General features: G+C 67.0%; 44 protein-coding genes (2 of these 44 running past the window's edge). 11 read left to right on the top strand and 33 right to left on the bottom strand.

Translation table 11 applies throughout. The annotated features are described in order from the left end of the window. The 8 genes from AB0M22_RS26885 to AB0M22_RS26850 form a co-directional block, all read right to left on the bottom strand. Positions 1-33 carry the start of an alpha/beta fold hydrolase gene (locus tag AB0M22_RS26885; RefSeq protein ID WP_364732314.1) on the bottom strand. 771 nt of this gene lie to the left of the window's left edge, so only the first 33 of its 804 coding nucleotides appear in the window; it begins with the start codon at positions 31-33; its stop codon lies off the left edge, out of view. A gap of 2 nt (positions 34-35) precedes the next feature. Next, a complete protein-coding gene (locus AB0M22_RS26880) occupies positions 36-1,103 on the bottom strand; it encodes an HAD-IIIC family phosphatase (RefSeq protein ID WP_364732311.1) in 1,068 nt (355 codons plus the stop codon). Between the two features lie 19 nt (positions 1,104-1,122). Then, entirely contained in the window at positions 1,123-2,292 is a 1,170-nt protein-coding gene (locus tag AB0M22_RS26875) for an acyl-CoA dehydrogenase family protein (RefSeq protein ID WP_364732308.1), read from the bottom strand. Then, entirely contained in the window at positions 2,289-2,558 is a 270-nt protein-coding gene (locus AB0M22_RS26870; RefSeq protein ID WP_364732305.1) for an acyl carrier protein, read from the bottom strand. Before AB0M22_RS26870 ends, AB0M22_RS26875 begins: the two co-directional genes overlap by 4 nt. 47 nt (positions 2,559-2,605) lie before the next feature. Next, positions 2,606-3,448: a 3-hydroxyacyl-CoA dehydrogenase NAD-binding domain-containing protein gene (locus AB0M22_RS26865; RefSeq protein ID WP_364732303.1), complete on the bottom strand. Its 843-nt coding sequence runs from the start codon at positions 3,446-3,448 to the stop codon at positions 2,606-2,608. A gap of 71 nt (positions 3,449-3,519) precedes the next feature. Further along, positions 3,520-5,193, bottom strand: coding sequence for a beta-ketoacyl synthase N-terminal-like domain-containing protein (locus AB0M22_RS26860; protein WP_364732300.1), 1,674 nt, complete (start codon positions 5,191-5,193; stop codon positions 3,520-3,522). After that, complete coding sequence (locus tag AB0M22_RS26855; protein WP_364732296.1) at positions 5,186-14,524, bottom strand: SDR family NAD(P)-dependent oxidoreductase; 9,339 nt, start codon at positions 14,522-14,524, stop codon at positions 5,186-5,188. The genes AB0M22_RS26860 and AB0M22_RS26855 overlap by 8 nt, the downstream gene beginning before the upstream one ends. Positions 14,525-15,351: 827 nt before the next feature. After that, entirely contained in the window at positions 15,352-17,559 is a 2,208-nt protein-coding gene (locus AB0M22_RS26850) for an MMPL family transporter (RefSeq protein ID WP_364732293.1), read from the bottom strand. A gap of 382 nt (positions 17,560-17,941) precedes the next feature. On the opposite strand from AB0M22_RS26850, the gene AB0M22_RS26845 reads away from it, so the two are divergent. Both AB0M22_RS26845 and AB0M22_RS26840 read left to right on the top strand, forming a co-directional pair. Then, a complete protein-coding gene (locus AB0M22_RS26845) occupies positions 17,942-24,289 on the top strand; it encodes an SDR family NAD(P)-dependent oxidoreductase (RefSeq protein ID WP_364732291.1) in 6,348 nt (2,115 codons plus the stop codon). Beyond that, positions 24,286-25,680, top strand: a complete 1,395-nt coding sequence (locus tag AB0M22_RS26840; RefSeq protein WP_364732288.1) for a condensation domain-containing protein — start codon at positions 24,286-24,288, stop codon at positions 25,678-25,680. The genes AB0M22_RS26845 and AB0M22_RS26840 overlap by 4 nt, the downstream gene beginning before the upstream one ends. 71 nt (positions 25,681-25,751) lie before the next feature. On the opposite strand, the gene AB0M22_RS26835 is transcribed toward AB0M22_RS26840, so the two are convergent. Together AB0M22_RS26835 and AB0M22_RS26830 are read right to left on the bottom strand one after the other, a co-directional pair. Beyond that, positions 25,752-26,246 carry a PAS domain-containing protein gene (locus AB0M22_RS26835; protein ID WP_364732286.1) on the bottom strand — a complete coding sequence of 165 codons (495 nt, stop codon included), beginning with the start codon at positions 26,244-26,246 and terminating at the stop codon, positions 25,752-25,754. Positions 26,247-26,430: 184 nt separating this feature from the next. After that, positions 26,431-26,937, bottom strand: coding sequence for an O-acetyl-ADP-ribose deacetylase (locus tag AB0M22_RS26830; RefSeq protein ID WP_364732283.1), 507 nt, complete (start codon positions 26,935-26,937; stop codon positions 26,431-26,433). Positions 26,938-27,165: 228 nt separating this feature from the next. Here AB0M22_RS26830 and AB0M22_RS26825 point away from each other — a divergent pair, with 228 nt between their 5' ends. Then, positions 27,166-27,531: a hypothetical protein gene (locus AB0M22_RS26825; protein ID WP_364732280.1), complete on the top strand. Its 366-nt coding sequence runs from the start codon at positions 27,166-27,168 to the stop codon at positions 27,529-27,531. A 33-nt stretch (positions 27,532-27,564) separates the two neighbouring features. Here the strand turns inward: AB0M22_RS26825 and AB0M22_RS26820 are convergent, their stop codons facing one another. The 4 genes from AB0M22_RS26820 to AB0M22_RS26805 all read right to left on the bottom strand — a co-directional run bounded on the left by AB0M22_RS26820 (position 27,565) and on the right by AB0M22_RS26805 (position 30,068). Further along, positions 27,565-28,035 carry a GNAT family N-acetyltransferase gene (locus AB0M22_RS26820; RefSeq protein WP_364732278.1) on the bottom strand — a complete coding sequence of 157 codons (471 nt, stop codon included), beginning with the start codon at positions 28,033-28,035 and terminating at the stop codon, positions 27,565-27,567. Positions 28,036-28,077: 42 nt separating this feature from the next. Next, positions 28,078-28,827 carry an alanine--tRNA ligase-related protein gene (locus tag AB0M22_RS26815; RefSeq protein ID WP_364732275.1) on the bottom strand — a complete coding sequence of 250 codons (750 nt, stop codon included), beginning with the start codon at positions 28,825-28,827 and terminating at the stop codon, positions 28,078-28,080. Further along, a complete protein-coding gene (locus AB0M22_RS26810; protein ID WP_364732273.1) occupies positions 28,721-29,149 on the bottom strand; it encodes an alanine--tRNA ligase-related protein in 429 nt (142 codons plus the stop codon). The genes AB0M22_RS26815 and AB0M22_RS26810 overlap by 107 nt, the downstream gene beginning before the upstream one ends. Before the next feature lie 256 nt (positions 29,150-29,405). Then, complete coding sequence (locus AB0M22_RS26805; protein ID WP_364732270.1) at positions 29,406-30,068, bottom strand: class I SAM-dependent methyltransferase; 663 nt, start codon at positions 30,066-30,068, stop codon at positions 29,406-29,408. A gap of 174 nt (positions 30,069-30,242) precedes the next feature. On the opposite strand from AB0M22_RS26805, the gene AB0M22_RS26800 reads away from it, so the two are divergent. Continuing rightward, entirely contained in the window at positions 30,243-30,887 is a 645-nt protein-coding gene (locus AB0M22_RS26800; RefSeq protein ID WP_364732267.1) for a dihydrofolate reductase family protein, read from the top strand. Between the two features lie 122 nt (positions 30,888-31,009). Here AB0M22_RS26800 and AB0M22_RS26795 read toward each other — a convergent pair whose 3' ends face one another. From AB0M22_RS26795 to AB0M22_RS26785, 3 genes are all read right to left on the bottom strand, one after another. Beyond that, positions 31,010-31,690: a hypothetical protein gene (locus AB0M22_RS26795; RefSeq protein WP_364732265.1), complete on the bottom strand. Its 681-nt coding sequence runs from the start codon at positions 31,688-31,690 to the stop codon at positions 31,010-31,012. Between the two features lie 149 nt (positions 31,691-31,839). Further along, a complete protein-coding gene (locus AB0M22_RS26790; protein WP_364732262.1) occupies positions 31,840-33,024 on the bottom strand; it encodes a helix-turn-helix domain-containing protein in 1,185 nt (394 codons plus the stop codon). Positions 33,025-33,198: 174 nt separating this feature from the next. Then, the gene (locus AB0M22_RS26785) at positions 33,199-33,828 is read right to left on the bottom strand and encodes a TetR/AcrR family transcriptional regulator (protein WP_364732260.1); all 630 of its coding nucleotides are present in this window, start codon (positions 33,826-33,828) and stop codon (positions 33,199-33,201) included. Between the two features lie 112 nt (positions 33,829-33,940). On the opposite strand from AB0M22_RS26785, the gene AB0M22_RS26780 reads away from it, so the two are divergent. After that, complete coding sequence (locus tag AB0M22_RS26780) at positions 33,941-35,311, top strand: AarF/ABC1/UbiB kinase family protein (RefSeq protein WP_364732257.1); 1,371 nt, start codon at positions 33,941-33,943, stop codon at positions 35,309-35,311. Between the two features lie 221 nt (positions 35,312-35,532). After that, a complete protein-coding gene (locus AB0M22_RS26775) occupies positions 35,533-37,638 on the top strand; it encodes an AMP-binding protein (protein WP_364733987.1) in 2,106 nt (701 codons plus the stop codon). Here the strand turns inward: AB0M22_RS26775 and AB0M22_RS26770 are convergent. The 4 genes from AB0M22_RS26770 to AB0M22_RS26755 all read right to left on the bottom strand — a co-directional run bounded on the left by AB0M22_RS26770 (position 37,631) and on the right by AB0M22_RS26755 (position 41,768). After that, the gene (locus AB0M22_RS26770; protein ID WP_364732255.1) at positions 37,631-39,058 is read right to left on the bottom strand and encodes an MFS transporter; all 1,428 of its coding nucleotides are present in this window, start codon (positions 39,056-39,058) and stop codon (positions 37,631-37,633) included. The two genes, AB0M22_RS26775 and AB0M22_RS26770, sit on opposite strands and share 8 nt — an antisense overlap. Before the next feature lie 36 nt (positions 39,059-39,094). Then, positions 39,095-40,120, bottom strand: coding sequence for an alpha/beta hydrolase family protein (locus AB0M22_RS26765; protein WP_364732252.1), 1,026 nt, complete (start codon positions 40,118-40,120; stop codon positions 39,095-39,097). Positions 40,121-40,329: 209 nt separating this feature from the next. Then, on the bottom strand, positions 40,330-40,524 hold the full coding sequence (locus AB0M22_RS26760) for a ferredoxin (RefSeq protein ID WP_364732249.1): 195 nt from the start codon (positions 40,522-40,524) through the stop codon (positions 40,330-40,332). A gap of 23 nt (positions 40,525-40,547) precedes the next feature. Beyond that, positions 40,548-41,768 (bottom strand): cytochrome P450, encoded by a 1,221-nt coding sequence (locus AB0M22_RS26755; protein ID WP_364732246.1) that lies wholly within the window; start codon positions 41,766-41,768, stop codon positions 40,548-40,550. A gap of 96 nt (positions 41,769-41,864) precedes the next feature. Between AB0M22_RS26755 and AB0M22_RS26750 the strand changes: the two genes are divergently transcribed. After that, positions 41,865-42,494: a TetR/AcrR family transcriptional regulator gene (locus AB0M22_RS26750; RefSeq protein WP_364732243.1), complete on the top strand. Its 630-nt coding sequence runs from the start codon at positions 41,865-41,867 to the stop codon at positions 42,492-42,494. A gap of 224 nt (positions 42,495-42,718) precedes the next feature. Continuing rightward, a complete protein-coding gene (locus tag AB0M22_RS26745) occupies positions 42,719-43,993 on the top strand; it encodes a metallophosphoesterase (protein ID WP_364732240.1) in 1,275 nt (424 codons plus the stop codon). Positions 43,994-43,995: 2 nt separating this feature from the next. Here AB0M22_RS26745 and AB0M22_RS26740 read toward each other — a convergent pair whose 3' ends face one another. Together AB0M22_RS26740 and AB0M22_RS26735 are read right to left on the bottom strand one after the other, a co-directional pair. Next, positions 43,996-44,697 (bottom strand): NAD(P)-dependent oxidoreductase, encoded by a 702-nt coding sequence (locus AB0M22_RS26740; RefSeq protein ID WP_364733984.1) that lies wholly within the window; start codon positions 44,695-44,697, stop codon positions 43,996-43,998. A gap of 26 nt (positions 44,698-44,723) precedes the next feature. After that, the gene (locus AB0M22_RS26735) at positions 44,724-44,939 is read right to left on the bottom strand and encodes a hypothetical protein (protein ID WP_364734072.1); all 216 of its coding nucleotides are present in this window, start codon (positions 44,937-44,939) and stop codon (positions 44,724-44,726) included. Between the two features lie 191 nt (positions 44,940-45,130). Here AB0M22_RS26735 and AB0M22_RS26730 point away from each other — a divergent pair, with 191 nt between their 5' ends. Continuing rightward, positions 45,131-45,538: a DUF1048 domain-containing protein gene (locus tag AB0M22_RS26730; RefSeq protein WP_364732238.1), complete on the top strand. Its 408-nt coding sequence runs from the start codon at positions 45,131-45,133 to the stop codon at positions 45,536-45,538. On the opposite strand, the gene AB0M22_RS26725 is transcribed toward AB0M22_RS26730, so the two are convergent. The 4 genes from AB0M22_RS26725 to AB0M22_RS26710 are packed head-to-tail and all read right to left on the bottom strand — an operon-like array spanning position 45,535 to position 49,089. After that, complete coding sequence (locus AB0M22_RS26725) at positions 45,535-46,155, bottom strand: response regulator transcription factor (RefSeq protein ID WP_364732236.1); 621 nt, start codon at positions 46,153-46,155, stop codon at positions 45,535-45,537. The two genes, AB0M22_RS26730 and AB0M22_RS26725, sit on opposite strands and share 4 nt — an antisense overlap. Next, positions 46,152-47,294 carry a histidine kinase gene (locus AB0M22_RS26720; RefSeq protein ID WP_364732233.1) on the bottom strand — a complete coding sequence of 381 codons (1,143 nt, stop codon included), beginning with the start codon at positions 47,292-47,294 and terminating at the stop codon, positions 46,152-46,154. Before AB0M22_RS26720 ends, AB0M22_RS26725 begins: the two co-directional genes overlap by 4 nt. Further along, positions 47,291-48,106 carry an ABC transporter permease gene (locus AB0M22_RS26715; protein ID WP_364732231.1) on the bottom strand — a complete coding sequence of 272 codons (816 nt, stop codon included), beginning with the start codon at positions 48,104-48,106 and terminating at the stop codon, positions 47,291-47,293. Before AB0M22_RS26715 ends, AB0M22_RS26720 begins: the two co-directional genes overlap by 4 nt. Further along, positions 48,103-49,089, bottom strand: coding sequence for an ABC transporter ATP-binding protein (locus AB0M22_RS26710; protein WP_364732228.1), 987 nt, complete (start codon positions 49,087-49,089; stop codon positions 48,103-48,105). Before AB0M22_RS26710 ends, AB0M22_RS26715 begins: the two co-directional genes overlap by 4 nt. Before the next feature lie 149 nt (positions 49,090-49,238). Between AB0M22_RS26710 and AB0M22_RS26705 the strand changes: the two genes are divergently transcribed. Both AB0M22_RS26705 and AB0M22_RS26700 read left to right on the top strand, forming a co-directional pair. Beyond that, the gene (locus tag AB0M22_RS26705; protein WP_364732225.1) at positions 49,239-49,427 is read left to right on the top strand and encodes a hypothetical protein; all 189 of its coding nucleotides are present in this window, start codon (positions 49,239-49,241) and stop codon (positions 49,425-49,427) included. Positions 49,428-49,683: 256 nt separating this feature from the next. Continuing rightward, positions 49,684-50,589: a cyclase family protein gene (locus tag AB0M22_RS26700; RefSeq protein ID WP_364732222.1), complete on the top strand. Its 906-nt coding sequence runs from the start codon at positions 49,684-49,686 to the stop codon at positions 50,587-50,589. Positions 50,590-50,630: 41 nt separating this feature from the next. Here the strand turns inward: AB0M22_RS26700 and AB0M22_RS26695 are convergent, their stop codons facing one another. The 6 genes in view from AB0M22_RS26695 to AB0M22_RS26670 are tightly spaced (at most 45 nt apart) and all read right to left on the bottom strand, a layout consistent with a single transcriptional unit that may run on beyond the window. Further along, positions 50,631-51,971, bottom strand: coding sequence for a cation:proton antiporter (locus AB0M22_RS26695; RefSeq protein ID WP_364732220.1), 1,341 nt, complete (start codon positions 51,969-51,971; stop codon positions 50,631-50,633). A 45-nt stretch (positions 51,972-52,016) separates the two neighbouring features. Continuing rightward, entirely contained in the window at positions 52,017-53,258 is a 1,242-nt protein-coding gene (locus tag AB0M22_RS26690) for an ATP-grasp domain-containing protein (protein ID WP_364732217.1), read from the bottom strand. Beyond that, a complete protein-coding gene (locus tag AB0M22_RS26685) occupies positions 53,245-54,510 on the bottom strand; it encodes a methylaspartate mutase (protein WP_364732214.1) in 1,266 nt (421 codons plus the stop codon). The genes AB0M22_RS26690 and AB0M22_RS26685 overlap by 14 nt, the downstream gene beginning before the upstream one ends. A gap of 1 nt (position 54,511) precedes the next feature. Next, positions 54,512-55,993 (bottom strand): hypothetical protein, encoded by a 1,482-nt coding sequence (locus AB0M22_RS26680; protein ID WP_364732212.1) that lies wholly within the window; start codon positions 55,991-55,993, stop codon positions 54,512-54,514. Then, positions 55,990-57,228 carry an ATP-grasp domain-containing protein gene (locus AB0M22_RS26675; RefSeq protein WP_364732210.1) on the bottom strand — a complete coding sequence of 413 codons (1,239 nt, stop codon included), beginning with the start codon at positions 57,226-57,228 and terminating at the stop codon, positions 55,990-55,992. Before AB0M22_RS26675 ends, AB0M22_RS26680 begins: the two co-directional genes overlap by 4 nt. After that, positions 57,228-57,671, bottom strand: the 3' portion of a protein-coding gene (locus AB0M22_RS26670; protein WP_364732207.1) for a cobalamin-dependent protein. The gene runs 42 nt beyond the window's last position; the window shows 444 of its 486 coding nt (coding positions 43-486); its start codon lies off the right edge, out of view — the gene reads right to left on this strand; the stop codon is at positions 57,228-57,230. The genes AB0M22_RS26675 and AB0M22_RS26670 overlap by 1 nt, the downstream gene beginning before the upstream one ends.

The raw sequence follows: 57,671 nt of genomic DNA, 5'->3' as shown, positions 1-57,671 counted from the left end.
GGGCACCCACGGCGACGTCACGGCGGTCGGCATCTCTATACCCCCGGACCGGTGATGAGCTTCAGGTACTCCGGCGGCTCGGGCGGCGCCGATAGCGGAGCGCCGAGCATCTGCACGCCATCGCGCTCGTCGAGTTCCTCGAAGCCCGCGAAACGGTAGGTGACATACATGATTCGGTTGCGCCCCGTCGGCACGAACGCGGCGACCAGCCGGGCGCCGTTCTGCTGCGCCAATCGCACGGTGTGATTGAGCAGCACCGTGCCCACCCCGCGCGACATCACCCGGCACGACATCAGCAGCAGCTCGAGCTTCCACTCGCGCTCGCCCAATTCCACTGAGGCGAGCCCGATCTGGCCGTAGGAGCCATAGACGTCGGTCAGCTCGGCCATCAGCAGCAGATGCCGATCCGAGTCGCACCGATCGGCCAGTTCCTCCGCCGAATACATGATGCCGGTGGAATTCAGCTGATTCGTCCGGACCACCAGCTCCTCGGCACGGCCGAGATCCTTGCGCTGCGCCCGGCTGATGGTGAACTCCATGCCGAGGGTGGCCAGGAACTTCTCGCTGTTCCCGGTGAACTCCTCCTCGGCCTTCGTCCGGTCGATGCTCGCGAGGTACATGGCCCGGCGAGCGGCGGAATCCTCGGTGATGTACTTCGGCGTGAACTCCGGCCGCGATGCCAGTTCGCCCGCGTGCACCGCGTCGATGCACAGCACGCCGGGGTGCGTGAACGCGACCTCTTCGCGTTCGAACGGCTGATCGTCGATGAAGGCCAGCGCGTCGATACCGATATTGAGCGACGTCGCGATCTTCGCCACCGACTCGGACTTGGCGTCCCAGCCGATCTGTGGATACAGAAAGTATTGTGCGACACCGAGTTCGGTGAGCTTGGCCATCGTGGTGTCGAAGTCGTTACGGCTCGCGACCGAATGCAGGATCCCCCGCTGGTCCAGCGTCACGATCGTCTCGACCACCTCCGGCCGCAGCCGGACCTGGTCGCCGTCCTCGAGCAGGATTCCCTCCCACAGGGTGTGGTCCAGGTCCCACACCACGCATTTGATCGTCGACGTGCGCGTCGACTCCGGTGCGCTCTGTGCACTCATCCGGTGTGTCCTTTGCGAGTTAATGTTCATCGATCTGAACGATGCGGCCCCGGTTCTGGCACGCGTCGGCGGAAATCAGCACGTGCTGCAATTGCGTACTGCCCTCGATGATTTCCATGACCTTCGCGTCGCGCAGGTAGCGCGCGACCGGGTAGGCGTCGCTGCATCCGAGCGCGCCGTGCAGCTGCACCGCGTCGTTCGCGGCGGCCACCGCGCTGGTCGCGGCGAACTGCTTGGCGATGCAGGTGGACATGATGGTGTCGGGGTCGCCCTGTTCCTTCAACTGCCCCGCCTGCCAGACCAGCAGCCTGGCCGCCCTGGTGTTGGTCGCCATGGTCGAGATCATCTGCTGGATCAGCTGATGCTCCCGCAGCAGCGATCCGCCCTGGGTGCGCGAATTCGCGTAGCTCACACAGGCTTCCAGGCACGCTTGCAGAATGCCGACCGAGCCGGCGGCGACGCTGAAGCGGCCGATGTCGAGCACGTTCGTGGCGAGCGCCAATCCCATCCCCTCGGCACCGAGCAACGCGTCGGGGTCGACATAGCAGTCCTCGAAGGTGATCTCGGCCAGTTGGCTGCCGCGGGTGCCCATGATCTCCGGCACGGCGATCTGGTGCACCCCGGGCTGATCCGCGGATACGAAGAACGCCGACGGTCCCTTGTCGGTGCGGGCGAAGACCAGGAAGACGTCGGCCAGTTGACCGCCGGTGACCCACAGCTTGTGCCCGTTGAGCACATACCCGTCGCCGTCGCGGGTGGCGAAGGTGCTCAGCGCGGTGAAGTCGCTGCCCGCGTGCGGTTCGGTCAGGCAGAACGCGCCGAGGCGCTTGCCGGAAACCATTGCCGCAGACCATCGTTCGCGCAGCGCCGGGCTGCCCCAGCGATCCAGCGCGTACAGGGCCATGCTGTGCACGGTCAGCAGGCTGCGCATCGAGGAGCAGCCGCGGCCGACCTCCTCGTGCAACTCGCCGAACGCGGCCATACCCCGGCCGGTGCCGCCGGCTCGCTCGGGCAGCACCGCGCCCCAAAAGCCTTGTGCGCCGAACTCGTTCAGCACGTCGGCGCGGACCCGGCTGGCGCGGTCGAACTCGGCCGCGTGCGGGACGACGACGCGGTCGACCACGGCCCGGAAGCTCGCCCGGGTGTGCCGGTCGACCAGATCCGGCTCGAAGCCGGCGACGAGGGTCATGCCGACCTCTCCGCCGGCTTGGCGGTCCGGGCCAGCAGCCGGGACACGAGGGCGGTCATCGAGTCGATCGTGCGGAAGTTGTCCAGCCGGACCTCGTCGTTCGGAATTCGGTCGCCGATGTTCTTCTCGATGAACATGACCAGCTCCATCGCGAACAGCGAATTGACGAAACCGCTTTCGAAGATGTCCCGGTCGTCGGCGATCATCCCGTCGGGGAAGCGGCGGGCGGTGAAGTTACGGATTTCCGTGCGTGCGTCGGTGAACATGATGTGCGATCTCCCTGTTGTTTCGTTCGGTAGTGGCGTCCAATAGCTCAGGAGTAGGTGTAGAAACCCTGTCCGGTCTTCCGTCCGTGCAACCCCGCGTAGACCATCTTTCTCAGGAGCGGGCATGGCCGGTATTTGCTGTCGGCATAGAACTCGTACAACCCTTCGATGCTCAGAAGTATTGTGTCCAAACCGATCAGGTCGGCGGTCTCCAGCGGGCCGGAGGCGTGACCGAAGCAGGACCGGAATATCTCGTCCACGTCCGCCGCCGAGGCGACGTCGTCCTGGAGCAGGAAAATGGCTTCGTTGACGGTGAGCATGAGCACGCGGTTGGACACGAAACCGGGCATGTCCTTCACCACGATGCCGTGCTTTTCCATGCTGCTCAACAGGTTTCCGGCGACCTCGATGGTGGCTTCGGAGGTGTGGAAACCCCGGATCACCTCGACCGTCGACTTCATCGGCACCGGGTTCATGAAGTGCATCCCGACCACCTTGTCCTGGCGGCTGGTCAGCGACGCGATCTTGGTGATCGGTATGCACGACGTATTCGCCGCGAACACCGTTTCCGGCGCACAGATCCGATCGAGTTCCGGATAGACCCGGGCCTTGAGTTCCCAGTTCTCCGTGATGTTCTCGATGACGAATTCGGCGGAGCCGAGCAGCTCCAGATCCGTGGTGTAGGTGACCTTCTCGGTCATATCGCCGAATCGATCGGTCTCCTTGCCGAAGAGCCGACCGGTGCGATAGAACCGCGCCACTTCTTCTTCGGCTTTGATCAGCTGGTCCGGTGAATTGTCGACCAGCACCACCTCCAGGCCGTGGGCCGCGAGATCCTGTGCGAGGCCGGTGCCCATGATGCCGGCACCGACAACTCCGATTTGTTTCATACCTGCTGCTTTCGATCGAATAGGCGCCATTGCCGAAATGGATTGGTGACAACCAGCGCGCAGTCGGATGGTTACAGTGCGAAACTGGTACGTTCGAACGGATATGTGGGCAACGGGATTCGCCGAGCGGAGCCGTTGGCGACCGCGCTGTCGAGTCGGCCGCCGGCGACCCAGGCGGCCCCGGCGGCGGCCATTCGCGCCTGCGGGCCGTCGTCGGCGGTGACGATTGCCGGGCCATCGAGAGCGGACAGCAACTCGCGCTGGTTCGCGGCGATCACTGCTCGCCGGTACCGGAATTCCGGTCGGCCGGCGCGCAAGGTGTAGGCGAGATCGCGGATCGAGGTGGACGGCCGTTGGCTCACCCAGTCACGCAGTCGCCCAGTCATTTTCGTCAGCGCTTCGGGAGTTCGCGCGGACAGGACGACGAGTTGCGCTTCGTCGGCCGGTATCCGGTCCGGCACGGCGGGCGGCTCCTGGAGTACGACGTGCGCGTTGACGCCGCCGAGGCCGAACGAGCTCACTCCGGCCCGGCGCGGCCCGTCCGCCTTCCACTCCCCGCCTTGCGCGGACACCGCGAGGTTGGTGCACGCGCGCAGGGCCGAGTTGGGCGCGCGGAAGTTCGGTTGCGGGACGAGGCGCCCGTGCTCGAGCACCAGCGCGGCCTTGATCAGCCCGACGATGCCGGACGCGGCGTCCAGATGACCGACATTGGCCGCGACCGCGCCGACGAAGCACGGCTCCCCGGACTTGACCGAGCCGAACACCTTTGCCAGCGAGGCGATTTCGACCTCGTCACCCAGCTTGGTCCCCATCGCGTGCGCCTCGAGGTAGCCGAGACTGCCGGCCGGCACGTCGGCATTGGCCAAGGCCTCGGCGACGACCGCCGTCTTGCCCGCGACCCCGGGGGCGGTGTACGAGGCGCGGCGCGAACCGTCGGTGTTGGTCGCCGACCCCAGGATCAGCGCGTGGATGTGGTCACCGTCGCGAACCGCGTCCGCGGCCCGCTTGAGCACCACCGCGGCCACCGCGTTGCCGACGATCGAGCCGTCGGCGCCGACATCCAGGGCACGGCACACCCCACTCGGCGAACTCACGCCGGGATAGGTGATCGCCTGCGGGAACTTCACCGCCGCCGCGCCCGCGACGGCGAGGTCACACTCGCCGGAGAGCAGGCTCTGCGCGGCCTGGTGCACCGCGACCAGCGAACTCGACGAGAAGGTCCGCACGGTCATCGTCGGCCCGCGCAGGTTCAGTTTGTAGGACACCCACGAGGTCAGCGAATCGCAGTCGTTGGCCACGGTGATCGGCATCAGCCCGTGCTCGGCGACCAGATCGGGTCGCTGAGCCAGCAGGCCGAGCAGATAGGTGGGAAAGCACGAACCCGCGAAGAGCCCGGTCGTGACCCCGCTGTCGGCCGGGTCGTATCCGGCGGATTCCAGTGCGGTCCACACACATTCGAGAAACAGGCGATGTTGCGGATCGGTGATCAGCGCCTCCGCCGGATCGACCCCGAAGAACGCCGCGTCGAAACATTCCGCGTCGGCCAGCACGCTCGCGGTGACCGGCCCGGCCCCGTTCGCGCCGGCCGCGCGCAGCACCGCCGCGGACGGGCGATGCTGCCGGATCGCGGTCCGGCCCGCTTGCAGGTTCTGCCAGAGCGTGTCGACGTCGTCGGCGTCGGGGAACCGGCCGGCCATGCCGACGATCGCAACAGCGAACGGCGGTGGCTCGAGCCGGCTATCCATTGCGCCTCCGGTTGAGCAGAGCTTCCCGGCGCAGCGCGCCACGTTCGTTGCCGGTGCCGACCTCCTCGACGGAGCCCGATCCCGCGTCATCGATGAACTCGGCGAGATCGGCGATCGTCGGCGCCTCGTAGAGCACGTGCGGCGGCAGCGCGGGCAGCTTCAACTGAGCACGCATGGTGGTCACCAGATCGACGCCGAGCAGCGAGTTGCCGCCGAGTTCGAAGAAGTTGTCGTGCACGCCGACCTCGGACAGCCCGAGCGCGTCCTGCCAGATCTCCGCGATGGCGCGGGTCAGGTCGGTGTCCGGGGCGACCAGCGGCATCCCGAGATCTGGGCGCGGATGCTTCTCGCCCCGCGGCCTGCCGCTGGCGCCGGCCAGGGTCGCCACGGTCAGAGCCGCGGTGACCGCGACCAGGGTGTTCATCTCCTGTGTGGAGACCGAGACCTGTGGCTCGTCCAGCGCGAGGACGCGCAGGATCGACTCCCAGCCGTCGTCGAAATCGATGCCGATCCTGGCCCGGTTCGCGCGCAGGAATTCGACTGCGCCCGGGTCGAGTCCGGCCAGCGCGTCGTCCCAGCCGTTCCACTGCCAGTCGCCCCAGTTGATCGAGATCACCCGGTACGGGTCCGCGCTCGCGTGCGCGACGGCATCCAGGTAGGCGTTGGCGGCGCAGTAGTCGATCTGGCCGGGCCCGCCGCCGGTGAGCGCGGCGATCGAGGAGAACAGCAGCAGGAAGTCGAGATCGATGCCGGTGAGCACGTCGCGCAGCACGTCCGTGCCCGCGACCTTGGCGGCGAATACCTCGGCGATCTGCTCATCGGTCTTGAACTGCATCAGACCCTGGCCCGGCCGCCCGGCGGCGTGCAGGACGCCGTCGATACGACCGAATCTGGCCAGCGTCTCGTCGACCACCTTGCGCATGTCCGCCCGATCCGACACGTCGGCGGGCAGGACCAGTACTTCGGCGCCCGCCCCGACCAGCGCTCGCACCTCGAGGATGCGCCGGGCGAGCTCGGCCGGGGTGCCCGGATCGGCCAGCAGGTCGTCCCAGGTGGATTCGTCCGGCAGGCCGGTGCGACCGACGAGCACGAGTCGCGCCCGGACGTGTTCGGCGAGCCGGTGCGCCATCGCCAGCCCGACGCCGCCGAGCCCGCCGGTGATCAGGTACACACCGCGCTCGCTCAGCACCTGTTCGGGCGCGGGAACCGTGGGCGGGACGAGCCGTTCGAAGTGCGGGGTCATGCGCCGGCGGCCGCGCAGGGCCACCTGGGAATCGGCGCCGGCGCTGCACAATTCGCGCAGCAGCAGGTCGGCGTTCGAATCGCCGTCGCCGACGTCGATGTGGCGCACGCGCACCGCCGGGTACTCCAGCGGGATCACCTTGAGCGGACCGGTGACCATCGCCTGGTACGGATCGATCCGGTCGGCCGCCGTGACATCGAACGCGCCCGTGGTGATGATGTCGAGACCGACGTCCCCCAGGCCGGTTTCGGCGACCGCCTTCGCCAGCGCCAGCAGACTGTGGAAGGACGTGTGCACATCGGCGGGTGCGCCATCCTCGGTGCCCGACCACAGGTGCAGAATCCGTTGTGGCACCGAACCTTCCGCGACCAGTTCGGACAGCAACGCGAGCTGGTCCGGAGTCGAACCCGGCTCGACGGTGAACGAACCGTCCCCGGCTCGCGCGAACTCCGCTCCCGGCGTCACGGTCACCACCGATCCGCCTGCGGCGGTGATGGATTCGGCCAACTCCATCGCCCGCACGGAGACGTCGGTGAGCAGCAGCCAGGTGCCGTCCACCCGAACCGGCTCCGCCGGGGTCGGCGCCGACTGCCGCCAGGCCGGAATGGCGAACCATTCCTCGGCCGGTCGGCGGGCCAGGGTGGCCAGGGCACGGGCCGGATCGCGGGCCACGTCGGCCGTGCTGATGCCGTTGTCCCGCGTCTCGCCGGCCGGGCGCTCCTCGATCCAGTAGCGCTGTCGCTGGAACACGTACGTGGGCAGGGCAATTCGCCGGCGCGGCGCGTCGTGCACCGCTTTCCAGTCGACCGCGACGCCGTTGATCCACAGTGCCGCCAAGGTTTCGGCCAGCTTCGTCGCGCCGGTCGTCGGGTCGGCCTGCGCGGGTGCGGTGCCGACGATCATCCGGCGATGTTCCACGGGGCAGCGCTCGGCAATCAGATCGCCGATCGTGCCGGCGGGGCCGACCTCCAACAGGATTCGCTCCGGTTCGGCCAGGATCTCGTCGGCGGCCGTTTCGAACGCGACCGGCCCCTGGACGTGTCTCGTCCAGTACTGCGGGTCGAGCAGGTCTTGCGCGGCAAGTCCGGTTCCGGTGACGGTCGAGACGCAACGAACGGTCGGCTCGGCCGGGCTCAGCTGCCGGGCAACCCATTCGGCCAGCTCCCGGGCAACCCGGTCGAGGGCGCCGGGTGCCGCGTCGGCATCCGCCTGGTCGAGCAGCCGAGCGCGTTCGACCACCAGGCCCAGCGCGTCCGGCAGCAGCACCATGCCCGCCAGGCAGATCGCCACCAGCTCACCGATCTCCCGGCCGAGCATGACCTGGGGACGCAACCCCCACGCCGAGAGTTGCTGGGCAAGTGCGAATTCCACGACGAAGGCAGCGGCATGCGGCAGCGCGTTCGACGGCGACCCTGCGGCGAGCACATCGTCGACATCGAACAGCACGTCCCGAATATCGCGACCCACCAATGGCTTCAGGAGATCGGCGCAGGTGTCCACGGTCGTCGCGAAGACGCCGCAGGCGGCGTAGAGATCAGCGGCGACGTCGGCGCGGAAGCCCGCCAGCCCGGCGAACAAGAATCCGATCGGCCGGTTGTTGGACCGATCACGGTTGTCCGCCAGCCGATCCGGTCGAGCCCCGTCGAGCACGTCGAGCGCGTCGAGCCGGTCGGCGACCACGACCGCCCGTCGGTGCTCGAAGCGTTCCCGTCCGACCTGCAGGGTGTAGGCGATGTCGGCGATCGGCTGCTCCGGATGCGCATCCAGATGCGCGCGCAGATTCTTCGTCGCGGCGTCGAGCGCCAACTTGGTGCGGGCCGAAAGCACCAGCACGTTCGGCCGGCCGTCGTCGACCGAATACTGTTGCACCGGCGGCTGTTCCACCACGACGTGCGCATTGGTGCCGCCCATGCCGAGGGAGTTCACCCCGGCCCGGCGTGGCTGCCCGGCGCCGGGTTGCCACGGTGTCGATGCGGTGCTCACGTAGAACGGGCTGCGCTCGAAATCGATCTCCGGATTCGGCGATTCGTAGTGCAGCGATGCCGGAATGACGCCGTCGCGCACCGCGAGCGCGGCCTTGATCAAACCGGTCGAGCCGGCCGCCCGATCCAGGTGACCGATGTTGGTCTTCACCGAGCCGATCGCACAGTACTGCTTGCGCTCGGTGTCGCCGAAGGCCCGGGTCAGCGCGGCCACCTCGATCGGGTCGCCCAATTCCGTTGCGGTGCCGTGGGCCTCGATATAGCCGACGGTATCCGCGTCGACGCCCGCGACGGTCAGCGCCTTGGCGACTACCTCGGCCTGCCCCTTGATGCTCGGGGCGGTGAAGCCGACCTTCTGCGAACCGTCGTTGTTGATCGCCGATCCCTTGATCACCGCGGTAATCGAATCGCCGTCGGCCAGCGCGTCGGCGAGCCGCTTGAGCACCAGCACCGAGGCGCCGTCGCCGAAGAGCGCGCCCTTGGCCTTCGCGTCGAAGGTGCGGATGTGCCCGTCCGGGCTCTCCATGCCGCCCTCCTGAAAGAGGTGACCGACCTTGTCCGGCACGCGAACCGAGACACCGCCGGCCACGGCCATGTCGCACTCGCCGCCGATGAGGCTGCGGCAGGCCAGGTGGACCGCCACCAGCCCGGTGGAGCAGAAGGTCTGCACCGAGACAGCGGGCCCGCGCAGGTTCAGCTTGTACGACGCGGCGGTGGTGAGCGAGTCCTTGTCGTTGCTGATCACCAACTGGTAGTCGTTGATCATCTCGATGATGTCGGGATCCTGCGAGATCCGGCGCAGCAGATAGGTACTGATGTTCGCGCCGCCGAAGACGCCGACCGGCTTGCCGATCGAGCGCGGCGCGTAACCGGCGTTTTCCAGCGACTCCCAGACCACCTCGAGGAACAGTCGCTGCTGCGGATCGGTCAGCCGCGCGTCGAACGGCGTGAAGCCGAAGAACTCGGCATCGAAATCCTCGATGTTGTCCAGCACCGGGCGGGCACGAACATAACCGGGCTGATTGACCACCTCCGCGGGCACGCCGGCTTCGATCAGCTCCTCGTGGCTGAAGAAACTGATCGATTCGACCCCGTCCCGCACGTTCTGCCAGAACTGATCGACCGAGTTCGCGCCGGGGAAACGACCCGCCATACCGATGATCGCGATGTCCTCGACCAGCATGCCGCCGCGGCGAACCAGCCCGTCGGACACCGGAACCGGCGCGCTGACGATCGGAGCCTGCTGCGGCGATTCGCCGGGCAGGTCCGGGAGCAGATAGGCCGCCATATCGGCCACCGTCGGCGCCTCGAACAGGGCCAGCGTGGGCACCGTGACGCCGAACTCCTTCTGGATGGAGTTGACCAGTTGCAGGCCGACCAGCGAGTTGCCGCCGAGTTCGAAGAAGTTGTCGTAGAGGTCGACCTGTTCGACGCCCAGCGCGGTCCGCCACAGCGCGGCCAGCCTGCGCTGGTACTCCTGCACACCGACCGCCTCGCCGGCGAAAGCGTGTGGGCGATCGGCGGTTTCGCCGTCGCCGGAGCGAGCGGACTGTTGCTCCCCCATCTCCGGTACGCCATGGAACGGGTCGCGACCGGGAACCCAGGCGGCGATTCGGCTGGTCAGTTCGCCTGCGGAGACGATCACCCGGCGCGGTGCGCCGGCCAGCAGCTGGTCGAAGGTCGCCAGCCCCTGTGCCGTCGTCATCGAGTATCGGTTCAGTGAATCACCGACGCCCGCAACGGCTTCGCTCGCCGTGGTAGACCGCCAGGTGTCCCAGCAGGCCGAGCGCCACGCGGCCGGAACCGGCAGGTCCGCGGACTCGACGAACCGATCCTGGAAGGCGTTGGCCGCCGAGTAGGCGGTGAAGCCCAGGCCGCCGAGGATCGCCGACATCGACGACATCAGCAGCACGAACTCGAGGTCGTCGTGGCCGGCCAGGGCCTCGGCGAGGGCGACGGTGCCGTAGACCTTCGGGCCGAAGTGCGGTGCGATCAGTTCGGGGGTCAGTTTGTTCGAGGTCGCGAAGGTTTCCGGGCTGGTGAGCCCGGCGGCGTGCACGACGCCGTTGATCGGTCCGCACTGTTCTTCGGCGAGGGCAAACGCGGCGCGAAGCGCATCGTGGTCACCGAGATTCGCGGCCAGCACCAGAATTCGGGCGCCGGTCGAGGCCAGCTCGTCGACGATCCGCTTGCGTTCCGCGTCCGGCGAACCGGCGACCGGATCAGCCGGTAAGCCGGTTCGGCCCAGCAGCACCAGATTCACGTCCGGCTGAGCGCCGACGATATGGGTGGCAAGTTGCAGACCGATCTTTCCGAGTCCACCGGTGATCGCATACGTACCGCCGGCGCGGAACCCGAGCGGGCGGGCAGGCAGCGTGGCGGGGCGGAAGCGCTTGACGCAGCGCTTCGCGGCGCGATAGGCCACCGAGGTCGCGGTGCCCGGCCAGCGCAACTCGCTCAGCAGTTGCATGGCGAGCAGGTCCCATTCGGCGCCGTCGTCGTCGGACGGCTCGAGGTCGACCGTGCGCACGGCCAGGCTCGGATATTCCTGCGGGAGCGTCAGCGCCGGGCCCTGGATTGTCGCTTTACCCGGGTGCAACTGGTCTTCGCCGTCGACGATCTCGGCGAAGTCGGTCACGACGATCAGCCGTACGCCTTGTATCACCTTGCGGCCCAGCGCGTTTCCGAGCGCGATGACGCTGTCGAAGCCGATCCGCTGGTGTTCGGCCACCCGGTCCGGCGCGAGCGGGTCCGGGCAGGGACCGGTGACGGACCAGAGGTGGGTGACGACGCGGGGCAACGCGCCGTCGTCGGCCAGCGCATCCAGCAGTCGCGCATAGTCACCGGGCTCGTCGCGACGAATCCCGTAGGTCGATTCGTTGATCTTGCCGAACGCCGTACCCGGGACAACGGTGACAACCCGGGTCGACGGTGCCAGCACGCGGCGCATCCGATCGGCCAGCCGGATGCTCGGGCCCAGCTGATCGGCGAAGATCAGATGCGGCCCGGCGACGCTCCCGCCGGACGGCAGCTCGGGTTCCCAATAGGGTTGCAGCACGGCGAATCCGAAGTCCGAACTCGGCGCCTTCGGCGCGGCCGCGCGCTCGACTTCGCGCCCGGCTGTCTCGTCGGGCCAGTACTGCACGTGTTCGAACGGGTAGGTCGGCAGGTGCACGATGCCGCCCTCGGCCCGCCAGTCGACCGGCACGCCACGGGTCCACATCCGGCCCGTCGTGCGGGCGATCAAGGCGGGCTCTGGCTCCTTCATCGCCGAGGCGCGCAGCGTCGGCAGGACCATGGCGCTGTCCGCGTGGCCGGTCAGCGACTGCCGCACGAGGCTGCCGGTTTGCCCGGCGCCGAGGTCGAGTACAACGCCGGGGTGTTCGTTCGCGAGGGTCCGCACACCGTCGGTGAACCGGACCGTCGAGCACATGTGGTCCACCCAATAGCCGGGGTCCAGCGCTTGCCCAGCTGTCATCCAGGTGCCGGTGACGTTCGAGATCAGGGGCAGCGCAGGCGCTTTCAGCTCAACCTCGGCGAGCATCCCCTCGAAGCGATCACGCAGCGGACGCAGCAGATGCGAATGCATGGCCCGGCTGGTCGGCACCCGGCGGCAGACGATCTCCTCTGCGGCCAGCACCGCCTCCAACCGCGCCACCGCCGCCTCGCGCCCGGCAACCACGAAGGCCGACGGGCTGTTCACGGCAGCGAGGGACAGCTCGGAGTCCAGATAGCCCGCCAGGCGTTCGGCACTGTCGCCGACGGTGAGCATCACGCCCGGCTCCGACTCGGCGACGAGTTGCGCGCGTCGAATGACCAAGGGCACAACGGCTTCCAGCGCGAAGACGCCGGCCACGCAGGCGGCCGCGTACTCGCCGAGGCTGTAGCCGATCAACGCCGACGGCGCGATGCCGCGACCGAGCCACATCTGCGCCGCGGCGTAATCCAGCGCGAACACCGCGGCGTGCGCGAGGTCGGTCCGGCTGGTCAACGGCGAATCGACGCCGGAGCCGCCGCGCCCGAAGGCGGACAGCAGATCCGAATGATCCGCGTCCTCCTGCGCGAACAACACCGTGCGGAAATCCGTGCCGAGATGCGGGATCGCCAGCTCTGCGCACGCGTCGAGGGCGGCGCGGAAAGTGGCGTCACTGTCGTAGAGCCCGCGGCCCATGCCGACGAATTGGTCGCCGGTTCCGGGGAATACGAAGCTCACCGCGGCGACCTCGCCCCGGCGCGCCACCGCGGCCGGCACCTTCGTGCCGACACCGTCGAGCTGGTCGGCGGCCTCGGCGATCGTTCGGAAGGCAACGGCCGTCCGGTGCTCCAGCGCGCTGCGCCCGAACTGCGCGGTGTAGGCGAGCGCGCCCGGTGCGATATCGGCCTGTGCCCGAAGGTGATCCGCCAGGGCCTTCGCACTCACGGCGAGCGCGGTTCCGGTGCGGGCGGACAGCGGCAGCACATGCCACTGGTGCGGAGCGGAATCATCCAGCGCCGGTTGCGGTTCAGGCGGCGCGGCCAGCACGATGTGCGCGTTGGTCCCGGACCAGCCGAACGAACTCACCCCCGCGATCGGTGCGGTGTCCCGAGCGGGCCAGGCGGTCGGCTCGTGCGGCAAGCGCACCGGAGCCCCCGCCCAGTCGATCGACGGATTCGGTTCGCGCATATGCAGATTCGGCGGGATGACCCGGTGGCCGAGCGCCAGGATCGTCTTGATCAGACCCGCCATCCCGGCGGCGCCGGTGAGGTGGCCGACGTTGGTCTTGACCGCGCCGACGGCCAGCGGACCCGCCGCACGCTCGGCGCCGCCGAAAACCTCGGTGAGACTGCCGATCTCGATGGCATCGCCGAGGGGCGTGCCCGAGCCGTGCGCCTCGACGAAATCCACCTCGTCGGGGCGCACACCCGCGCGCCGCTGTGCCGCCCGGATGACGTCGACCTGGGCCGCGCCGTTCGGCGCCGTCAGCCCGTTGCTCATGCCGTCCTGATTGACCGCCGACCCGCGCAGGATCGCGTGGACCTGATGGTGGTGCCGCCGAGCGGTGCTCAGTCGTTCGATCACGACGGCGCCGCAACCCTCGCCGATCAGGAATCCGTCGGCCGCGGCGTCGAACGTCTTGCATCGGCCGTCGACGGCCAGCATCCGCATCTTGCAGGCCTGCCGGAACATATCCGGATGCACGATCGCGCTGACGCCGGCGACGATCGCGCGGTCGCACTCGCCGTTGCGCACGGCGGCCATCGCAAGATGCAGTGCGACCAGCGACGATGAGCAGGCGGTGTCGAGCACCAGGCTCGGGCCGCGCAGGTCGAGCAGGTAGGACACCCGGCCCGCGAGCACGCTGGGCGAGGTGCCGAGCCCGACATAGGGATCGTCCAGCATGGCCGGCCCACCTCGGTCGGTCAGCACGTTCGCGTACTGGCTGGTCGCCATCATCCCGACGAACACACCGGTGCGACTACCGCGGATCCGATCCGCGGGAATCCCGGCGTCTTCGAGCGCCGACCACGCCACCTCGAGCAGCATGCGCTGTTGCGGGTCGAGCCGAAGTGCTTCGCGCGGTGAGATTCCGAAGAATTTCGCGTCGAAGCCCGCGATGTCGTCCACGAACGCGCCGCGGGTGGTGTACGCGGTGCCCGGCGCGTAGGGATCGGGGTCGTAGAACGACCGCGCGTCCCAGCGCTGCGCGGGCACCTCGGCACTGGCGTCGACACCGTCGAGCAGGTTCTGCCAGAACTGCGCGGGCGTGTTCGCGCCGCCGGGGAAGCGGCAGGCCATGCCTGCGACGCAGAGCGGGTCGTCGACCTGGGCCGGAGTCTCGTCGAGCACGGCCGGCGCCTGCGCCTCGTCCGCCGATTCCGGATCGGCCAGCGCGCGAGCGAGCAGGCTGATCGACGGATGCTCGTACAGCAGTGTTTCGGCAAGCTTGCGACCCAGCATTTCCTCGAGCTCACCGGACAGGCCGACGACGTCGGCGGAGGTGAGACCGTATGTGGCAAAACTGGTTTCGGTGTCGACAGCCGCAGTGTCGACGTCCATGATCTCAGCAACTCGACCGATCAACCAGGTCCGGATTCGTTGCTCTGCTGATGACCCGTTTTCCTGCATTTGGCGCACGCTTCAGCCCTTGCTCAGACGGAGGGAAGTCCCGGGATTCGAGCATCTTCGACCGACTTACCCCTGGATGAGTGGAAAGCTAGCACCGGTCCCGAGCCCTCGCAATACCGGTGAGTATTGAATACTCCTAGGTATGACCCTACGTCAGGGTAGGTTTTTCGGCTTCCGGAATCCGTTGACGCCCAACCGGCGCAAGCACGAACACGGGTGTGGAATTGGCGACGAACGGCGCTGTCAGCAAGCGCGACCGGCGACCTCGCGGACGCAGTCGCGCGGACGCCCTCACCTCCCCCGGCACCCACCCGAATCGCGGCACGGCGCTGCGGGTTTGCCCACTACCAACCGCACGGTCGCTTTCGGTCGATTCAAGGCCACTCGCCGAGATGTGAATGGCCCCAGAATCGATCCGGCTATGTCACCGCCTCGTCGCGACGAGGCGCTCCGGACCTGCCCGATATCATCGCGCCTGGCCGTTCCGGACCACAGATGAAAAGCGTTCTGACTGTTCAATATTGTTCAGACGTTTACCAGAATATTACGCCCGCTGATAGGGGGTTATACCGCCATTACGCTCGACCGCCGAGTGTCCCGCGGCCTGGATCCGCTTGCGTCAGGCCGATAGTCGGCGGCACACCCGGTAGGGGCAGGCCGCTCCTCATCCGGCCATCAGTGCGTGCACGACGTGCAGGCGACCGGCGATACCAACATCGCGCGGCCTACGTTCGACGATATCGACGAGTCTGCCGTCGACGATACCCGAGCCGATCCGGCCATAGTGTCGGTACGCGATTGCGAGACAACACATTTCGGTGCCGCGGCTAATCACACTCGGCCAGATCGTCCGCCTCGGTGAAACCGGGCACCACATCGTTCACCGGTGCGCGGGCAACGACTCTCCGGTGCAGGCAACGCAGCGTGCTCGGCGCCCACCAGCAGGCTTCGCCGAGCAGTTTCATCGTCGCGGGGACGAGCAGCAGGCGCAGCACGGTCGCGTCGATGAACAAGGCGGTGACCATGCCGAGGGCGATGTATTGCATCATCAGCAGATCAGAGAGGGCGAAGGCGCCGGTTACCACGATGAGAATCGCTGCGGCGGCGGTGATTATCCGGCCGGTGCGGGCGACGCCGGTGCGGATCGCCTCGACGGTGGACTCCCCCGCCCGGTGGGCCTCGACGATGCGGGCGAGCAGGAACACCTCGTAGTCGGTGGACAGGCCGTAGATCACCGAGACGATCAGCATCAAGATCAACGGCATGATCGGCTGGGGTGTGTAGCCCAGCACGTCTGCGCCATGCCCTTCGACGAAGATCCAGGTCAGCACGCCGATGGTGGCGCCGAGGCCGAGCAGGTTCAGCACCGCGGCTTTCAGCGGCAGCACCACCGAGCCGAAGGTCAGGAACAGTAGGGCGGTCGTGGCGAGGAAGACCAGCGTGAGCATGAGGGGTAGCCGGTCGAGCAGTGCGTCGATGCTGTCGCGCTTCGCCGCGGGGTCGCCGCCGACCAATAGTGTTGTCCCCTTGGGCAATTCCATCGAACGCAAGTATTCGATGGTCGAGTCCGCCCAGTCCGGGCCGGCCAGTACGGTGTCGGTGGCATAGACGAACGGCTCTGCGCCCTGCATCGGAGCGGGGAACGGTGCAGCCAGTCCGGGAGCCTGGTTCGCTTGCGCCACAACGGCATCGATGTCCGAGCTGCGGTAGGTGATCATGACCAGCTGGACCGGATCGATCCGCCGGAGCGGGAAGATCTCGTCGAAGTGCTGCTGCGCCAATCGAGTCGGGTTGTCCGGCGGCAGGAAGCGTTCGGTGATGCCACCGAAGACGACATGCTGTATCGGCGCGATGAGTAGCAGCAGACCGGCGCACACCGGGATCACCACGGCCAGTGGCCGTTTCATTGCCGCTGCCGCGATGCGCCCCCAAATATTGTCTCGGACATCGTCGGCAGTCCGGGTCTTGCGGAACCAGTCGACGCCGAACGCGTCGACCCGATGCCCGAGCACCGCGAGCAGCGCGGGCAATACCGTGATCGAGGTCAGCGCGGCCAGTGCGACGGTGACCATCGCGCCGTAGGCGAACGACCGCAGGAAGCCTTGCGGGAACAACAGCACGCCCGCTGCCGCGACGACCACGATGGTCGCCGAAAACATCACTGTCCGACCGGCGGTCGTCACCGCCCGGCGCACCGCCACCGGCACCTCGTAACCGTCGGCGAGTTCGTCGCGGAATCGGCTCACCAGAAACAGCCCGTAGTCGATGGCCAGGCCGAGACCGATCATCGAAACCACTGGGGAGACAAACGAATTGACATCCGTGACGATGGTGATGGCGCGAACGACACCCCACGCGGCGACCACGGTCAGTCCGCCGACGATGAGCGGGAGCGCCGCCGCGACGACACCGCCGAAGAGAAAGAACAGCAGCACCGCGACGACCGGGACGGCGATCAGCTCCATCCGCCGTTGATCGCGGACCATGGTGTCGTTGAGCGCGCCCGCGACCGCCTGGCCGCCGGCGATCTCCAGGTCGACGCCCGGAATGTTCAGTCGGTCAGCGACTTTGCCGTAGTTGCGGATCAACGCGGTGTCGTCGCCGCCCCTCATCGCGACCGATGCGAACGCATGCCGACGATCCTTGGACCCGAAGAGATCCGGCAGCGTCAGGCCGGTCTCGGTCGGCCAGTAGGTGCCATTGATCTTCGCGATCTCGCCGGGGAACCGCCGCGGCAGATCGTTCAGATAGTCGACGATCTCCCCGCCGAAAGCCGGGTCGTCGATCGTCTTGCCGGGTGGCGCGTGGAACAGCAGAATCAGGTCACCGCTGGGGTCCCGGCCGAATGCCTCGTCCCGCAATCGGGCCGCCTGCGCGGATTCCGAGCCCGGATCATCCCAACCGCGCGAACTCAATTCATCGCCGAGCCCGAGCCCGTATGCGCCGAGGGCGGACAGCAGGAAAACCATAATTCCGATGACCGCGAATCGCCGCCGGACGACCAGGTCGGCCCAGTGGGTGAAATCGGCGAACAACGGCCGTCTCCTAATCCGTGCGTGAATTGCCCGACTCTCGGTGGCGTCCGGCGATCAGCCGGGAACGTACCAAGGGATACCACGGCACGAACACCGGCGATCGGAGATTCCAACAGGGCACAACTCGAGCGCCGACCAGCCTGTGAACTGTACCTATAGCCGCCTGGCCTGCCCGCGATCACCGCTGGGTAGCGCCGTAAAGGGCACTGAATCAGGACATTTCACAGACGATCACCGGTCGCAGTGCAGCGATCTCCAGAATTTCCGGGTACCGGTTATCGGCGTCGATATGATCGAGCCCGGTTTGCCTATTGTGTTGGACTTTGTTTTACGCTTCGTCGATTCGTGCGGCGGCGCAGAACGACCGTATTGGAGGGCCTACGTGTCGGATATCGCTATTGTCGGTATCGGGTGTCGATATGCGGGCGGCATCGACTCGCCGGATACGTTCTGGGATTTCGTTCTCGACAAACGCGACGGCGTGGTCGAGATTCCGCCGGACCGCTGGGATTACCGCCGCTACTACGATCCGGAACCGCGCACCCCCGGCCGCAGCTACACCAAGCACGGCGCGTTCATGACGACCGATCCGTGGGAGTTCGACCCGGACTTCTTCGGCATCTCGGCGCGCGAGGCGACTGTGCTCGATCCGCAGCAGCGCCTGTTGCTCGAGGTGACCTGGGAGGCGCTCGACGACGCGGGCGTCGCGGGGCGGGCCGCGGGCGCGCCGGTCGGTGTGTACGTCGGCGGATTCGTGGTGGATCAGTCGGTGATCGGTGTGGTCGGTCCGGCGTTGTTCCACACCGACATGCACACCCCGGCGAGCGCGTCGTACACCATGCTCTCCAACCGAATCGCCTACGCGCTCAACCTGACCGGTCCCGCGCTCACCGTCGACACGGCGTGCTCGTCGTCACTGGTGGCGTTCCATCTTGCTTGCCAGGCGCTCGAAAACGACGACTGTCACGTTGCGCTGGCCGGCGGCGTGAACGTCATGCTGCAACCGGAGACCTTCGTGCTGATGTGCAAGGGCAGCTTCCTTGCCGCCGACGGCCGGTGCAAGTCCTTCGACGCGGCCGCCGACGGCTACGGTCGCGGCGAGGGTGCGGGCATGGTGGTGCTGAAGCGGCTCGATGACGCGGTGCGCGACGGTGATCGAATTTACGCCGTGGTCAAGGCCACCGGGGCGAATCAGGACGGGCGGACCACGGCGATCACCGTGCCGAACGCCGAGTCGCAGGAGTCGCTGGCCCGCACGGTGTGTGCCCGCGCCGGGCTGACACCGGACGCGATCACCTATGTAGAGGCGCACGGCACCGGCACTCTGGTCGGCGATCCCGTCGAATTGCGCGCGCTCGGACGGGCTTTCGGCGCTCCGGCCGGACGGTCGAGGTCGCTCGGCGTCGGTTCGGTCAAAGCGACCCTCGGCCACACCGAGGCCGCCGCCGGAATCGCGAGCATCATCAAGGCGGCGTTGGCAATTCGGCATCGGGTGATTCCGCCGCAGGGCTGGCTCGACAAGCCGAATCCGGATATCCCGCTCGATGAACTCGGCCTGCACATCCAGGTGGACGCCGAGCCGCTGCCGCCGGATGCGGATCCGATGACGATCGCGGTCAACGGTTTCGGCTACGGCGGCACCAACGGCCACGCGATTCTCCAGGAGTACCTCGGGTCGACAGCGTCATCCACCGAGCCCGCGCGCCACCTCGGCATTCTGCCCATCTCAGCCCGCAGCACGGGCGCCGCCCGTGCCATCGCCGGTCGCTTCGCCGAGCTGATCGGGACGGGTGCCGACCCGCAGCGGCTGGCCGAGGCCGCGTGGACCCGGCTGGCGCACCACCAGTTCCGCACCGGCGTGCTGGTCGGCGAGGCCGGCGACATGCTGCACGAACTGCGGCAGTTCGCGGCGGGCGAGGGTCGTGACGCGGTGCGCACCGTCGCGTCACGCAATGCGGAGCCGGTCTTCGTGTTCTCCGGTATGGGGCCGCAATGGTGGGGTATGGCGCGTGAGTTGCTCTGCGCCGGTGGCGTATTCGCCGAGACGGCGGCGCAGATCGATGCCGAGTTCGGCAAGCTCGCCGAGTGGTCGATCATCGACGCACTGCTGCAACCCGAAGCCGAATCGCGGGTGACGAGGACCGAGGTCGCCCAGCCTGCCAACTTCCTCGTCCAAGTGGCATTGGTGAGTGAGCTTGCCCAGTACGGGATTTCACCCGCCGCGATCGTCGGGCACAGCGTCGGCGAGGTCGCTGCGGCGTACGTCAGCGGGATGCTGACGCTGCGTGACGCGGTTCGAGTCGCCTATCACCGGGCCAGGTTGCAGGCGACCACCGCGGGATCGGGCGGGATGCTGGCCGTCGGGTTGCCGCTCGATCGGGCCCGCGAACTCGTCGCGGACGACCCGCGCGTGGATATCGCGGCGATCAACAGCGCGACCTCGCTCACCCTGTCCGGCGATCCGGACCGGTTGGACGAGATCGCCGAAACACTCACCGAGGAGGCGGCTTTCGCGCGCAGATTGCGGGTGGAGGTGCCGTATCACAGCCGGTTGATGGATCCGATCCTGGACGCGTTGCGCACCGAACTGGCCGACCTGTCGCCACGGCCGCCGAGGGTGCCGCTGTATTCGACCGTCACCGGCGAACTCGTCACCGCCGCCGAGTGGGATGCCGAGTACTGGTGCGCGAATGTCCGGCAGCCGGTGCGTTTCCACGACGCGGTGACGAAGGCGATCGGCGCGGGCAGCCGGGTCTTCCTGGAGGTCGGCCCGCATCCGGTGCTGTCCGGCAATATTCGCGAGGCCCTGGTCGACGCGGACGTGCACGGCACCACCGTGCCGACTCTGGATCGCAAAGAACCCGATTCGGCGAGCGTCCGGCGCACGCTCATCGGTCTCTACAGTGCCGGGGTGCTCGAGCCCGACCAGTTGTTCCCGGACGACGCCCCCGTCACCGCGCACGTGCCGCTCCCCCGCTATCCGTGGCAGCGAACGCGATTGCATTCGACGCTGCCGCTGTTCGAGCAGGCTCGGCTCGGCACACCGGACAGCTATGCCATGCTCGGCGATCCGGATGTCGAGGGACGGTCGGACTGGCTGTTGCAGGTCGGTTCCGAATTGCTGCCCTGGCTGGCCGATCATGTGGTCAACGGGGTGCGGATCATGCCGGGCGCCGCGTACCTGGATGCCGCGCTCAGCGCGACGGCAACTCGGCTCGGGGTCAAACGCGTTGCGCTGGAACAGGTTCGCTTCGTCGCACCGTTGATCATGGCCGCGCCGGATGTGCCGCTCATGGCGTTGAGCATCGAGGAGTCGAGCGGCCGGTTCCTGATCCGATCGCGCAACGCGACCGGCACGGCGTGGACCGTGCACGCACACGGCCGCACCCTGACCGGCAGCCACTTGCCCACGAAGGCCACGGTTCCCACGATCGACGTGGGCGTCGATATCGATCCGGAGATGTTCTACGCGGGACTGACCGCGGCGGGCTTGCAGTACGGCCCGGCGTTCCGGCGGGTGACCTCGGTGCGGGTCGGCCGGGACCTCGCGGTGGCGACGGTCGACGGCACGATCGCCGCGGACTCCGGCCATCTCGCGCATCCGGCGGTGTTGGACGCGGCAATGCAAACCGCGGCAATGCTGTTCGCCGACGAGCGGATCAACGAGGGCGTCATGGTGCCGGTCGGGGTGGCCGCGGTGCGGCTGCTCGCACCGATCCCCGAGCAGGCGACGGTGGTCGCCCGGCGCGATCCGAAGGCGCGATTGCGGGCCGACGTCGACGTGCTGGACGCCGACGATAACCTCGTGCTGCGGTTGACCGGCCTTCAGATCGGCGCGCTGAAGCCCGGCGATGATCCGCTGCATCGGATGGTCGAGTTCTACTATCGCGAGACCATCCAGCAGTGCGACCCCATCGATCCGGCCGCCCTGCCCGACGCCGACTCGGCGACGTTGGTCGTCGTCGCGCTCGGGAGAAGCAGCCGGGCCGAGCAATTGGCGGCCACGGTCCCGGGGGCACGGCAGCACCTCGTCGACTCGGCCGGCGCGGAACTCGAAGCCGAACTGGTCGAGGTCCTACGGCAGGCCAATACGGCGGAGACCGCACGACTCCACGTCTGTGTGGTGGCCGGTGCCGGTACCGACGATCTGGCGGACCTGTGGACTTTGAAGCGGATCGCTGTGGCGATCCACGGATTCGCCAACCCGCAGACCGACGAACAGACGCCGCAGACGGTGTTCGGCGACGGTTCGGTGCATGCCACGCTGGTCACCGAGCGGGCATTCACGTTGCCGGACAGCACGATCGCGCCGGACTCCCGCCAGTCCGCGTTGGCTGGGGCACGACGGGTGCTGTTGAACGAGCAGACACCGTTGCGATGGCGGCTGATCGACGTGGCACCCGATACCAGCATCGCGGAGCTGGTCACGGAACTTGCTGTGCCCGGGGCATTCTCGTACGACAACGCCGACGAGGTGCTGCTTCGCGACGGTAAGCGCTGGGCGCCCGTGGTGACCAAGCCGCTCCCCAACCGCTTGGCGGCACACGACACCGCGGAGCCACTCACCGACCCTGAGGCCAACTTCGAGCTGGAACTCCCCCGCACCCGTCTGCTGTCGGCGCTGGCCTGGCGCGAGTGCCCCCGCCAAGCGCCGGGCCCCGGCCAGGTCGAGGTCCGTATGCAGGTGATCGGGCTCAACTACAAGGATCCGCTCAAGGTCATCGGCCTGCTCGGTGAACGAGAGCTGGCGCCGACCTATTTCGGCACCGTCCCCGGCATGGAGGGCGTCGGCACCGTGGTGCGGGTCGGCGCAGGCATCGAGGGCTTCTCCGCCGGTGACCTGGTGGCCGTCGCGGCCAAAGGCATGATGCGGCGCTACGCCCTCATCGATCGGCAACTGGTGATCCCCCTGCCCGCCGACACCGATCCCGGATATTGCACCAGCGCAATCGCTTTCGCCACCGCCGAGTACGGACTGCTGGAGCTGGCGCGGCTGGAACCCGGCGAGACGGTGCTGATCCACGGCGCGGCAGGCGGTGTCGGCACGGCCGCGATCCAGGTCGCCAAGGCGCGCGGCGCGCGGATCATCGGCACGGCCGGCACCGACGAACGGCGGCAGCACATCCTTGATCTCGGCGCGGATCACGCGATCAACTCGCGTTCGCTCGACTTCGTCGACGACGTGCTCGCCCTGACCGACGGTGTCGGCGTCGAGGTCGTGCTGAGCAGCGCGCCCGGCGAGATCCTGCGCCAGAACTTCAACGCCGTCGCCGAATTCGGGCGCATCGTCGAGGTCGGCAAGGCCGACATCTACACCGGCGGGCTGCTCGAGCTGGCCAACTTCGACAAGAACGTGGCCTACTACTCGATGGATCTCGACCGCCTGGTCGCGATCCGGCCGGAGCGGCTGGCCGGTCTGCTGCAACGGGTGTACGAGAACGTGCTGGCCGGCGTTTATCGGCCACTGCCCTACCGGATGTTCGAAACCGAGGACGTGGGAACCGCTTTCGAGGAAGTCATCCGCTCCGCCGGGCTCACCAGGATCGCGCTGCGCATCGACGCACCGGAGCCGCCGGTGCGGCCCTATCTGCCCGACATCGAGATCCGTGCCGACGCAACCTATCTCGTCACCGGCGGGTTCGGTGGGTTCGGCATGGCGACCGGCCGCTGGCTGGTGCTGCGTGGCGCGCGCAGGCTGGTGCTGCTCGGTCGCAGCGGTGCGACCAGCGAGGCGGCCCGGCGGCAGCTCGAGGCGTGGCGCACCGTAGGAGTCGAGGCGATCGAGGAGCTGGTCGACGTGACCGACGCCGACGCCGTGGCCGCGGTGGTTGCCCGGGCGCACGCTGCCGAGCGTCCGCTGCGTGGGGTGTTCCATGCGGCAGGCTCGGTGTCGGACAACCGGATCGACCTCATGGAGCACGAACAGCTGGCGCAGGTGTACCGGCCGAAAGTGCACGGTGCGCGCGCACTGCACCGAGCGGTCAGCGACGCGGGTATCCGGCTGGACATGTTCGTGCTGTACTCCTCCGGCGGCTCGATGTACGGCATCTACGGCCAGTACAACTACTGCGCGGCCAATGTCGCGGTCGAGGCGCTGGCCGAGCAATGGACCAGGGCCGGCGAGCGGGCGCTGTGCGTCGGATGGGGTCACCTCTCCGGGGCGACGGGCGGGATGGCCGCCGACGCGACGGCGACCAAATACCTCGACCTGGTCGGCTTCGGGCCGATCGACATGTCCGATGCCACCGCGTATCTGGAGCAGACCCTGCGCTTGGCGGACACCAGGGCGGCGATCATCCCGACCGACTGGGCCAAGCTCACCGGCACCTTCCCGCAGCTCGCCCGCACCGGCCGGACGATCGAACTGGCCAAGACGTCGGCGAAGGACACCTCCGAATTGGCCCGGCTGCGTGCCGAACTGGTCGATTTGGACGACAACAAGCGGGGGCCGTTCATCGCCCGCAAGATGGCCGCGGAGCTGGCCGTGGTGATGGGGGTTCCGGTCGATTCGATCGACCTGACGGTGCCGGTACCGGAACTCGGCCTGGACTCCCTGATGGCGGTGGAACTCGGGGCGCGGGTCACCAAGACCCTCGGCATCGATCTGATGTCGATGCAGATGGGTCGCTCGTTCAGCCTGGAACAGGCCGGGCCGAAGGTGGCCGAACTCGTGCTCGCCGCCGAACCCGGCCGGCCGCAACCGATTTCCGAACCGGTGGGCGCGCTGTGATCGACCTGGGACTGATCGACGAGTGGAACCCGGCGCCGGGTCGGCTGGTGACCTGGACCGCCACACCGGATTCGGTGGCGCGCGCCGCCACCGCGCCGGTGCATCCGGCACCGCCGTCGCACCAGCAGGAAGAGTATCTGCGGCTGGCAGATCGGCACGCGGCAGCCGACTTTCGCTACTCGGGTCTGTGCCTGGTGACCGTCGAGATCCCCATGGGCGACCTCGATCAGGCCGCCATGACCCGCAGCATCAACGCATTCCTGGTGCGCCACGACACCTTTCGGACGTGGTTCGCCATCGACTCCGCTGGCACTATCCGGCGACACCTGATCGACGCGGACGTGGTCGATTTCGCGCCGATCGACTGCGGTGAATTCGACGACGCGGAGGCCATCCGGGAGCATGTGCAGAAGACGACTCCCGGGCCGTCCCAATGGGATTGCTTCTCCTTCGGCGCGATCGTGCACGGCGAGTCGACGACGGTCTACCTCGCGGTGGATCACCTGCACACCGATGGGCTCGGCCAGTACCTGTCCTGCTCGGACCTGGCCTACCTGTACGCGCGGGAGGCCTGGAATTTCGGCGAGATCCTCGAGCCCGCCGCCAGCTACCTCGAATACTGCACGGCGGAGCGCGAGCACACCGCCCAGCTGACGCTCACGTCGGCCGGTGTCCGGAAATGGCTGGAGCTGATCCGTGGCAACGACGGCGAATTGCCCTCTTTCCCTCTGGATCTCGGCAAGCGCACCGATGGCTACAATCGCAGCGCGCATCGCACCATCACCCTGCTCACCGAGGCCGACGCCCGCCGATTCGAACTGGTCTGCCGCGCTCACGGCGCCGAGTTCGTCGGCGGTATCTTCGCGGCCGCGGCGCTGGCCGAGGCCGAACTCACCGGCGGCGACTACTACTTCGGCATGACCCCGATCAGCACCCGCACCTCCGCCGCCGAACGTGCCTCTGTGGGTTGGTATGTCACCCTCGTCCCGGTCGCCTTCCCCATCGCGGCCACCACCTTCGACCGCGCGGCACCCATCGCCCAGAGCGCTTACGAGAACGGAATCCGCCTCGCGCCCACCTCATTTCATCGCGTACTCGAACTACTCCCCGCCGACACCGACCTCGACGTCCGCCCCGGCTGGGCAACCCCGATGATCTCCTACGTGGATGCCCGCGACTTCGCCGGCCACGAATTCTTCGACCTGGTGAACGGCGGCATCTACGCCAACCGCGCCGCCTCCGAAGAAGTCCTCCTCTGGATCAACCGCATGCCCGCGGAAACCTCGCTCAGCGTGATCTTCCCGGACACACCAGTCGCCCACGAATCCGTTCAGCGCTACATCCAGACGATGCAGGCAGTATTCACCTCGGTGGTCGAGCAATCGCGGTAGACCTGAACACGGGCGCAGCGCCTCTCCCGGCTGACGATTCCTGCCGGCAGAGGCGCTGCGGGAAGCGGTGCTCAGCTGGCGCCGGCGGATTCCAGCAGGCCGGGCACGGTCTTGGTGGTGTTGTGGCGGAGGATGTTGACCGCGCCGACGACCTCGTCGGAGTCGTCCCGGATCGGGAAGACGTTGACCAGCGCGAGCAGCCGGAAACCGTCGGGCTGTTCGCAGATGACGTCGGCGTCGCGGACGGTGCCGCCGTTGTTGATGACCACCGACGGCGGGGCCGCCTCGTGCGGCATGACCTCACCGGAGGGGTAACGCAGGCGGAACGCGCCGCAGTACTTCTCGCTCGTGCCGAGTTCAGGAGTGCGTCCCCAGGCGCCGATCGCGGTCTTGTTGCAAGCGATCAGCGTGCCGTCCTTCTCCAGCACGTAGATGCCGACCTCGATGTCGTCCATGGCGGCCTGGTCGCCGAGCAGGCCACCGGGGACCAGGTGGCCGTCCTCGAGCTTGCCTTGAAACGTGAGATTGTCCAGCTGGCCGGCGGTGATTTGTTCGCTGATGCTCATGTCGGTTCCCCTGCACTCGGAAATAGGGTGTCGAAGCTGCGTTCGATGAAGGAATCGGGCGCGTCGCTCAGCCAAGTAGAGGTGACTTCCGCACCACTTTCACCGCATGCAAGTGTACCGAAATTGCCTGGACTGACAGCATGTTCGAACAGAAGGGGCGCTCGGCGTAGATACCGCGCGGAATTCACACAGCCGCAGCGAAGGCGTCATACGCCTCCGGGCCGAACAGTACGAAACGCACCTCCCGCACCGCCGTATCAGCGGCCCGCACAGTTTCGATCGCGATCCGGGCACCGTCATCGATCGGCCAGCCGAAGATCCCGGTGGAGATAGCCGGGAACGCAACCGTCTGCGCACCCAATTCATCTGCCACACGCAACGATTCGCGATAACAAGAGGCCAACAACGCCGAACGATCCGCCTGCGCCGACCACACCGGCCCGACCGTGTGAATCACCCATCGCGCGGGCAGATTCCCCCCGGTCGTCGCCACCGCCTTCCCGGTCGCCAGCCCTTTCCCATAATGCGACGCCCGCAGATCACGACAAGCGTCGAGGATCGCCGGACCGCCCTTGCGATGAATGGCCCCGTCCACACCCCCACCACCGAGCAACGACGAATTCGCCGCGTTCACCACCGCGTCCACATCCTGCTCGGTGATATCCCCCCGGACCAGCACAATTTCGACCATAGAGCCATTCTCGTCACCCGCGGAGACACAGCAAAATCAGGCCGGTGACGGCGTCGCACCGAGTACCTCCACAAGAGCTGCACAACACCTCCACATTTGCCTGGGCCGCAACCCGAATCCGTGGCAGTACTGTCAATCGAAGATCGGAGTCGGGTTGCGCCGCAGCCTGTCTCGACCCCATGAAGCCTTCGCAACCCGATTGCGCGACTACCGAGGACCAACTTCGAGATGTCTCTGTTCAAGGTCGCCACGACCGCTCTCATCGCCGCCGCCACGCTGACCAGCTGCTCGATCGACGGCGACGCGGAACGCGCCACCGTGCAGCAGATCCTCTCCGCCTCCGCCGCAGCAGCAGCGACAACACCGGCCGCGTCCACCCAGCTACGTCACACGACCTGCCAACAAGTACTGACCCTCATAGCCGACGCCACCTCCCGCAACAAAGCCGACTCCACTTGGACCCCAGCAAAGTTCGTCGACGAACTGATCACCACAACCCAATCGTCACCCGAATGGCAGACCCGCTCACCGGAAGACCAGCGCGCCTACCTGACCGGCTCCCGCGACGCCCAGACCGGCTCCTGCTCGTACTAACGAGGCGGGGTTTCGAGGCCTCCGCGGCGTCCGTCAGTGATTCGAACTGTCGGCGAGCGTCAGTTTGAAACCTACGTGGCTGGCTTCGAATCCGAGCTTGTCGTAGAAGCGGTGTGCGTCCACTCGGCTGGCGTGTGAGGTCAATTGCACGAGGGTGCAGCCGTGTTCGCGGGCGCGACGTACGCATTCCTCGATCAATTGGGATCCGAGACCGTGGCCGCGCAGCGGTCGGTCTACCCGCACCGCCTCGATCTGTGCCCGGACTGCCCCTTTGCGGGCCAGTCCGGGCAGGATGCTCAGCTGTGCTGTGCCCACTACGGCGCCGTGGCGCTCAGCGACCAGCAGCTCCTGGCGCGGATCGTTGTCGATCTCGGCGAAGGCCGCGCGGTAGGGGCCCAGATCGTCCGCGGACTCGCGGACGCTGCCGAGGGCGTCGTCGGCGAGCATCGTCACCAGCGCTGAAAGGTCATCGATCGTCGCGGACCGGAAGATGATCTCGTCCATACGCCAATTCCATCATGCGCCGCGAAAGGACCCGCTGATCGGTCAGCTGATACCTGCTTCGGCGTTCAGGTACACCACGAGATCGCGTGGCAGGCCGTGGGTATCATGCAAATAGCGGTAGTCGTCGTCGGTCAAAGTTCCAGTAAAACGACTGCGGAACAATATCTTTCGTCCCCGCTGAAGCAGCACGTCAAATTTGCGTTCCTCATCGAGCAGGACGGTGCGTACCTCGCTCGGGTCAACGGATTGCCGGAAATGCTCGAGGGTGTGTTCCACCAGCTCGATCGGCAGGTCGGACAGGGTGCGAGTCGGATCGTCGCGCCACAGCGTGGTCAGAACACGACGGATCAAACGACGCAGTACATAACCGCGACCGGACGGGGACGGCGTGACCTGGTCACCGATGATGACGATGCTGGATCGCAGGTGATCCGACAGCACTCGCAGCGACCGCTCATCCAACGGACTCCAGATTCGAGGCAGCGTGCTCAGCCACGGTTGGAAAACGTCGATCTCGAAGACGGACTGCGTGTTCCGCAGAATTCCTACCAACCGCTCCAGGCCCAGGCCGGTGTCGATGCTGGGACGGCGCATCAGTTCGAGACAGCCGTCCGAATGGCGGATGTATCGCATCATCACGTGATTCCATACCTCTACCCACCGGTCATCGGATATCGGTGTGCCCCTAGGCATTTCGTCTCCCGTCCAGACGAAGATCTCGGAATCGGGTCCGCAGAGCCCGGTCGGGCCGTTGGACCACCAGTTCTCGTCCGTGGTCGGTTCGACCGGCAAGCCTAGTTCGTCCCACGTGCGCCACGACTCGTGCGTAGTCGCCGAGCGACCAGGACCCGAGCATCTCGAACACGGTGAGGTGGGTCTCGTCGCCGACCTCGTCTAGATCGGTGGTGCGCAGGCATCGCCGCCTGCCGGTGAGCCGCCGGCCAAGCGGGTGCGGCCGGCCCATCAGGTAGGGGGTCAACGGGTGCATTCCGGAGGTGGTGAACAGCACCGGGTCCCCCGGCGAAGGTATGAGCGATCCGCCCGGCGTGAGTTCATGCCCGCGTTCGCGGAAGAAGTCGAGGAAGAGCTGAACAGTGTGGTCTGTGGTGATCATGGTGGTTGCTCCATCGAGGTGAAATCGACCGGAAGCGACCGCACATGGCAAGTCCGGCAACAGAACCGACGCACACCAGCGGACCGTTTCCGGTCGCCGGCATGGGAGAAAGGTCAAGCGGCAGCGACCGGCGAGCTGAGAGCTCGTGCGGCCGCGGCAGCGATTCGTGAAGTGACCTTCATAGCTGAACGGTAGCAACCAGGGTGTGCGGAGCACGACCGATTATCGGGGCGGAGCAACCAGGCACCGCGTGCGGTCAGGCGGCGGAAGCAGTGCGGCAGCTGATCTCCATGCCGTCTTCCACCGGGTAGTCGACCGAGGCGTAACCGTTGGCCGGATCACGGACGTAATTCAGGTAGTCGCCCATGGACGCCAAGGTGGTGTCGTCGGCAACCACGACGGCGCCGGGCGCAAGCCGGTCCTCCAGGAGCCGTAATACGGGCAGGCACAGGTCTTTCCAGCCATCGAGCAGCACGAGGCCGATCGGCCCTGGGATTTCGGCGAGGGTGGTCAGCGCGTCGCCGGGCAGGATCGTCACCGCCTCCGCCACCCCCGCCTCGGCCAGGTTCGCTTGCGCGGCAGCGATTTTCGTTGCGCTGAGTTCGGTGCTCAGCACGCGCCCGACGCCATTGTCCGTGACCGCGGCGGCCAGGTAGATGGTCGAGATCCCGAACGACGTACCGAACTCGACGACAGTCTGCGGCCGTGCCGCCCGGACCAGCGTGTACAGCAGCGTGCCGCCGCGCGCGGAGATCGGCATGAGGACGTCTTGGAGTATATCCGCACGCTCCTGCGCGGAGGCGTCGGCGTACGAGCGGCCCGCGGGCCAAGGGGAAGGGTCTTCGTCCTCGACGGCTGCCGCGGCGAACAAACGGTCGAGGACGGACAGCACGGATTCACTCTGCAAGGTGTTGGTCACGTCGTCAGAGTAGACGCAACGTTGCGTTTAATCTAGAACCGAGTGCGATCCATACTGTCGACGCCTCGCCACTGCGCGAGCCGCGCGGAAAAGTGGTTGCAATAAGCAATCGCTACCGTATATGGTTCCACCAGCGATTGCGAAGTACAACCGCTTGACCGATCGGAGTATCTGATGTCCCTCGTCCGGATCCACAACTTTTCTGTCTCACTCGACGGCTTCGCCACCGGTGAAGGCCAAGCGCCCGACGCGCCGTTCGGTCATGCGGGAGAACGACTGCACGAGTGGATGTTTGCCACCCAGTTCGGCAATCGGATGTTCGGTACTCCGGGCGGCAGCACCGGTGCGGACAACGCGTTCACCGAACGGTTCAACCCCGGAATCGGCGCCGAGATCATGGGAGCAGGCAAGTTCGGTCCGCCGGGCTGGCAGGACGACGCCGAGTGGAAGGGCTGGTGGGGTCCCAATCCCCCGTTCCACACACCGACCTATGTGCTCACGCATCGCCCGCGCCCGTCGATCGAGATGGAGGGCGGCACCACCTTCCACTTCCTGGACGCGTCGCCCGCCGAGGCGCTGGCGGTCGCCCGCGACGCCGCCGGGGGCCAGGATGTTCGCATCGGTGGCGGGCCGTCCGTCGTCCGTGACTTCCTGCGAGCGGGTCTCGTCGACCAGATGCATGTTGTGCAGGTCCCGATTCTGCTCGGCCGCGGCGTCCGGCTCTGGGACGGCCTGGAGTCCCTGGAGGACGCCTACGACGTCGAGATGGTTTCGACGCCCAGCGGCGTCACCCACATCACCTTCTCGCGGCGCGCTTGACGCCCGGTACCGCAACCTCACTCGCATGAATTGGTGCTGGTACACGGCCGCGCGCACGCTACCCGAGATCCGCCGCCTGCTGGTGGTCGATCTGACACTTGCCGACCGAGCGAGATTCTTTGCTAAGCAACCAATTCCATCAGCCCGCGTGGTGCGGTGGTCGGCTCGGTCGGGAAGCTGAACTGCACCAATCGATGTGGTGGGTCCGTTTCGAAGTAGGCGATGGCGGAGGGGATGAACCCGCCGATCATCTTGTCCAGCAAGCTGTTCACGTGGGCGAAGCCTGGTCGTAGGTGCACGGGCCAGCTGGCTGATCGGCCCGCGGGGACATCTACGGTTGTCCGCTTCAGCACTCGCGCCGTGACCGGCCAATGCACGGAGAAGGCCAGCCACATGTCCAACGACGTCTCGGCTCCTTCGGCGAAATCCAACCCGCGCAGCAGTGTCAGTCCCCCGACAAACGGCACTACGTTCGACGGGAAAGGCCCTACGCCACTGCTTAATTGAAGGTGGGTGGTGTCGAGGAAGTGCGCTTCCTCGCGGGAGACCACGGTGTGCTGCGAACGCGTCTCGGCCCGATAGTCGGCCGCGCGCAACCAGCCACCCACCCGGCTGAACCGCTGCTCGACGGTGATCGTCGGATTCCCGTCGCCCGCACGGAGTTCGACGGTCGAGTGGTAGTCGTGCTCCGCCCGGGTCACCACGCTCGTCAGCTCGAACGCCTGCGCCTGATCGGGGACGCCAATGGCGTACACGGACTTCTCACCATCGGGAATCCCGGGGTCGCGGAACGCAGTGCGCACATGTCCTCCTGCCGGCCGGTGACCGAATTCCTGCTCGGCTTCGACGCTAACGATCATCAGGCAGGGAAAGCGTGCCCACGACCCGGAACTGGATAGCTCACAGCTATCGGGCCGCTCGTTTTGGCACAGTTGCCTACAATTCGGCGGGATCAGGCAAGCCGTCGGGCGATCAATGCCGAACGCAGATACCACAATCCGCTCGCCCGGGCCGGATCGAAACCGGTCAGCTCACCGATCCGCCGCAGCCGGTAGTCGACGGTATTCGGGTGCACGCCGAGGCGTTCGGCCGCGCGCAACCTGCTCAGGTCGGCGTCGATGTAGATCTGCAACGTATCTCGCAGTTCTGGATGCTCGTCCAGCGGCGTGAGATGGTTGCCGAGCACCTCACGGGCGATCCCGGGACGGCTGAGCTGGTGCTGCAACGCCAATTCGGCGAATCGGTGCAGCCCGGGATCCAGCCCCATTCGCTGCGCGGTATCGAGAAGTTCGTGCGCCTGCCGGGCCGCGGTCGGCACCTCGTCGGGCCGCGCGTTGACCACGGTCGCGGTGATCGGCACCAGCGCCGCCTCGGCCAACGCCTGCACCAGTCCGTCGAGTTCGGCATCGGTGCTCGCGGTACACGGCACCAGCACGGTTCCCCCGTCGACGGAAAGCAACGACAGCGCCGCACCATCGAGCAACGCCGCGAGCGCCGATTGCAAACGACGCAGCTTGCGCCGGGCGACAACCTGCCGATCGAGCCCGGGCCGGTCTTCGTCGGGATGCCCGGGCACAGCGAGGGCGAGCACGAAATACTCTGCGGCAACCAGCAAGTCGTGCGCCGGCGGCTGACCGCCGAGCAGCGCGGAGGTCAGGTTGTGCGTCGCGGTCTGATGTTCGGCAGCGTCGGCCTTGTACTCCCGGACGTAGGCCTTGCTCACCGCACCGGTGACCAGCTTGGACAGCTCGACCACCCGCCCGATCCCGGTGACGACGCCAACCGTGTCCGCCGGCTCCAGCCGGGCGATCAGGTCGAGCCCGGTCTTGAACGTCTCGTTCACGGCGCGCAGCACCGTATCGATCGGAATTCCGGCATGCGCGCACCCGGCCGCCGCGCCCTCGAGACTGTCGGTACCCGCGGGCCCCGGATGCCCGTTCAACCGATGGATCAACCAGTCGAGGCAGATGCGCACCACGATTTTGACCTCGCCGTGCAGCGCGGCGCCGGAGAACGGCCCGGCCGCCGCGACGTGGTCGATCACGGTGCGGGTCAGCGCGTCGATCTCGCGCGCCGACAACGAAATCTGTCGCCCGAGCGCACCGAGCTCGGGTCGGTCGAGACTCTCGATCGTCACCGGTGGCCTCCTTGCCATTCCTCGTGGAAGCAACGGTAAACCGAGCGGGCGCTCACCTTCTACTCCTCTTTCCGCATACCACCGACGAGCGCACCCGCACCCGGTTACCAGGGGAATCGATGGCTCATCGAGGAGTTCGGACTGAGCAGAGTGAGGGCGTACCTAGCGAGGTGCTCACTTTTTGACGGCCGTGATTTCGGCATCGAGCCAGGCGGCCATCATCCGGGCGGTCATGTGGATCGACTCCGCGCGGGACGCCGCGTCCACTTCCAGCGCACTGGCTCGCAACACCGCCGCGAAACCGGTGTTGATCAGCACGAACGTCATCAGGTCGTACTCGTGGTCGTCGCCGGGGCCGAGCATCTGGATCACCAGCACCTTCATCAGCAGCCGCAGCCGGGGCTCGAACTCGGGAATGCCGCTGTTGTAGAACTGCACCCCGGCGACCAGCGCCCGCACCAGCAGTGCGTTTTCGACCAACTCATCGGCGATGACCGACAGGACGCCGTAGATCATCTCCTCGGTCGGCCGCTCACCCAAGCCGAATACCCGCTGGGAGAAGCGCCGCTCGACATTCTCGAGCAAGCGCCGGAGCAGCTCTTCGACCATGACCGAACGGTCGGTGAAGTAGCGGTAGACGGTGCCGATGCTGACCCCGGCCGCGGTCGCGATCCGGTTGGTCGAGGTGTTGGCGATGCCGCGTTCGCCGAACAGCTGCGCGGCGGTGTCGAGGATGTGTTCCCGGGTGGCTTTGGCCCGTTCCTGGGTCGGACGGCGGCGCTCTCCTGCGGCTTTCGGCGGCATCGGGTACTCCTGCCTGCTCGTGCTCGAAAATGAGCTTTGCTCAGTTTAGTCCGGCTCGAGTATGCAAGAGTGAGTGCCATCACGCGGCAGGTTCGCCAATGGAGGTGCGACAGTGGGCGATCGAGTACCGAGGGGTCGCCTCGCGCGCGGCAGCAAGCTGGGTCGCCTGGCCGCGGGACAGGCGGTGCGCGGAGTCGGCACCCGGTTATCGATGATCGGACGCACCGAGCAGGCCCGGCAGCGACTGTCCGAACGGTCGACTTTGCAAGCGGCACAACAACTTGTCACAGTGCTCGGCGGGCTCAAGGGCGCGGCGATGAAGCTGGGCCAGATGCTCTCCGTGCTCGACGTCGACCTGCTGCCGGAGGCGCATCGGGAGATGTTCCGGGTCAAGCTGGCCGAACTGCGCGATCAGGCGCCATCCGTGGCGTTCCCCGCCATGCGGCAGGTGCTCGAGGGCAATCTCGGGCCGATGGCGCGCGTCTTCGCCGACTTCGACGAGTCCCCTATCGCCGCGGCGTCGATCGGTCAGGTCTATCGGGCCCGGTTGCGCGACGGGCGGGCGGTCGCGGTGAAGGTCAAGTATCCGGGCGTGGACGACGCCGTCGAAGCCGATATGCGGAACCTGGCGCTGTTCAGCAAGCTGTGGAAATCCATGCTGCCGAGCGCCGCCGACGCGGACGTACTCGACGAGATCGCGCGCAATATCGGCAGCGAGCTCGACTACCTCCGCGAGGCGCACACCCAGCACCGGGTCGCCGCGCGCTACGTCGGCCATCCGTTCGTCACCGTGCCCGACAGCATCGAACAATATTGCGGCCCAGACGTTCTCGTGACAGAGTTCCTCGAAGGCAAGCCGTACCAACAGATCCGGGAGCTACCGAACGCGGACCGCAATCGGATCGGCGAACTGATCTACCGCTTCTACATCAGCTCCCTGTTCACCGACTTCGAATTCTGCGGCGACCCGCATCCGGGCAACATCATGCTCGCCGACGACGGCCGGCTCGGTTTCGTCGATTTCGGGCTCTACCACAGCATGAACCCGGTGCACGTCGAGCTCGAGCGGGCCTGCCTGCAAGCGGCGAGCGAGTACCGGGCCGACGATCTGTACGACCTGTGGGTCCGCCACGACATCATGGATCCCGACTCCGGCGTCGACGCGGCGGAGGTCCTGGAATACGTCTGGGCGGCCGCTGGCTGGCACCTGGGCGACGAGGAGATCACCATCACTCCCGAATTGGCCACCGGCGCATTGATTCTCGCCATCGATCCGCGCGCGGCCGAGTTCCGCGGCATGCGCCAGCAGCGACTGCCCGCCGAACATGTGTTCTCCCGCCGAGCTGATCTGTTCACTTTCGCCGCGCTGGGTCAGCTGGAAACCACCAACAACTGGCACCGGATCGCCCGTGAATGGCTCTACCAGGAGCCGCCGGTCACCGAGATCGGGCAGCAGGTCGCCCGCTGGCGTGCGAGTAGGTAGCGCCGGAATCCCGTTGCACTTTGGGCGAATTCACATGCGGGTGCCCCCTCGCTTGGGCAGCGCACAATGTAGGAGTAAATGGTGAGCAACTGCGCCGTCGCACCGCATACTGAGATCGATTGCAGGTCGCCGGCGCTGGTGCTGCCAGCCGGGTGACCCGTGGTCGAGGGGCACCCGCCGGCCCCCGAACTGTTCGAACCGGCCGACGAGAAGTGCATGAGTTGGTTACCGACATCATCGATGTGGGGGCGGACTTCGGAGTCGCCCGTAAAGCGCTGTGGGATCTGCTCCTCGAACCGCAGACCTACCCGCGGCTGTTCGCCGGAATCGGCGCCTGTGAGCTGGTCGAAGCCCGCCCGGACAGCCGGATCGCGCAGGTGCGCATCGGCACCGCCGCCTCCGGTATTCGCACGCATCAGCTGCTGCTGACGGTGTGGCGCTGGTACGAGAGCTTCGAATTGCAGTGCCCCGGAACGGGTAGCTTCGTCTCGGTCCGGCTGCGCGGTGACGAGGAGCGCACCAAGGTCACCATCACGGTGTTCGCGCCGGGCCGGTTGCATCCGGCCATCGCCGAGGGGTCCAACGCCGCCGTGGTGGCGTGGGTCAACAACGGGCTCAAGCGCGCGGTCGACGTCATTCGCGGCGCACGGACCTCGACCGTGATCAACGCGGAGAATTCCCCGGTGCGGCGGCAGGTCAGCGTGGCCAAGCAGATGGTCACCGTCGGCGTCGGCCGGACGGCGAACTTCGCCACCGGCGTCAAACAGGCTCGCTCCCTGGCGAAATGGGGCTTCAACCTGGCCGGCGGATACGCTACCGCGGCGGCGCACACACCGGACCAGATCGCCGTCATCGACGACTACGGCACCCGCACCTTCGCCGAGATGCACACGCGCACAAGCGCACTGGCCGGCGCGATGGCGCAGCTCGAGCTCGGCTTCGGCGACACCATAGGACTGCTCGCGCGCAATCACGCCGGAATGGTCGAATGCATGGTCGCCGCAGGCAAACTCGGCGTCGATGTGGCGCTGTTGAACGTGGGGTTGTCCGGCCGGCAGATCGAGGACATCGTGCAGCGGCACCGGCTCGCCGCGCTGTTCGTCGACGGCGACCTCGAACAGCTCGTGCACTATCTGCACTCGGACCTGCCGCGCTTCAATACCGACGGCCGCTCCGTCGCGCCGGGCCGGATCACCATCGATGACCTGATCGCCAAGGGCGAGGAGCGATTTCGGCTGCCTACCCGGGCGGGCAGGTTGATCGTGTTGACCTCTGGCACCAGCGGCACACCGAAAGGCGCGCGCCGTCCGCAGCCCAAGGGTTTCGGCACCATCGCGGCGCTGCTGTCGCGGATTCCGTTGCCGATCGCGGAGCCCATGCTCATCCCCGCCCCGCTGTTCCACACCTGGGGCCTGGCCGGATTGCAGATCAGCACGCCGTTGCGCGCGACGGTGGTGCTGCCGGAGCGGTTCGATGCCGAGGAGTGTCTGCGGCTGGTGGCCGAACACCGGGTCGCCAGCATGATCGTCGTGCCGACCATGGTGAACCGCATCCTCGATCTGCCCGCGGCGGTGCGGGCCCGCTACGACACGTCGAGCCTGCGCGCCGTGGTCAGCTGCGGTGCGCCGCTGGCCGGGGCGACGGTGCTGGACTTCATGGACGCCTACGGCGACATCCTCTACAACGTCTACGGTTCCACCGAGGTCTCCTGGGCCACCATCGCCACCCCGGACGATCTGCGGACCGCGCCGACCACCGCGGGCAAGCCGCCGCTGGGCACCAGGATCGCGGTGCTCGGCCCGGATCAGCGACCGGTGCCGGTGGGCGTCACCGGGCACATCTTCGTCGGCAACCACATGCTGTTCGACGGTTACGTGAACTCCGCGCCGCCGACCGAGGCCGACGGCATGCTCGACACCGGTGACCTCGGCTATCTCGATGTCGCGGGGCGGTTGTTCATCGCAGGCCGGGACGACGAGATGATCATCTCCGGCGGCGAGAACGTCTTCCCGCGTCCGGTCGAAGAGGCGCTCGCGCACCTGCCGCAGGTCAGCGAGGTGGCGGTGGTCGGCGTGCCGGATCAGGAATTCGGTCAGCGGCTGGCCGCGTTCGTGGTGAAACGCGAAGGGTCGGGGCTGGATTCGGACATGATCCGGTCCTATATCCGGCATCGGTTGAGCCGCTTCTCGGTGCCGCGCGACGTCACCTTTCTCGCGACGCTGCCGCGCGGGGAGACCGGAAAGATCCTCAAGCAGTTGCTCATCGGACCGCAGGCCGGCGAAGCGCCGCTGTCGTCCGCGCTCGGCGGTCCGCATTTGATCACGTGAACCGCTTGACGGGGTCCGGCAGGGCGAGGGTCGGCACGGCCATGGCCATCGCGCCGATTGCGATGGCGGACAACATGATCACGCTGCCGCCCAGGGTGTGGGCGCGGAAGAACACCACGCTCAACAGGGCGAGGCCGACCGCGTTGCCGATCTGTTCGATGGTGGGCAATTGGCCGGACGCTTCGGCCATCTGACGTTCGCGCAGACCTGCGAGCATCAAGGGCTGGAGTTGCACGCCGAACAGGCCGACGCCCAAACCCGCGATGAAGACCGGTCCGAGGGCCAGTGCGAGGTTCACGTTCCCGTTCGTCAGGTGCAGGTAACCCGCGCCGATCGCGACGCAGCCGCCGTATACGGCGATGCCCGCCGCTAGTACCTTTACCCCCCAGCGCTTTACCAGGAACGGTGAGGCGAGCGCGCCCGCACCCGCGCCGAGGGCGAACGGCGTCATCGCGATGCCGGTGCGTAGCGCGGAGAAGTGCAGTTCGTCCTGCAAGGTGATGGATACGGTGAAGACGAACGCGGTGAACAGGCCGAAGAAGCTCGCCACCAGCCCGGAGCCGAGGGCGAAACCGCGGTTGGCGAACAGATCCAGGCGCATCAATGGACTGCCACCGCGCCGGGTGAGCCTGCGTTCGTAGCCGATGAACACCGCGCCTACCGCGAGCGCCGCGGCGATCACTCCGAAAGGACCTGGCCGCCAACCGTTCTGCTGAATATCGGCGAGCGCGGCGAGTAGGGCGAACAGGCTGACGGTGGACAGCGCGACGCCACCGAGGTCGAGCCGGTCTCGTTCCTTCGGTTGGCCGAGACGCAGATAACGGAAACCGAGCGCGAAGGCGAGCAGGCCGATCGGCAGGTTCATCAGGAACACCGAATGCCAACCGAGCCCGGCGATATCGGCAGTGACCAGCGCGCCGCCGACGATCGGGCCGAGCATCCCCGCGAAGCCCGCCGTCGCGCCGTACAGAGCGAACACCTGCTGATGACGGCTCGGCGGAAAGCTCGCGATGAGGATGGCGATGGTCTGCGCCGCCATTCCGGCGCCCGCGGCTCCCTGGAAGATTCGCGCGATCACCAACTCCATTGCGCTGGTGGATATGCCACACCACACCGAGATCGCGGTGAAGGCGACCACCGAGACCAGGAATACGATGCGGCGACCGAAGATAGCGCCGATCCGGGCGGCGGTGAGCAGGGTGCAAGCGAAGGCAAGCGAGTAGCCGGAGACCACGAGCAGCTGCTGCGACGGCGAGGCGGCCAGGTCCGCGGTGAGGTCCGGCAGCGCGGTGTTCACGATGGTCACGTCGATCATCTGCATGAATACGGCGATGAGGCAGCCGGCGAACGCGAGCCACGCATCGATGCCACCGTCCGCGGGCGCGCCGGGCAGGTGGGTGCCGAGAGCACTATCCGACATCTGTGTTCTCCCAATAGTCTCGGTTCTCAGGCACATTCACCGATTCAATGCCGCGCTGAAGATCGGCCAGGAGTTGTGCAGGTCCTGCTGCCAGTACCCCCAGGAATGCGTGCCGGTTGTCCGCAGGTCGACCGTCGCTGGAATATCCAACTCCCGCAATCGGTCCCGCAGCTGTTGCGTGCACACGTTCGCGATCGCCTCGAGCGGGGCACCGAACATGTACTGGTAGGCCAGCTGCACCAGATCGCCATGGACCCCGTCGACAGTATCGAGCGGGCCGGGCCTGCCGTTGCCGCTCGCGACGTATATTGCTGTCCCACGCAACTTCTCGGCATGCAGGTACGGATCGTTGGCCGCCCAAGCCGGATCCCCCGGCGGACCCCACATGTTCACCGTATTGCCCTGCTGACTGGTGACAACGGCGTTGACCACGGCCTGACCGCGCGGGTCACTGGTCCGCACACAGCCGCTGTACGAACCGATCGCGCGATACACACCGGGCGCGGTCAGGGCCAGCTGAAAGACTGCGGTCCCCGACATCGAGATCCCCGCAATGGCGTTGGCGCCGGTCGTCTTCAACGTGGCATCGATGATCGGCGGCAGCTCACGGGTGAGGAAGGTGGCCCACCGCTGCGTACCGAGCGCCGGGTCGTCGGCGCGCCAATCGGTGAAGTAACTACCCCCTCCCCCGAACGGAATAACGACGTTGACCTGCTTGTCCGCGAAGAACTCCACGACATCGGTCGCATCGGCCCAGTTCTTGTCCGCACCACCGTCCGACCCGTTGAGCAGATACAGCGTCGGCGCAGGCGTCGAATCATCAGGAGCACGAAGCACTTTCAGAACGACCGCTCTACCCATCAACGCGGAGTAGATAGTCAGATCGATTCCCGCCCGACCTTCGGCGAAACTCACCACACGTGAGCCATCCGGAGCCGAAATCCACTCCGGCGTAACCGGTTCGGCCTGCGCGGTGCCGGCCAGCAGCACACCGGCCAACCCCGCTATCGCACATCGCACGGCCGTCACCACCACCGCGCCACGGACCATGCGATCGCTCACGCGGCACCTCCGCCACTCCGTGCAGTCCCTGATGTGCGCCGACGCTAACCCGCCCGCACCAGCCCGAACCAGACTTCCCGAATACCTTGGGACACCTGACCGATCAACCCACGGCCCACCTGGTGTGGGTCACAACCGCACCCGAAGTCGGGCGGAAATAGTCGGCCGCGCCGTCGGCGGTTCGCCTGACGACGCGGCCCGACCAGTGGTTACTCGGTGAAGGTGACGGCGCCGGAGGGGCAGATGTCGGCTGCTTCGCGGACTTGGGCTGCGGTGGCGGGGTCGGGGGTGGGGGTGAGGACTTTGACGAGGCCGTCGTTGTCGTCTTGGTCGAAGGTGGTGGGGGCGGTGAGGGCGCAGAGGCCGGCGCCTATGCAGACGGTTCGGTCGGCGGTTACTCGCATGTGCGGGCTCCTTTCGTGGTCGGTTACCAGGTGACCGGGAGTTCGTTCACGCCTTGGATGGTGCTGCCGGGGCGCAGGGTCAGCTGGTCGGTGGGGACGGCTAGGCGCAGGGTTGGGATGCGCTCGAAGAGGGCACCGAGGATTATCTCCAGTTCCAGGCGGGCCAGGTTTTGGCCGAGGCACTGGTGGACGCCGTAGCCGAAGGCGATGTGGTGGCGGGCGGAGCGGTGCACATCGAACGTGTCGGGCTCGGCGAAGACCGAACCGTCGCGGTTGGCAATGGAATTGGAGACGAGCACGCCTTCGCCGGCCTTGATCACCTGACCGTCGATCTCGATGTCGGCCGTCGCGAAGCGCCCACCGGCGATGTCGGCGATGGCCAGGTAACGCAGAAGTTCTTCTACCGCACTCGAAATGAGGGTGGGGTCGGCGAGCAGGGCGGCGTGCTGGTCCGGATGTTCGAGCAGGGTGATCACCGACAGCGAGGTCATCGATGCGGTGGTCTCGTGTCCCGCGACGAGCAGCAGGATCGCGGAGGCGACGAGTTCCTCGCGGTCGATCTCGCCGTGCGCCAATTGATCCGCGACCAGGCTGGACAGCAGTCCGGGGCCGGGTTCGGCCTGCGATCGGGTGATCAGTCCGTCCAGGTAGACGCCGAGGTCGTTGCGCGCGGTGATCGCGCCTTCCGCGGTGGTCGACTGCACCAGGCGCCGGCTGGCGTCCTGGAATTCGTCGTGATCCTCGTACGGCACACCGAGCAGCCGGCAGATCACCATCGACGGCACGGGCAGCGCGAACTGGCTGACCAGATCGGCGGGCGGCCCCGCGGCGAGCATGTCGTCGATGAAGCCGTGCACGATCCGCTCGATGTCGGCGCGCATGCCCTTGATTCGTTTCAGCGTGAACTCGCTGATCAGCATGCGCCGCTGCGCCCCGTGTTCCGGCGGATCGAGGCTGATGAACGCCGGTTTGCTCTCCTTGAAAACGCGGAAGCGCGGCGATAGGGCGGGAAAATTCGCGTGCGCGCGATCCGACGACAAGCGCGGATCGGCGAGCAGGGCGCGGGCGGTCTCATGTTTGGTGACCACCCAGGCCTGGGCTCCGTCGAAGAGCGTCACTTTTCGCAGTGAGGCCTCTTCGTCGCGCAGCTGCGTGTAGTGCTCGGGCAGTCGGTAAGGGCAGGTGCGGTCGCTCGGAAAGGCGGGAGCGTTGTCGGTTCGGGGTGTCGCAACAGTGTCGGTCATCGGTCCCCTCGAGATCGTAAGATACTCTTAGTACTCTATTTTTAGATTAGAGTGTCTTCCCAAGCAACGCAACGTTTTTCAGGAGCCAGGCCGCCAGTGAAAGTCCAGCAATCCGTCGACCCGGCAACCGATTACCGCAAGGGCACCCGCAGGCGCGGTGAGGAATTGGAGCACGCCATCCTCACCGCGACACTGGCAGAGCTCGCCGAGGTGGGTTACCCCGCGCTCACCATGGACCGGGTCGCCGTCCGAGCGCGCACCAGCAAGACCGTCCTCTACCGCCGCTGGGCCGGCCGCGCCGAACTGGTGGTGGACGCGTGCAAACTGGGCGGCAGCTCCGATGCCGAGATCCCCGACACCGGCGAACTCCGCACCGACGTGATCGCCCTGCTGCGCCAGATGGCCACGAAGATGGCCACGCCGTACGGCGGCATCATGCGCGGCCTGCTCGCCGAGATGACCCGCGATCCCGAGCTCGGCCGCCTCATCCGCGAACACGTGCACACGGCCGGGCCCGCGACGATCCACACGATCCTGGAGCGGGCCGTCGAACGCGGCGAGGTGGATCGCGCCATCCTGGACTCCCGCCGGGCCACGGTCGCGCCCGACCTGTTGCGCAATCATTTCCTGCTGTTCGACGCTCCGGTCGAGGACGAGGTGATCGTCGGCATCGTGGACGAGGTGTATCTGCCGCTGGTCCAGCGGCAACCGCCTTCGTCGCAATAACGACATTTCAGCGACGACGCCAGCACACGACACGTTCAACTGCCGACCGTAACGTTCGACGAGTAGTGGCGGACGGAGATCCCATGCTCGATCCACGACTCAGAACTGCCTGGCTGGCGAACATAGCGGTAGGCGCGGCGGCCGTAACGGTGCGGACACCGTTCTATCCGACGCCGCGGTTCACGCTGATACGTACCGATTCGGTTCGGACACAACGCGATTCGATGACCGTCTCGGACCTCGAACTGGTCACCGTGACCGACCGGTCCGCGATCCTGACCTGGACGACCCGGGCCCGCGATCGCGCCGGACGCTGGCGCCCGGTCCCCGCGGATACCGAGGTCCGCATCGCACCGGCCGACAGCATAGGTCCGGCGCGCACCCATCACCTCGACTCTCGTTCCACCGCATACCATTACGCGGAAATCACCGGACTGGAGCCGGGCCGCGCGTACCGGTTCGAGGCGTACTCGAACGGCCGCCGCGCCGTCCCCGCCCGCACCCTGGTGACCCGCCGATCCGGAACCCCGGAATCCACCGGCACATTCACCACCGCGACACCCCCACCGGGCCGATTGCTGCGCACCGTCGCGCTCGCCAACGACGTGCACTACGGCGAGCACACCAGCGGACTGGTCGTCAGTGGGCTACCGACGGGATTCCGCCACGACACCGCGCTGTACCCGGAGATCATGCTCGACGCCCTGCTCGAGGATGTGCGCAGCCCGGACCGCGCCGCCGATCACCTCATCATCGCCGGTGACCTCACCGACAGCGGCACGCGCGACCAATCACTCGCTGTGCGTGCACGATTGGACTCCTGGGGCACGCTGGGCCGGGACTACTTCGTCTGCCGCGGCAACCACGACAAGCCGGAACAACTCCGCGGCGAGACCCGTGACCACTGGGGCGCGGTGTTCCACAGCCGTCAGCGATTGGTCGAATACCACCTCGGCGGGCTACGCCTGATCGGACTCGACACCACCCGGCTGACCGGATCCGGCGGCACTATCGTTGCGCCACAACGCGATCAGCTGCGCGAGATCCTATCGGCGAGCCCTCACCAGCCGACTTTGATATTCGGCCATCACCCGGTGACATCGCATGCGGCAGTGAGCAATCCGGGCGGACCGGGCTTCGTCCTCGACCCGTCGAACGCCGCCGCACTACACACGCTCTACCGCAACGCACCGGGCGTCTTCCTGCACCACAGCGGGCACACACACCGAAATCGCCGCAGCCGCCCCAACATCGGCATCGATGTCGAATTCCTCGAGGTCGCGGCGGTCAAGGAGTATCCGGGCGGGTACATGCTGCTACGCATCTACGAGGGCGGGTACACGGCGAACTTCTACAAGACCCGCTCCGACGCCGCCCGCAGCTGGAGCACCCGCACCCGCCGCCAATACCTCGGCCTGCACCCCGATCACTCGCTCGGCAGCTGCACCGACCGCAACCATGTCACCCGACGCGACTTCTCCGGCCTGACGCGGCTGTGAATTCACTCGGCAAGATGCGAAAGCGGTTCCCCCGCCACAGCTTTACGCGCATTCGCGGCGAAAGTGGCGGCCATCGCGGCGTAGGACTCTTCGGTGACGCCACCGATATGCGGTGTGACGCACACGTTCTCGTTCAGCAGCGGGTCGGCGGGATCGATGGGTTCTTCCCACGTGACGTCCAGCCCCGCACCGGCCAGACGACCGGACCGCAGGGCGTCCAGCAGTGACTGATACTCCACGATCGGCCCGCGACCGACATTGATGAGCCACCCACCCTGCGGCATCGCCGCGAACTCGTCCGCACCGACCAGACCGCGCGTGCGCTCGGTCAGCGGACAACAAACGACCAGAACTTCGGTGCCCGCCAAGGCTTTCCGGAACTCATCGATCGAGTAGTACCGCTCGGCAGGCACCAGTCCGTCCAGCGCCGGATAGTCCCGATAACCTCGCCGCCCGACCGCCGTCGTGACTACATCGAACGCGGAAAGCCGAGCCAGCAACGCAGTACCGATCGAACCCGTGCCGAGCACCGTCACCGCCTTACCGGCCAACATGCTCCCACTCGGACTTCCGACGCGGCGCTCGGCGACATTCACCTGCGTTTCGCCGAACCGCCGCAACAACATCAACAGATGCAGCATCGCGATCTCCGCAACCGCCACCGCGTTCCCGGTATCGGCGGCAGGTACAAACGCGACCGGAATACCGAGATCCCGGGCAGCGGCAAGGTCTACCCCTGCAACCCCACCCCGAACTGCTGAATCAACCGAGGCCGAGCTGCCGCCATCAACTCCGCACCGACGCCGGCCCCCAACGGAATCAGCACATCCACGGCAGGCACATCCCGCGCGCCCACCACCAACTCGACCAACTCCGCCTCCGGCAACGCCGCCCGTAGATGACGGCGAACCTCGGAAAACTCGGCCCCGCACAGTCCGATGATCACCCGGCAATCCTGCCCGATTCACCCGGACGGCGCAGTCCCTCAACTATTCACCATTGCTAAGTACCGGTACTCATCGTTACTATCTACTAGTAGTCAGTGACGCCGAGTAGCTAGCAGCGCCGCCGCGAAAGGCACTGGAGGGCAAGGAGCTTCCTCCCGGAACCGCTCGAACAGCTCCACGAAGGAGACCGATGACCATGTCCGACACCGCGAACAGTGGCTTGATCGCCAAGCTGGTCGGCCCCAAGCGACGCTGGCGCCAGTACAAGACGCGCGTGCGCCAACTCCCGCCGAACTACCGTGCGGCGGTCGAAGCGATCGAGCAGCACATGATGCACTTCGTCCCGGTCGACGGCGAGCACGACGCCTCACGATTCGACGACCTCGCCGACCTGTTCGAACAAGCCGCCGCGGACGGAACACCGATCCGCGCGATCGTCGGCGAGGACCCGGTCCAGTTCGTCGGGACGTTCGTGGCGAACTACTCCGACGGCGGGTACGTCCCCGCCCGCGCCCGCAAGCAACTGACCGAAGCCATCACCCGCGCCGAGCAGAACCAGTCCCGACATCGAGGCCGGGATGATCACGCGGATCGCTAGATCCAGCCCTTCTCCCGCGCTTTGAGGGCGGCCTCGTAGCGGTTGGCGACGCCGAGTTTGGCCATGGCCGAGGACAGGTAGTTGCGGGTGGTGCCGGGGGAAAGGTGGGCGCGGCGGGCGATGTCCTCGACGGACGCGCCGTCGATGGCGTATTCGAGGACGTCGGCCTCGCGGGCGGTGAGCACGGTGTCGCCCGCGCTGATGGCTTCCGCGGCCAGTTCCGGGTCGACGTATCGGCCGCCGCGGTGCACGGTGCGGATCACCTCGGCCAGTGTCGCCGCGGAGGTCGTCTTCGGCAGGAAGCCGCGCACGCCGGCGGCCAGGGCCCGTTTGAGATAGCCGGGTCGGCCGTGGCTGGTGACGATCAACGTGCCCGCGCCCGGCGTGAGCCGCTGTAGTTCGACGGCGGTCTCGATGCCGTCGATGCCGGGCATCTGCAAATCGATGACCGCCACCGCGACCGGCTCGCCGGCCTCGCTGCGGCGCCGCCACGCGGCGACGAGTTCCTCGCCGGAGCCGACGTGATCGATCACCTCGAGGTCGGCTTCCAGATCGAGCATGGTCGCCAACGCCGCCCGGATGAGCGACTCATCGTCGGCGAGGAACACGGGAATCATTTATTCTCCCAATGAATTTCGAGGGTGAACTGCTCGGGTGTCGCGGTTGTCTCGAGGGTCGCGCCGATGGCCGCGAGCCGCTCGCCGAGGCCGCGCAGGCCGGATCGCTCGCCTGGTGTGCCATGCGGACGGTCGTTGCGCAGCGACATTCCCGCGTCGCCGAGCGTGAGCACCGCCGAGGTGGCCGACGAGTGCTCGACAATGTTCGTGGTGCCCTCGCGCACGACCCACGCGGCGACCTCGTGGAATCGCGCCGGCACCTTGGCCGCGTCGCCCTCGACGTCGAGCCGGCAGCCCACCGCCGACAGCAACGAGCGTGCGCCGCGCACCTCCCCCATCAGATCGATACCCCGGTAGCCACGCACCAGTTTTCGCATCTGCCCCATCGACTCGACCGCGAGCGCCTTGACCTCATCCATCTCGACCGCCGCACGGTCACTCTGACCGGATCGCGAAAGCACCGCGGCGAGTTCGCTTTTCACCGCGATCGCGGAAAACCCGCGACCGACGATGTCGTGCAGATCCCGGGCGAAGCGCAAACGCTCTTCCGCCACTTGCAATTCGGCCTCGACCCCCTTCGCCCGGTCCAGCTCGTCGACGACCCGCACACCCCACGCAGTCAGCAATGTCGTTGCGACGACGAAACATCCGGCGGCGAGGGTCACCGCGGCCAGAACCAGTCCCATCAGCGGTGACGAACCGATAAGCAGTCCGGTGGCCACGCTGACGCCGAGGACTATCCACCATTTGTGCCGCATGAACGCGACCACGGACATCATGCCGAGCACCGCCGCGAAGAGGCTGGCGACACTGGCTTCCTTGACGATCGACTCGCTGCCGGCCAGCCTGGCGACCACGGCGAAGACCAGCCACACCCCCACGAACGCCACGCCCGCGACCGGTAGCGCCCACCGACGCCACTGCGCTTCCGACGACCCGGCGAAGTCGGGTTGCACTTCCAGCGCGACAACGGACGCGACACCGGCCAGCACGACCCCGACGGTCAGCCACGGTCCGCGCGCACTGACCGACATCCCCGCGATCGCCGAGAGCACCGCGATCTGGATGGTGACGCGCGTGTAGAGCCGGAACTTGTCCGGCCCTGACAACGCGTCCCACCAGGAGGTCAAGCGGCTCAACCGCGATCGTCCCAGCGGAAGCTCTTGCGGGTCAGCGCGAGCGCCAGGACGGTCCATATCGCCAGTGTGGCAAACGGGCGGCCGAGTTCGGCGAAGGTGCCCGCGAAATCGAGGGCCACGTCGGATGCTGCGGCGGTGGACGTCTTGCCGGAAGCGCCGAGCGAGGCCAGGTCGGAGATGGCCGCGAACGGTGTCCAGTCGGCCAGCGCGGCCAGCCGGTCGGGCAGGATCGTGCGGATGGATCCGAGGCCGACCATCGCGACCACCATGATGGGCAGCGAGGTCATCTGCGCGGCCTCGGCGTTTTTCGTCACCGCACTGGTCGCGAGCGCGAGCAGGGAGAACAGGGCAACTCCACCCAGCAGTGCGAGCACGATCGCCAGCGGGTTGACCGGCGCGGGTGCGCCGGTGCCATAGATGACCGCGCCGACGACGACCGTGCCGAAGGCGGTCATCACCACGCCGGGAACCGCCGGCGCGGTCAGGATCTGCCAGTCGGCGGCCTCACCGGTGCGCAGCCGCTTCAGCACGCCTTCGCTGCGGCGCGTGGTGACCATCGACAGCACCGAGTAGTACTGCACGAAAAGCAAAGCGAGCAGGGTGAACATCTCGAACGCGATCGCCGTCGTGGCCGTCGTCGGTGCGTGATCTTTGGTGGCGATGAAGTACGTGGCGAGCGGGATGCCGATCGGGAAGAGGGTCGCCATCCAGACCAGCGTCTTGTTGCGCCGGAACTGCAAGTACTCGGCCTTCGCGAGCGCGACCAGCGGGCGGCGGCGGAAAGCGGTGGTGGGTGCGGCGAGGGTGGTCATCGGGCTGCTCCGATCAGTTCGGGGGCGGACGCGGACGGCGCGACCGGTTCGTTGGCGATGTCGAGGAAGACCGCCTCCAGCGAGGCGGCGCGCGCTTCGAGCCCGCCGAGTTGCAGTCCGTGCTCGCGGGCCCAGCCGAGCAGTTCGAACAGGTGACCTTGCAGGTCGTGGGTGCTGACCGTGACCCGGGCCTGCGCGTCCACCTGCGCGGACCGCAGCTGCGGCAATGGCAGTCCCGGGTGATCGAAGACGATTCGCGCCGGGTGGCCGTCGACGATCTCGCGCAATGTGCCGGCCCGCGCGACCGCGCCCTTGTGCATGATCGTGATCTGGTCCGCCAGTGCCTCGGCCTCGTCCAGGTAGTGCGTGGTGAGGACCATGGTCACGCCGGACGCCTTGAGGCCTGCGAGCAACTGCCAGGTCGCGCGTCGGCTCTCCGGGTCGAGCCCGGTCGTCGGCTCGTCCAGAAAGAGCAGGCGGGGCTGGCCGAGCAGGGCACAAGCCAGGTCGACGCGGCGCTGCTCGCCGCCGGAGAGCGAACCGACCCGGACGTCGGCGCGATCGACCAGATCCACCTGGGCGAGGACCGTATCGGCGGTCGTCGGGTCGCTGCACGTCCCGCGCCACATCTCCAGGGTTTCGCGGACGGTCAGCTCGGCAGGCAACCCACCGGCCTGCAACATGATGCCGACCTGCGCGCGAACCTGGGCGCGGTCCCGGCGCGGGTCGAGGCCGAACACCTCGACGACACCGGCCGAGGGCGCGGCGAGACCCTCCAGCATGTCCAGGGTCGAGGTCTTGCCCGCCCCGTTGGTGCCGAGCAGCGCGAAGACTTCGCCCTCGAAGACTTGGAGGTCAACGCCTTTCACCGCCTCGAACGCGGTCTTGCCGTGGCCGTAGGTGCGGCGTAGTCCGCGGGCGTCGATGACATCGCCGGTCGGTCGCGCCTGCTGTGCGCGGTCCGGAAAATGAGTGCTGTTCATGGCTTCTACGATCACGGACCGCGGCCGGCATCAGTAGTAAGCGCAGTCACCGAAAGCCGATGAGTTATCCACGGCTTCCCGATGACAAAAGTCATATGGTTGCGCCCGTGAGCTTGGGGTACATCCTGGTCACTATCAGGAGGTTCTACATGTTGGCCATTGCCGCCGCCGTAGCATTCGCACTCGCGTTGCTGCTCGATCTGACCACGACCACCCTCGGTGATTCCATCACCGCAGGCACCCTCACCACCATCGGACTGCTACTCGTGGCCCTGCATCTGGCCGGTGTCGGCACCGGGGCGCGCTCGTTCAACTTCCGTCGCCGCAGCCGCCGCTGAGCAGTAAACCCGCACTGGGACTACGCATTACGCGCATGGGTCTAGTGCGGTCGTATGTTGTCGCCGAACACACGAAGGCCGGTACGGACTGCAAAAGTCCGTACCGGCCATTGTGTCTCCAACCCGCGGGACGGCCTTGACTGTGCCGCGACGGCATGGTCTTGACTGTGCGCGTGCCGGCGCAGGCCTGCCATCTTCAGCTCGAAGAAGGTCATCGCCTGGCATCGCCGAGCAATCGCTATCGAGGGAGACAACCGTGTCAGCCGAGACCACCGCAGGTCCTGAACCGGCCGTAGGCATTGAGCCGCCGAGTAATTGGGGTCGCTGGGGCGACGACGACGAACTGGGCACGTTGAACCTGATCACAGACGAGGCGCGGGAGCGGGGTGCGCGCGAGGTGCGCACCGGACGCTCGGTGTCGCTGGCCGTGCCGATTCAACCCGCGCCGCTGATCAGCGGTCCCATGGGACCGCATTCGGCCGAGACCTCGCCGGTTCAGCTGGTCATGCAGTACACGGGGACTCCGGTGTTCGCGAACGCGGACATCATGACCGTCACCAATCACCACCTCAAGTCCACGCACCTGGATGCGTTGGCACACATGGTCGTCGACGGTCAGGTGTATCCCGGGCGGCCGCTGAGCGAGAGCGTCACCATGAACGGCGTACAGCACGGGTCGACCGCGGCGTTCGCCGCCGGGATCGTGACCCGCGGTGTTCTGCTCGACCTGGCGATCGACGGTCCGGTACCCGCCGATCGGGCGATCACCGCACTGGATCTCGACGCCGCCGAGCAGCGGCAGGGCGTCCGGCTCGAATCCGGGGACGCGCTCGTCGCCCGATTCGATTGGGTGGCAACGCGGTATCGCGGCAACCCGATGCCGGGGATGACGCTCGACGCGCTGCGCTGGATGCACGAGCGCGGCGTTTCGGTATATGCCGGGGACCTCTCCGACACCTACCCGCCGCAGCCGGACGGTCCCCCGGCCATGCACAGGGTGGCGCTGCCGCAGCTCGGCATGCCGCTGATCGACGGCGTCGACGCCGATGAACTCGCCGCGGTCTGCGCGGAACTCGGTCGCTATAGTTTTCTGTTCGTCGCCGCACCACCGCGCATCCACGGCATGACGGGAGTTCCGGTCAACCCGGTCGCGATCTTCTGATCCGCCTCGCCTACCTCGACCAGACCGTCTGGACGCCGTAATCACGGTGTCCGCGAAGGGATTTCCTCGGCAACCGGTTCGAGTCCTCGGCGGCGCAGGTCGGCGCCGGAGAGGAGGGGCCAGTCTTTGCGGAGGACGTAGTCGAGCCAGAAGCCGCAGGCCTGGGAGGTGAGGACGGCGGTGAGGACGAGGGTGGTGTAGAAGGTGGCGTTGATGATGCCGGTGTCGAAGGCGACGGAGGCCATGACGATGCCGGGGCCGCCGCGGGCGTTCTGGGTGACGGCGAGGTTGATGATGTCGAGGCGGTTCATCCCGGCGAGTTTCGCGCCGAGGCCGACGGACAGGAAGACGACCAGCGAGGTGCCGAGGAGGAAGCCGGCGAGCATGAGCGGGTCGAAGGTCTTCGAAAGGTCCAGGCGGTAGCCGACTATCGCGAAATAGAGCGGCACGAAGAAGTGACCGGAGACATCGCTGAGCGATTGCATCGGGTCACGGAAACGTTCCTGCTCGGTGCCGCGCATGCCGCCCATGACACCGAAGCCGGCCAGTAGGGCGGCGAAGGCGAGGGTCACGTCGAGCGCAGCGGCCAGGGACACATAGCTCAGGAACACGGTGAGCATCCACGCGATGGGCGAGTTGCGCGCCACCACATTCCAGCCGGCCCGCGAGAGTTTGCGCAGCACAGCGGGCATGACGGTGAGGGCGATGAGCACGTAGGCGGCATTGACCGCCAGGTGACTGCCGATGGTGGCGGTCAAGTCGCCGCTGTCGGTGTTCAGGGTGGCGGCCGCGATGGCGGTGGCCACCGACAGCACGCCCCACAGGGCGATGTCTTCGAGTACCGCGGAACCCAATTGGAGGCTGGCGAAGCGGGTGTGCAGGATGCCGAGGTCGTAGAAGATCTTGGTAATGACCGGGATCGAGGTGACCGCGGTGGCGGCGGCGAAGACGAGGACCACCGCCTGCTCGCTGCCCGCAGACCCGGTGAACTCCTCGAGCGGCAGCAGCGGCGCGGCGAAGAGCGCGATGAAGAACGGCAGCGGGGTGCCGATGCCGAGGATCCAGGCGGTTGCTTTCCGATTGTCCTTGCCCAGCAGGTGTTTTGCCGCGCAGCCGGAGACGAACATCAGCATGAGCAGCCCGAGGTTGTAGAGGAAACCGAATACCACGGCCTTGGATTCCGGATTGCCGGTGCCGAACAGGTCGGCGGCGAAGCCGGGCGCGAGCTTCCCGAGAACCGTTGGACCGAGCAGGATTCCAGCAAGAATCTCGCCGACCACCTTGGGCTGGCGCAGTTTACGGAACAGCTGACCGAGGAGGTTGGCCCCCAGCAGCAGCACCAGTATGGCGAGCAGGATCTGTCCCAGTTGCGGATTCGTCATCGAAGCTTGTCTGCCTTTCTGGCGGCACCTCCCCTGGGGCGGTGGCTACAGCAACTCGTGCTCGATCCGACGAAGGGTCCGATACGACCGTTCGATCTCGGCGGGGTCCTGATGGACCAGGAACACCACGCCCGGCGAGGAGTTGAGATCGACGGTCGGCCTGGTCATCATCTGGTCGGCGATGCGGAAACGCACACTCTCGATGGCCGGCAGTCGTTCGAGCTGCTCGCGCAGCACCCGGGCGGGCAACGGAACCTGCCGGTGCGCAATGAGATTCACGCAACGCGCCTGTTCCCGCCGCGCGTACACCAGTGGTTGGGCCGCCAGCGCCCGACCTTCGCCGACGTAACAGTCCATCGTCAGATCGACCTGGTTCACCCCGGTCCCTCGGTCGAGCGCGCCGGGATTGGCCAGCCCGGACAACCGGGCCCCGGTCTCCAGCAGCACCGGACCCGTTGCGGTATAGATCAATTCGGTATGCGCGGGCCCGTTGGCGATGCCGAGCGCGTCGAGCACACCCGACACATAGTCGAGGATCTCGCCGAACCGCGGGTCCGACTCGGAGAGCAGATCCTCGCAGTCGTAGATCCGGCGGTTGTCCCGCACGGTCACCTTGTGGCTGATCCACACATCGGTGAACCAATGCCGGCCGTCCCGGCTCACCGAGTTGACGATGTACTCGTCGCCGGCGAGATACTCCTGCGCCAGCACGTCCGCATTGGTCCGCAGCATCAGATTCGTTTTACCGAGAATCGTCCCGACCGCGGCACGGATCTCCGCGTCGGAGTCGCTGATGAACACGTCCTCGGATCCCGCGCTGTCCAACGGCTTGATCACCGTGCGCTCGAGTCCCGCGGCGCGCCGCCATTCCAGCAGTCCCGCAACGTCGTTGCCGCGCCGCTGCCGCGCGATCCGCAATCCCGCGGCGGCCACCGCCTCCAGCATGTAGAACTTGTCCCGCCGCACATACGACAGCGCCGGATCGTTGCCCCGCAACCCTAGTTTCGCGGCGATCTCGTCGGCCACCTCGACGCCGAACTCGCTCGCCGCGATGACCGCGACCGGCGACAGTTCCGCGAGCCGATGCAGCACGTCGTCGGCCTGGTCGGCGTAGGACAGATCCTCGTCGAACAACTCGGCGGGCAGGCTCGCCGCGAAGGTCGCGGGCAGATGGGCCCGGGACCGGACGTGGATCAGGCGATGCCCGCGCCGCGCGTGCCGGGCGAGCAGCGCGCCGGTGGAGAACGCGTCCACCAGGACGACAACGGACGGATTACCTTCGGACATCGAGCATCCCATCGGGGTGGCTGTCATAACTGTTGGCCACGTGGTCGAGCATCCCGTAGAGGGCTGCGGAGCCGAGTCGGGCAAGATCGTCGCGACCGGCGCTGGCGGGCAAGGGAAGTCGGCCCAGCTTCCCCCAGCGCAGCGCACCCTGCTCGTCGATGACCGAGGTGGTCGCGCCGAGGTTGTCGGAGTGCAGGCAGAAGGGGACGTCGAGCAGCCCGGCGGAGAACGCGGCCAGCAGGGCCTTCCCGACGTCCGGGTCGAGGTTGAGCACGGTGTCGATCAGGGTCCGCGACTCGTCGAGGACCTCGGCGAAGTACTGCCCCTCGCTCGGCGACGCCGGATCGAGCGGCCCGGCCGCCTCCTCCGACGCCATCCGCAGCGCCGCAACGTTTTCCGCGATCGACGGGATCTGCCAGGCCTCCGACACCGTCTTCACGATCATCCGTTCGCACCCGGTCGCCGCGGCCAGCCGGGCGCTGTCGCGGATCAGCCGGGTCGCGCCGTCGGGTGTCCGCGGGAACAGACCCATGTACGTGTACAGCACGACATGCCAGGTCACATCGCCCAGATATTCGGCGGCGAGGGTCCGCAACGCGCGCAGCGCACCGCGATCCTGTTCGGGCAGCGTGCCTTGCGCGTAACTGAACGACATGTACCGCAGGCCGTGCTGCCGGAAGAACAACCCCTCCAGCACCCCCATCGCCACCAGCAGCGAGGGGGGACACAGCTGACCGAGCAGGCAGCCGCCGAAGCTCTCGATGTGGCCGAATTCGGCGGCGTCCGCGAGATACCGGGTGCTTTCCGCCCACGCCTCGACCGCGTCGCGCAGCGGCAACCGGCTGTAGGGCAGGCAGTAGGAGACCGGACCGCCCTCGGTCGCGTCCAGCCCGACCTCGACCGACCGCTGGAAGACCCGCAACGGCAGCGCGGTGCCGTGCCGGACCTGCACCGGAAACGTGGGCCTGTACAAGCCGGACAACAACTTTCGGGTTTCTTCGACCGGGTGGGAGACGATCGGATACCCGTTCAGCTCCTCCCCCGCGGCCAGCCGCTCCAGCGGCGTCCGGTAGTCGCCGACGCGGGTGTAGCTGTCCAGCGTGAGCGTGCCGATCACCGGGAAATCCAGGTGCGCGACCCGAGCCAGACCGTCCCGCATGCCTTTCAGGCTGCCGAAGCCCATGCGCGGCTGCACGACCAGCTGCCCCGCGGCGGCGCGGTCCGCCACGAAACTGTCGAAGAACCCGGCCACGTCACCTACCCGAAATCAGCTCGAGGGTCGGACGTCCCGACTGCGCGTCGACCGTGTGCACCTCGGACTTGTGCGGGTCGCCCGCACGCACCCTGGCCATCACGGTGTCGCCGGAGGCGAAGTCCACCAGCGAACTGCCGTAGAGCGTGCGCAGGTGCGAGATGGACAGCCCGGACACCTCCGCCAGCCACCCGGCGGCGCTGTCGTTGCCCGGCTCGCCGCGCAACGCGGCGTGCAACGCCGGCAGCTCGGCGACCCGCTCGGGGTGGCGTCGTTCGACGAATTCGGCCAGCCGCGCACCCTGATCGGTGAACGGCGAGAACACCATGGCGACCAGCGCGTCCTCTTCCAGCCCGAACGCGCTCTCGGCATACGCGGCCGCGACCTCGCGCCGTTCGACGATCTTGTCCGGCGAGGCGTACCGGCCGAGGGCGAGATCGATGAGCCGGTCCGGCATTTCCTTGCGCCGCATCATCGTCTCGGCGAACTCCAGGTACTCGGTGATGCCGGCCTCGTAGGTCCGTCCCTCGACGTACTCGACCCGCAGTCCACGCAGATGCGCCATGAGAGTCGGGTTGGCGCAATCGGATTCGGTGAAGCTGAAGGCGAGATCGTCGAAGCGGAAGCCGAGGAAATCCACGATCAGGTCCCAGTGATCGTGCACGCGATAGCTGACCAGGTCGTAGATGGAGACGAAGGTGGGCTGCACCGACCGGTCCCCGACCGCGACCTCGCGTTCGGCCGGCTCGTGCTGGTCGTCGCCGAACAACTCGCGGAAGTACGCGTCGCCGACACCGCGCAACGCGGCCAGCAGGTCCTGGAACGTCATGCCCTTGCGTTGCACGTCGATGCCGATTCCCTTGGCCAGCCGCAGAATCCACGCGGCGTAGAGGGCCTGTTCGCGGCGGGAGTCGCCGGTCATGATGGCGTCGACGCCGCCGCGCCACCAGGCGGCCCGGCCGTAGAAATCAGCGACCGCAAGATTGCAGCTGTTGCAGAACGTGGGGCGTCCGTCGCCGGCCGATCGGTGTCCGTTCATCAGCACGTCGAGCCGGTTGATCGCCACCAGCTTGTCCGGCAACGGCAGATCGACGCGGAAACGGCGAATCTCGGTGTGGTCGATGGTGAGCAGCTCGGCGCGGTCGTCGTCGAGCAGGCCGAGCGCCGAGTACACCCGATCGATGTTCTCCATCACCGCGCCGACCACGCCCGCGTGCCGCATGTTCGCGACCCGCATCAGGAAGGTCCGGTCGTGGGTGAGTTGCAGGTGCAGCTGCACGGCCCGCACGAACGCGACGACATAAGTGCTGTCCTTGCCGCCGCCGTAGGCGACCATGACCTTGTAGTCGGCGAGGTCGTCGAGCCCGCCCGCGTCCTCGATCAACTTGTCGCCGACAGCGGCGACCCCTAGTCGCTCCTCCTCGGTGAGGAAGCCGATCAGCTGGTCATAGCGTTTCTGGTCGTCCTTGGCATCATGGTTCACAGCGATTCCGCCTCGAAGTCGAAGTTCTCGATGATCTTTCGGATGCCGGCCTCGACGACGTGCTCGTCCTCGTGCAGCAGAATGAAGCGCCCGCGATGCAGCGCGTCGTACGCGCCGCCCGGCGCCAGCACCTCGCCTTGCGCGGGCAGCAGTTCCCGCCACACGATCGGCACCTGGTCGCGCATGGACGCGACCCGCACCACCCGCTCGGACTGCTCGGCGGACTTGGGCATGATCAGCCACCCGCCGGAGGAGTCGACGACCTCGGGGATCGGCGGGACCGGACCACCCGAGAGCACCCGCAGGAACATCTCGTACAGGTTCACGCCGAACACCCGGTAGAGCAGGTGCGGTACTTCCGCGCCGCCGACCCGGCCGCCGATCTCCAGGAACACCGGATCACCGGCCGGGGTGATGAACACCTCGAGGTGAAAAGGTAAGCGGCGCAAGCCGAGTGTGCTGGCGATCAGCTGGGAGAAGTCCTCGATCAGCTTCCGGCGCGGTGACGGACTCATCAGGACCGAGCCGAGCGGAGCGCCGTGGGTGAAGGACAGGCAGTCGTTGATATAGCGGGAAACCGCCTGGAACGCGATGTGGGAATGGTCGTCGACGAAGCCGTCGACGTGGTAGATCTCCCCCGCGATGAACTCCTCGATCTCGTAGCCGTCCAGCTCGACGTTGCTCAGTGCCGCAGTCAATTCGGCGTCGTTGTCCACCCGGCGTACACCGATGCTGGCGGCAGCGGCGACCGGCTTGAGGATCAGCGGATAACCGTTGGCCGCAGCGAACGCACGTACCTGGTCCGCGCTCGTACAGCTGGCGAATCGCGGCACCCGGACGCCCGCCTTGTCCAGCACCTCTTTCATCCGGACCTTGTCCCGGTAGACGGCGACCTCGTCGCGATCGGGTCCGGGAATCCCGAGATCCTCCCGGACCTTGGCCGCGATCTCCAGGGTGAATTCCGAGAGCGCGAGGAGTTCGTCGATCGGGCCGACCCGATCGACGATCACCTGGACGGCCGCGCGCAGGGCGTCCACGTCGTTGACGTCGCCGACCTGCACCTGACAGGCGATCTTCGCCGGGTCCGCGAGCACACCCAGGGCGCCGGGACCGTCGACGACGTAGCTCACCTGGTTGGCGTCGTGGTCGATGAATTCCTCGTAGCGGGTGAGTTCGTTGTCCCAGCGGATCCCGTCGTCGAAGCGTGGCCATCGATTGACGATGACGATGTGCATCAGAACACCTCTCGGGTCGCGGCGTCCTGATCCCACGGGGTGATCAGCGCCGGGTCCGCGCGCCAGGCGGAGAAGCCTTGCGCCAGGCCGAATTTCAGGAAATCTTGGAAACGGTCGATGGCGTCGTCGCCGAGGAACACGTCGGTGAAGCCGAGCTCGAGCAGTTCGCTGCGCACCCGGTCGTCGTCGGAGACCGCGGTGGTCAGCTTGCCGCCGATGGCGCACGCCACCTCGAGACCGTTCTCCTTCAGGTGGTTCAGCAGGACCTGCGCGCCGTGGAAACCGTGGCCGTTGACGCTCGACACCACCAACAGGTCGGGGCGGTCCTCGCGAATGGCGGCCGCCACGTTGTCCACCGGCGTACACGTGCCGAGGTTGTGTACCGACGCGCCGTGCTCCTCGAGCAGCTTTTGCAGGTAGACCAGGTTCCAGAGATGGGAATC

Origin of the sequence: Nocardia sp. NPDC051756, assembly GCF_040681495.1 — a bacterium.
Taxonomy (GTDB): Bacteria; Actinomycetota; Actinomycetes; order Mycobacteriales; family Mycobacteriaceae; genus Nocardia.
This window is presented reverse-complemented; position numbering and strand designations above follow the sequence as displayed.

What these genes read in the sequence shown, in the direction of transcription:
- AB0M22_RS26880 (WP_364732311.1), bottom strand. Translation starts at nt 1,103, where the DNA reads ATGAGTGCACAGAGCGCACCGGAGTCGACGCGCACGTCGACGATCAAA.
- AB0M22_RS26875 (WP_364732308.1), bottom strand. Translation starts at nt 2,292, where the DNA reads ATGACCCTCGTCGCCGGCTTCGAGCCGGATCTGGTCGACCGGCACACC.
- AB0M22_RS26870 (WP_364732305.1), bottom strand. Translation starts at nt 2,558, where the DNA reads ATGTTCACCGACGCACGCACGGAAATCCGTAACTTCACCGCCCGCCGC.
- AB0M22_RS26865 (WP_364732303.1), bottom strand. Translation starts at nt 3,448, where the DNA reads ATGAAACAAATCGGAGTTGTCGGTGCCGGCATCATGGGCACCGGCCTC.
- AB0M22_RS26860 (WP_364732300.1), bottom strand. Translation starts at nt 5,193, where the DNA reads ATGGATAGCCGGCTCGAGCCACCGCCGTTCGCTGTTGCGATCGTCGGC.
- AB0M22_RS26855 (WP_364732296.1), bottom strand. Translation starts at nt 14,524, where the DNA reads ATGCAGGAAAACGGGTCATCAGCAGAGCAACGAATCCGGACCTGGTTG.
- AB0M22_RS26835 (WP_364732286.1), bottom strand. Translation starts at nt 26,246, where the DNA reads ATGAGCATCAGCGAACAAATCACCGCCGGCCAGCTGGACAATCTCACG.
- AB0M22_RS26830 (WP_364732283.1), bottom strand. Translation starts at nt 26,937, where the DNA reads ATGGTCGAAATTGTGCTGGTCCGGGGGGATATCACCGAGCAGGATGTG.
- AB0M22_RS26825 (WP_364732280.1), top strand. Translation starts at nt 27,166, where the DNA reads ATGTCTCTGTTCAAGGTCGCCACGACCGCTCTCATCGCCGCCGCCACG.
- AB0M22_RS26820 (WP_364732278.1), bottom strand. Translation starts at nt 28,035, where the DNA reads ATGGACGAGATCATCTTCCGGTCCGCGACGATCGATGACCTTTCAGCG.
- AB0M22_RS26810 (WP_364732273.1), bottom strand. Translation starts at nt 29,149, where the DNA reads ATGATCACCACAGACCACACTGTTCAGCTCTTCCTCGACTTCTTCCGC.
- AB0M22_RS26800 (WP_364732267.1), top strand. Translation starts at nt 30,243, where the DNA reads ATGTCCCTCGTCCGGATCCACAACTTTTCTGTCTCACTCGACGGCTTC.
- AB0M22_RS26785 (WP_364732260.1), bottom strand. Translation starts at nt 33,828, where the DNA reads ATGCCGCCGAAAGCCGCAGGAGAGCGCCGCCGTCCGACCCAGGAACGG.
- AB0M22_RS26770 (WP_364732255.1), bottom strand. Translation starts at nt 39,058, where the DNA reads ATGTCGGATAGTGCTCTCGGCACCCACCTGCCCGGCGCGCCCGCGGAC.
- AB0M22_RS26760 (WP_364732249.1), bottom strand. Translation starts at nt 40,524, where the DNA reads ATGCGAGTAACCGCCGACCGAACCGTCTGCATAGGCGCCGGCCTCTGC.
- AB0M22_RS26755 (WP_364732246.1), bottom strand. Translation starts at nt 41,768, where the DNA reads ATGACCGACACTGTTGCGACACCCCGAACCGACAACGCTCCCGCCTTT.
- AB0M22_RS26745 (WP_364732240.1), top strand. Translation starts at nt 42,719, where the DNA reads ATGACCGTCTCGGACCTCGAACTGGTCACCGTGACCGACCGGTCCGCG.
- AB0M22_RS26730 (WP_364732238.1), top strand. Translation starts at nt 45,131, where the DNA reads ATGACCATGTCCGACACCGCGAACAGTGGCTTGATCGCCAAGCTGGTC.
- AB0M22_RS26725 (WP_364732236.1), bottom strand. Translation starts at nt 46,155, where the DNA reads ATGATTCCCGTGTTCCTCGCCGACGATGAGTCGCTCATCCGGGCGGCG.
- AB0M22_RS26715 (WP_364732231.1), bottom strand. Translation starts at nt 48,106, where the DNA reads ATGACCACCCTCGCCGCACCCACCACCGCTTTCCGCCGCCGCCCGCTG.
- AB0M22_RS26710 (WP_364732228.1), bottom strand. Translation starts at nt 49,089, where the DNA reads ATGAACAGCACTCATTTTCCGGACCGCGCACAGCAGGCGCGACCGACC.
- AB0M22_RS26705 (WP_364732225.1), top strand. Translation starts at nt 49,239, where the DNA reads ATGTTGGCCATTGCCGCCGCCGTAGCATTCGCACTCGCGTTGCTGCTC.
- AB0M22_RS26695 (WP_364732220.1), bottom strand. Translation starts at nt 51,971, where the DNA reads ATGACGAATCCGCAACTGGGACAGATCCTGCTCGCCATACTGGTGCTG.
- AB0M22_RS26690 (WP_364732217.1), bottom strand. Translation starts at nt 53,258, where the DNA reads ATGTCCGAAGGTAATCCGTCCGTTGTCGTCCTGGTGGACGCGTTCTCC.
- AB0M22_RS26675 (WP_364732210.1), bottom strand. Translation starts at nt 57,228, where the DNA reads ATGCACATCGTCATCGTCAATCGATGGCCACGCTTCGACGACGGGATC.